General features: G+C 70.2%; 52 protein-coding genes (1 of these 52 only partly in view). 21 read left to right on the top strand and 31 right to left on the bottom strand.

Translation table 11 applies throughout. The annotated features are described in order from the left end of the window. The 4 genes from ACTMTI_RS18860 to ACTMTI_RS18845 all read right to left on the bottom strand — a co-directional run. On the bottom strand, nt 1-185 hold the 5' portion of the coding sequence (locus ACTMTI_RS18860) for a hypothetical protein (RefSeq protein ID WP_441121699.1). 49 nt of this gene lie to the left of the window's left edge; only the first 185 of its 234 coding nucleotides appear in the window; the start codon lies at nt 183-185; the stop codon falls past the left edge of the window. 534 nt (nt 186-719) lie between these two features. Next, on the bottom strand, nt 720-1973 hold the full coding sequence (locus tag ACTMTI_RS18855) for an IS256 family transposase (RefSeq protein ID WP_441121698.1): 1254 nt from the start codon (nt 1971-1973) through the stop codon (nt 720-722). A gap of 207 nt (nt 1974-2180) precedes the next feature. Then, nucleotides 2181-2519 (bottom strand): hypothetical protein, encoded by a 339-nt coding sequence (locus tag ACTMTI_RS18850; RefSeq protein WP_441121697.1) that lies wholly within the window; start codon nt 2517-2519, stop codon nt 2181-2183. Between the two features lie 109 nt (nt 2520-2628). Beyond that, the gene (locus ACTMTI_RS18845; protein ID WP_441121696.1) at nt 2629-3189 is read right to left on the bottom strand and encodes an Lrp/AsnC family transcriptional regulator; all 561 of its coding nucleotides are present in this window, start codon (nt 3187-3189) and stop codon (nt 2629-2631) included. Between the two features lie 108 nt (nt 3190-3297). On the opposite strand from ACTMTI_RS18845, the gene ACTMTI_RS18840 reads away from it, so the two are divergent. Continuing rightward, entirely contained in the window at nt 3298-4617 is a 1320-nt protein-coding gene (locus ACTMTI_RS18840) for an O-acetylhomoserine aminocarboxypropyltransferase/cysteine synthase family protein (RefSeq protein ID WP_441121695.1), read from the top strand. Continuing rightward, nucleotides 4614-6137: an aldehyde dehydrogenase gene (locus ACTMTI_RS18835; protein ID WP_441121694.1), complete on the top strand. Its 1524-nt coding sequence runs from the start codon at nt 4614-4616 to the stop codon at nt 6135-6137. Before ACTMTI_RS18840 ends, ACTMTI_RS18835 begins: the two co-directional genes overlap by 4 nt. A gap of 391 nt (nt 6138-6528) precedes the next feature. Here ACTMTI_RS18835 and ACTMTI_RS18830 read toward each other — a convergent pair whose 3' ends face one another. Next, nucleotides 6529-7179, bottom strand: coding sequence for a LuxR C-terminal-related transcriptional regulator (locus ACTMTI_RS18830; RefSeq protein ID WP_441121693.1), 651 nt, complete (start codon nt 7177-7179; stop codon nt 6529-6531). After that, a complete protein-coding gene (locus ACTMTI_RS18825) occupies nt 7167-9170 on the bottom strand; it encodes a histidine kinase (protein WP_441121692.1) in 2004 nt (667 codons plus the stop codon). Before ACTMTI_RS18825 ends, ACTMTI_RS18830 begins: the two co-directional genes overlap by 13 nt. A gap of 133 nt (nt 9171-9303) precedes the next feature. Between ACTMTI_RS18825 and ACTMTI_RS18820 the strand changes: the two genes are divergently transcribed. The 3 genes from ACTMTI_RS18820 (at nt 9304) to ACTMTI_RS18810 (ending at nt 11200) form a co-directional block, all read left to right on the top strand. Further along, nucleotides 9304-9972, top strand: coding sequence for a hypothetical protein (locus ACTMTI_RS18820; protein ID WP_441121691.1), 669 nt, complete (start codon nt 9304-9306; stop codon nt 9970-9972). A gap of 124 nt (nt 9973-10096) precedes the next feature. Next, nucleotides 10097-10675: an RICIN domain-containing protein gene (locus ACTMTI_RS18815; protein WP_441121690.1), complete on the top strand. Its 579-nt coding sequence runs from the start codon at nt 10097-10099 to the stop codon at nt 10673-10675. Between the two features lie 51 nt (nt 10676-10726). After that, the gene (locus ACTMTI_RS18810) at nt 10727-11200 is read left to right on the top strand and encodes a hypothetical protein (protein WP_441121689.1); all 474 of its coding nucleotides are present in this window, start codon (nt 10727-10729) and stop codon (nt 11198-11200) included. Nucleotides 11201-11578: 378 nt separating this feature from the next. Here the strand turns inward: ACTMTI_RS18810 and ACTMTI_RS18805 are convergent, their stop codons facing one another. Further along, on the bottom strand, nt 11579-11848 hold the full coding sequence (locus ACTMTI_RS18805) for a prolyl oligopeptidase family serine peptidase (protein WP_441121688.1): 270 nt from the start codon (nt 11846-11848) through the stop codon (nt 11579-11581). Here ACTMTI_RS18805 and ACTMTI_RS18800 point away from each other — a divergent pair. Further along, on the top strand, nt 11826-12254 hold the full coding sequence (locus tag ACTMTI_RS18800; protein WP_441121687.1) for a hypothetical protein: 429 nt from the start codon (nt 11826-11828) through the stop codon (nt 12252-12254). The genes ACTMTI_RS18805 and ACTMTI_RS18800 overlap by 23 nt on opposite strands. Before the next feature lie 277 nt (nt 12255-12531). On the opposite strand, the gene ACTMTI_RS18795 is transcribed toward ACTMTI_RS18800, so the two are convergent. The 9 genes from ACTMTI_RS18795 to ACTMTI_RS18755 all read right to left on the bottom strand — a co-directional run bounded on the left by ACTMTI_RS18795 (nt 12532) and on the right by ACTMTI_RS18755 (nt 24022). After that, nucleotides 12532-13509 carry an SDR family NAD(P)-dependent oxidoreductase gene (locus ACTMTI_RS18795; protein ID WP_441121686.1) on the bottom strand — a complete coding sequence of 326 codons (978 nt, stop codon included), beginning with the start codon at nt 13507-13509 and terminating at the stop codon, nt 12532-12534. 412 nt (nt 13510-13921) lie between these two features. Then, nucleotides 13922-14110, bottom strand: a complete 189-nt coding sequence (locus ACTMTI_RS18790) for a hypothetical protein (protein ID WP_441121685.1) — start codon at nt 14108-14110, stop codon at nt 13922-13924. Between the two features lie 282 nt (nt 14111-14392). Then, nucleotides 14393-14791, bottom strand: a complete 399-nt coding sequence (locus ACTMTI_RS18785) for an SMI1/KNR4 family protein (RefSeq protein ID WP_441121684.1) — start codon at nt 14789-14791, stop codon at nt 14393-14395. Between the two features lie 135 nt (nt 14792-14926). Continuing rightward, nucleotides 14927-16033 (bottom strand): acyltransferase family protein, encoded by a 1107-nt coding sequence (locus ACTMTI_RS18780; RefSeq protein ID WP_441121683.1) that lies wholly within the window; start codon nt 16031-16033, stop codon nt 14927-14929. After that, a complete protein-coding gene (locus tag ACTMTI_RS18775) occupies nt 16026-16808 on the bottom strand; it encodes an alpha/beta hydrolase (protein ID WP_441121682.1) in 783 nt (260 codons plus the stop codon). The genes ACTMTI_RS18780 and ACTMTI_RS18775 overlap by 8 nt, the downstream gene beginning before the upstream one ends. 506 nt (nt 16809-17314) lie before the next feature. Beyond that, nucleotides 17315-17977, bottom strand: a complete 663-nt coding sequence (locus ACTMTI_RS18770; protein WP_441122092.1) for a response regulator — start codon at nt 17975-17977, stop codon at nt 17315-17317. Then, entirely contained in the window at nt 17971-19260 is a 1290-nt protein-coding gene (locus ACTMTI_RS18765; RefSeq protein ID WP_441121681.1) for a sensor histidine kinase, read from the bottom strand. Before ACTMTI_RS18765 ends, ACTMTI_RS18770 begins: the two co-directional genes overlap by 7 nt. 392 nt (nt 19261-19652) lie before the next feature. Continuing rightward, nucleotides 19653-21701, bottom strand: coding sequence for a beta-galactosidase (locus ACTMTI_RS18760; RefSeq protein WP_441121680.1), 2049 nt, complete (start codon nt 21699-21701; stop codon nt 19653-19655). A 2-nt stretch (nt 21702-21703) separates the two neighbouring features. After that, a complete protein-coding gene (locus ACTMTI_RS18755) occupies nt 21704-24022 on the bottom strand; it encodes a beta-glucosidase (protein WP_441121679.1) in 2319 nt (772 codons plus the stop codon). Nucleotides 24023-24339: 317 nt separating this feature from the next. Between ACTMTI_RS18755 and ACTMTI_RS18750 the strand changes: the two genes are divergently transcribed. From ACTMTI_RS18750 to ACTMTI_RS18740, 3 genes are all read left to right on the top strand, one after another. Further along, the gene (locus ACTMTI_RS18750) at nt 24340-25356 is read left to right on the top strand and encodes a LacI family DNA-binding transcriptional regulator (protein WP_441121678.1); all 1017 of its coding nucleotides are present in this window, start codon (nt 24340-24342) and stop codon (nt 25354-25356) included. A gap of 318 nt (nt 25357-25674) precedes the next feature. After that, a complete protein-coding gene (locus ACTMTI_RS18745) occupies nt 25675-26244 on the top strand; it encodes a hypothetical protein (protein WP_441122091.1) in 570 nt (189 codons plus the stop codon). A gap of 100 nt (nt 26245-26344) precedes the next feature. Next, a complete protein-coding gene (locus ACTMTI_RS18740; protein ID WP_441121677.1) occupies nt 26345-27277 on the top strand; it encodes a hypothetical protein in 933 nt (310 codons plus the stop codon). Between the two features lie 73 nt (nt 27278-27350). Here the strand turns inward: ACTMTI_RS18740 and ACTMTI_RS18735 are convergent, their stop codons facing one another. From ACTMTI_RS18735 to ACTMTI_RS18705, 7 genes are read right to left on the bottom strand one after another with little or no spacing between them, the layout of a single operon-like run. Further along, on the bottom strand, nt 27351-28955 hold the full coding sequence (locus ACTMTI_RS18735; RefSeq protein ID WP_441121676.1) for an FAD-dependent oxidoreductase: 1605 nt from the start codon (nt 28953-28955) through the stop codon (nt 27351-27353). Continuing rightward, complete coding sequence (locus ACTMTI_RS18730; protein WP_441121675.1) at nt 28952-29764, bottom strand: ABC transporter ATP-binding protein; 813 nt, start codon at nt 29762-29764, stop codon at nt 28952-28954. The genes ACTMTI_RS18735 and ACTMTI_RS18730 overlap by 4 nt, the downstream gene beginning before the upstream one ends. After that, a complete protein-coding gene (locus ACTMTI_RS18725) occupies nt 29761-30807 on the bottom strand; it encodes an ABC transporter ATP-binding protein (protein ID WP_441121674.1) in 1047 nt (348 codons plus the stop codon). Before ACTMTI_RS18725 ends, ACTMTI_RS18730 begins: the two co-directional genes overlap by 4 nt. Continuing rightward, the gene (locus ACTMTI_RS18720; protein WP_441121673.1) at nt 30804-32339 is read right to left on the bottom strand and encodes an ABC transporter substrate-binding protein; all 1536 of its coding nucleotides are present in this window, start codon (nt 32337-32339) and stop codon (nt 30804-30806) included. Before ACTMTI_RS18720 ends, ACTMTI_RS18725 begins: the two co-directional genes overlap by 4 nt. Before the next feature lie 58 nt (nt 32340-32397). Continuing rightward, nucleotides 32398-33222 carry an ABC transporter permease gene (locus tag ACTMTI_RS18715; RefSeq protein ID WP_441121672.1) on the bottom strand — a complete coding sequence of 275 codons (825 nt, stop codon included), beginning with the start codon at nt 33220-33222 and terminating at the stop codon, nt 32398-32400. Further along, on the bottom strand, nt 33219-34148 hold the full coding sequence (locus ACTMTI_RS18710; protein WP_441121671.1) for an ABC transporter permease: 930 nt from the start codon (nt 34146-34148) through the stop codon (nt 33219-33221). The genes ACTMTI_RS18715 and ACTMTI_RS18710 overlap by 4 nt, the downstream gene beginning before the upstream one ends. Then, the gene (locus ACTMTI_RS18705) at nt 34145-35209 is read right to left on the bottom strand and encodes a LacI family DNA-binding transcriptional regulator (protein WP_441121670.1); all 1065 of its coding nucleotides are present in this window, start codon (nt 35207-35209) and stop codon (nt 34145-34147) included. The genes ACTMTI_RS18710 and ACTMTI_RS18705 overlap by 4 nt, the downstream gene beginning before the upstream one ends. Nucleotides 35210-35403: 194 nt before the next feature. Between ACTMTI_RS18705 and ACTMTI_RS18700 the strand changes: the two genes are divergently transcribed. From ACTMTI_RS18700 to ACTMTI_RS18685, 4 genes are read left to right on the top strand one after another with little or no spacing between them, the layout of a single operon-like run. Then, nucleotides 35404-36354: a dihydrodipicolinate synthase family protein gene (locus tag ACTMTI_RS18700; RefSeq protein ID WP_441121669.1), complete on the top strand. Its 951-nt coding sequence runs from the start codon at nt 35404-35406 to the stop codon at nt 36352-36354. A gap of 37 nt (nt 36355-36391) precedes the next feature. After that, complete coding sequence (locus ACTMTI_RS18695) at nt 36392-38479, top strand: golvesin C-terminal-like domain-containing protein (protein WP_441121668.1); 2088 nt, start codon at nt 36392-36394, stop codon at nt 38477-38479. Beyond that, nucleotides 38476-40380, top strand: coding sequence for a glycoside hydrolase family 127 protein (locus tag ACTMTI_RS18690; RefSeq protein WP_441121667.1), 1905 nt, complete (start codon nt 38476-38478; stop codon nt 40378-40380). The genes ACTMTI_RS18695 and ACTMTI_RS18690 overlap by 4 nt, the downstream gene beginning before the upstream one ends. A 23-nt stretch (nt 40381-40403) precedes the next feature. Next, nucleotides 40404-42242 (top strand): MGH1-like glycoside hydrolase domain-containing protein, encoded by a 1839-nt coding sequence (locus ACTMTI_RS18685; protein ID WP_441121666.1) that lies wholly within the window; start codon nt 40404-40406, stop codon nt 42240-42242. 36 nt (nt 42243-42278) lie between these two features. Here the strand turns inward: ACTMTI_RS18685 and ACTMTI_RS18680 are convergent, their stop codons facing one another. From ACTMTI_RS18680 to ACTMTI_RS18670, 3 genes are all read right to left on the bottom strand, one after another. Further along, entirely contained in the window at nt 42279-43211 is a 933-nt protein-coding gene (locus ACTMTI_RS18680; protein ID WP_441121665.1) for a helix-turn-helix domain-containing protein, read from the bottom strand. After that, nucleotides 43201-44052 carry a phytanoyl-CoA dioxygenase family protein gene (locus ACTMTI_RS18675; protein WP_441121664.1) on the bottom strand — a complete coding sequence of 284 codons (852 nt, stop codon included), beginning with the start codon at nt 44050-44052 and terminating at the stop codon, nt 43201-43203. The genes ACTMTI_RS18680 and ACTMTI_RS18675 overlap by 11 nt, the downstream gene beginning before the upstream one ends. Nucleotides 44053-44254: 202 nt before the next feature. Further along, nucleotides 44255-44881 carry a TetR/AcrR family transcriptional regulator gene (locus tag ACTMTI_RS18670; RefSeq protein WP_441121663.1) on the bottom strand — a complete coding sequence of 209 codons (627 nt, stop codon included), beginning with the start codon at nt 44879-44881 and terminating at the stop codon, nt 44255-44257. 88 nt (nt 44882-44969) lie between these two features. Here ACTMTI_RS18670 and ACTMTI_RS18665 point away from each other — a divergent pair, with 88 nt between their 5' ends. Genes ACTMTI_RS18665 through ACTMTI_RS18655 form a run of 3 tightly spaced genes read left to right on the top strand, consistent with a single transcriptional unit; the run spans nt 44970 to nt 46377 of the window. Continuing rightward, nucleotides 44970-45674, top strand: coding sequence for an NAD(P)-dependent oxidoreductase (locus ACTMTI_RS18665; RefSeq protein WP_441121662.1), 705 nt, complete (start codon nt 44970-44972; stop codon nt 45672-45674). Further along, complete coding sequence (locus ACTMTI_RS18660; protein WP_441121661.1) at nt 45671-46144, top strand: hypothetical protein; 474 nt, start codon at nt 45671-45673, stop codon at nt 46142-46144. The genes ACTMTI_RS18665 and ACTMTI_RS18660 overlap by 4 nt, the downstream gene beginning before the upstream one ends. Before the next feature lie 44 nt (nt 46145-46188). Next, complete coding sequence (locus ACTMTI_RS18655; protein ID WP_441121660.1) at nt 46189-46377, top strand: hypothetical protein; 189 nt, start codon at nt 46189-46191, stop codon at nt 46375-46377. 223 nt (nt 46378-46600) lie between these two features. Here the strand turns inward: ACTMTI_RS18655 and ACTMTI_RS18650 are convergent, their stop codons facing one another. Further along, nucleotides 46601-47920, bottom strand: coding sequence for a nitronate monooxygenase (locus ACTMTI_RS18650; RefSeq protein ID WP_441121659.1), 1320 nt, complete (start codon nt 47918-47920; stop codon nt 46601-46603). Between the two features lie 83 nt (nt 47921-48003). Then, entirely contained in the window at nt 48004-48429 is a 426-nt protein-coding gene (locus ACTMTI_RS18645) for a hypothetical protein (protein ID WP_441121658.1), read from the bottom strand. A 175-nt stretch (nt 48430-48604) separates the two neighbouring features. Between ACTMTI_RS18645 and ACTMTI_RS18640 the strand changes: the two genes are divergently transcribed. Together ACTMTI_RS18640 and ACTMTI_RS18635 are read left to right on the top strand one after the other, a co-directional pair. Next, nucleotides 48605-48808 carry a hypothetical protein gene (locus ACTMTI_RS18640; protein WP_441121657.1) on the top strand — a complete coding sequence of 68 codons (204 nt, stop codon included), beginning with the start codon at nt 48605-48607 and terminating at the stop codon, nt 48806-48808. A gap of 81 nt (nt 48809-48889) precedes the next feature. After that, nucleotides 48890-51517, top strand: a complete 2628-nt coding sequence (locus ACTMTI_RS18635; RefSeq protein WP_441121656.1) for a hypothetical protein — start codon at nt 48890-48892, stop codon at nt 51515-51517. Nucleotides 51518-51573: 56 nt separating this feature from the next. Here the strand turns inward: ACTMTI_RS18635 and ACTMTI_RS18630 are convergent, their stop codons facing one another. From ACTMTI_RS18630 to ACTMTI_RS18620, 3 genes are all read right to left on the bottom strand, one after another. Beyond that, the gene (locus ACTMTI_RS18630; protein WP_441121655.1) at nt 51574-52581 is read right to left on the bottom strand and encodes a phosphotransferase enzyme family protein; all 1008 of its coding nucleotides are present in this window, start codon (nt 52579-52581) and stop codon (nt 51574-51576) included. Between the two features lie 139 nt (nt 52582-52720). Continuing rightward, a complete protein-coding gene (locus ACTMTI_RS18625; protein WP_441121654.1) occupies nt 52721-53164 on the bottom strand; it encodes a tyrosine-type recombinase/integrase in 444 nt (147 codons plus the stop codon). Continuing rightward, nucleotides 53157-53768 (bottom strand): TetR/AcrR family transcriptional regulator, encoded by a 612-nt coding sequence (locus ACTMTI_RS18620; RefSeq protein ID WP_441121653.1) that lies wholly within the window; start codon nt 53766-53768, stop codon nt 53157-53159. The genes ACTMTI_RS18625 and ACTMTI_RS18620 overlap by 8 nt, the downstream gene beginning before the upstream one ends. Nucleotides 53769-53905: 137 nt before the next feature. On the opposite strand from ACTMTI_RS18620, the gene ACTMTI_RS18615 reads away from it, so the two are divergent. The 3 genes from ACTMTI_RS18615 (at nt 53906) to ACTMTI_RS18605 (ending at nt 56201) form a co-directional block, all read left to right on the top strand. After that, the gene (locus tag ACTMTI_RS18615; RefSeq protein WP_441121652.1) at nt 53906-54127 is read left to right on the top strand and encodes a hypothetical protein; all 222 of its coding nucleotides are present in this window, start codon (nt 53906-53908) and stop codon (nt 54125-54127) included. Then, complete coding sequence (locus ACTMTI_RS18610) at nt 54124-55689, top strand: carboxylesterase/lipase family protein (RefSeq protein ID WP_441121651.1); 1566 nt, start codon at nt 54124-54126, stop codon at nt 55687-55689. Before ACTMTI_RS18615 ends, ACTMTI_RS18610 begins: the two co-directional genes overlap by 4 nt. A 146-nt stretch (nt 55690-55835) precedes the next feature. Continuing rightward, on the top strand, nt 55836-56201 hold the full coding sequence (locus ACTMTI_RS18605; protein WP_441121650.1) for a hypothetical protein: 366 nt from the start codon (nt 55836-55838) through the stop codon (nt 56199-56201). Nucleotides 56202-56556: the final 355 nt, after the last annotated feature.

The following is a 56556-nucleotide window of genomic DNA, read 5'->3' as shown; positions in this document are numbered from 1 at the left end:
CGGTCCGCGGCGGCGGCTTGCGCGTCGGCCGGGTCGGCGAGGGTACGGCCGCCGGGCTGGCGGTGCTGGTCGCGCAGCTCCTGTAGGAAGAGCTCTTCGGGCTCTGTCGCGCCGACGAGCGGCGCGTCGGGGAGCTGGTGACGGCGCGCCACCTCGCGCTGGAAGATCTCTTCAGGCTCGGTCATGATCCCGTCCGGGACGGTGGGCGCCGAGCGGCCCCGCGTGGGCCGTGGAGCACCGCTTCCGGCCTTGCTGGACTGGTGGGGTGGAGATTGATCGACTCCGTCAGGCGCCGAGGCGCCCTCACCGGGGGTCTCCCCAGGGAGGTCGTTGATCATGAAGATGGAGCCCCCTCTTCACGTCGCTCAATTGGTGCTCTTGTCGCTTGCAGGATGGAGACTACCGAGGTCTCGGTTGACGGTGTTCCGCTCGGTGGACCGGGTCAGGCCGTTCCAACGTGCGCCTCATACACCGCACCTGTATGAAGTGGGACGCATTCGGAGAAGGGTCGCCGGCGGGCCACACAGTCGCCGGCGAGGTCTGCTCGGCCTGGTCGGACTGGTGGCAGCAGATCACCGTGGATCACCCGGCCCCGTGAGGAGCTCGCGGGTTCGTCAGCTGGGCCGCGTGGCCCGCTCCTCACCGCAGGCTCATTCGCGCGGGTCACGTCCACGGACGTGGTGTATGAATCGATCTTCGCGTGATCCTGTTTCTGCAGGTTAAGCGGTAAGTGTCTGCGGGAGCGGTTTCTGGGTCGGTGTGTCGCTGGCGACGAGCCGGACGCGGGCTTTGGCCAGGATGTCCAAGCCCATGTAGCGGCGGGCTTCGACCCACTCGTCCGTCTGTTCAGCCAGCACAGCACCGACCAGCCGGATGATCGAGGGCCGGTCGGGGAAGATGCCGACCACGTCGGTGCGGCGGCGGATCTCTTTGTTCAGCCGCTCCTGCGGGTTATTCGACCAGATCTGCGGCCAGATCTCGCGGGGGAAGGCGGCGAAGGCGATCAGGTCTTCCCGGGCGGCGTCCAGGTGCTCGGCCGCGGCCGGATGCTTGGCCTCGAGCGTTTGCACGACCCAGGCGTGCTGAGCGCGCACCGTGGCGCTGTCGGGCTGATCGAAGATGGTGCGCACCAAGGTGGCCACGAACGGCTGCGCGGACTTGTTGACGCAGGTCAGAAGGTTACGCAGGTAGTGACTGCGGCACCTTTGCCAGGACGCGCCCGCCACGGTCGCGCCGATCGCCGCCACGAGCCCGGCGTGACAGTCGGAGATGACCAGCTGCACTCCGGACAGGCCGCGGGCGACCAGGCCGCGCAGGAAGGCCAGCCAGCCCGCGCCGTCCTCAGCGCTGGTGACCTCCAGTCCGAGGATCTCGCGCCGCCCGTCGGCGTTGACGCCGGTCGCGACGAGGACGTGCACGTTGATGATGCGCCCGCCCTCGCGCACCTTCTGCGTCAGCGCGTCCAGCCAGACGAAGGTGTACGGGCCGGCGTCCAACGTCCGGGTGCGGAAGGCTTCGACCTGCGCATCCAGCGTCTTGGCCATCTGCGAGACCTGGCTTTTGGAGATGTGCTTGATACCCAGCTGCTCGATGAGCTTGTCGACGCGGCGGGTGACGCGGCGGGTCGAGACGCCCAGCAGGTAGCTGGTGGCCACGACGCTGATGAGCGCCTGCTCGGCCCGGCGCCGCCGCTCCAGCAGCCAGTCCGGGAAGTACGAGCCTGAGCGCAGCTTCGGAATGGCCAGCGCGATCGACCCTGCGCGGGTGTCCCAATCGCGGGTGCGGTAGCCGTTGCGCCGGTTGGTCCGCTCCTCGCTGCGCTGGCCGTAGCCGGCGCCGCACAGGCTGTCGGCCTCGGCCGACATCAACGCCTCGGCCATGGTCTTCACCATGGATCGCAACAAGTCGGGGTCGTCGGTCTCGATCTGCTTCGCCAGCCACTGCTCGGGCGTCACACTGTTGTCCGCGGCCATCACGTGTTCTCCTTCGATCTTGACTTGCGCCTTTGAAGGATCACGCGGTGGCCGTCTTCATTTCACGACGCCACGCCTGTGACCAGGTCAAACTCGTACACCACTCCCGTGGACGCAGCCCTCGCGGTCGAGAGGGAACCGGCACGGCCCGGCATGTTCGTGATCTGAGTTGGGGTGTAGCTCGTTCGTTCTCAGTGGACGGGGTGATCAGGCGGTGAGGGCATATCCGTCCTGGTAGCAGCTCTGGTAGACACGCTCGTGTTGCCGGGCGAGATGGTAGCTCCAGTAAGCGTCGAGATGCCCGTTGGCGGTCACGGCGCGGAGCTTCAACACCGCTTCCGCGCTGGCCAGGCCCCCTCCGGCTCCGGGCAGATCGAATCTGTCGGCGATCAGATGGCGGCAGGCGCCCTCGATCACGCCGGTCGCGATCGGCCATCCCGTTTCGAGCGCCTGGTCGTAGCGCAGATGTTCAGCATTGTTAGTCAGGTAGCGGATGCAGGCGTCGATGCCGTCGCGGCGCCGGGCCGCCAACGCGTAGGCTTTCACAATCGTTCAGCACGACGCGACGCCTTGGCCGACGGCGGGCCTCAGATCGCGCGCCCCGATCGACCGCCGCAGTCACCAGCCTGATTGGGCAGCTGCCGCGGACCGCCCGTCACCGGCCGTCCGGCAGGGGTGACGGTGTGTGGCTCGATAGGGCGGACTCCGGCCCAGGCAGAAGGCCAGGTTCGGAGGCGGGAGCGCGCAGCAGAGCTTCAATATCGATGTCGGACGGGCTCACCACCTCGGAAAGGACGAGGAGGGTCGTGGTGCGTCCGATCCCGGTGAGGCTGTCGATCATCTCTTCGAGATGAGCCGGATTCCGGGCGGCCACCTCGATGATGTAGCAGTCGTCGCCGGTGACATGCACGCAACTGAGCACATGGCCGAGGGTGAGCAGCTTCTCGCGAAGCCCGTGAGCGCGAGCGTTGGGCTGGTGGGGGCGCAGCCGTACATGCGCGCGCAGTGGAAGGCCGAGGCGGGTCGGATCGATGCGAGCCGCGTAGCCGGTGATCGCGCCGGTGCTCTCGAGTTTGCGGAGGCGGTCGGCGACGGAGGGCCGGCTGAGGCCGACCTCGCGCGCGAGATCGGTCAGGCTCGCGCGGCCGTCCTTGGCAAGTCGAGTCAGCAGTGCGAGATCGATCGCATCCAGGGCACCCCTGTCTCCAATCTCCATGACTGCCCTTCCTTCTGACGGCTATTGCGGCGACCTACATCCTTTTCATAGGCATGATAGCAGCTTCGCCTATGACATGGAGGCTGTTGTCACGCTATGGTCTCCCTCATGAAGGACGGAGACTGGGACGTGCAGACGCAGTTGCTGGCCGACGGCCCGTCCGGCCGGACGGGGCCCGAGCTCCGGCCGGTGGCCGGGCCGGTGTACGAGACGGCCTCTTTCGAACTGCCAGGCCTGGCCGAGGCGGGAGCGCTCTATGGCGACGATTCGCTTGGCGAGGCGTTCACCTACAGCCGTTACGCCAACCCCACATGTGCCGAGCTGGAGCGACGGGTCAGCACCCTGGAACAGGGCGTGGGCGCGGTCGCGACCGGCTCCGGCATGGCCGCGATCGCGCTGAGCGTTCTCAACCTGTGTCAGGCCGGCGACAGCCTGGTCTGCTCCTCGGACGTGTACGGCAGCACTCATACGCTGTTCGCCCACACCCTGCGCCGATGGGGCATCGAGACCCGATTCGTCGACGGATGCGATCCGCAGGCGTTCGCGCGCGCCGCCGACCACACCACCCGTGCGCTGTACGGCGAGACGATGCCGAACCCGTCCCTGCGCACGTTCCCGATCCGGCAGGTTGCCGACGTCGCCGACCGGCTCGGCGTACCGCTGATCGTGGACAACACGTGCGCACCGGTGCTGTGCCGCCCCGGACAGCATGGCGCTGCCGTGGTGGTCCACTCGGCCACCAAGTACATCGGCGGCCACGGCACCGCCCTCGGCGGGGTCATCGTCGACACCGGCCGTTTCGCCTGGGGCGCCGCCGGCGCTCGGTTGCCGCTGCTCACCGAACCGGATCCCGCCTATCGAGGGCAGGTGTGGACCGCGCTCGCCGGCGTCCGGAACTCCAGTGCGTACCTGGTGCGACTGCGACGGACGCTCATGCGTGATCTCGGGCCTTGTCTCGCCGCTTCGGCGGCGAGCCGGCTGGTGCAGGGCATCCAGACGTTGCCGCTGAGAATGGCCCGCCACTGCGACACCGCCGCTGTGATCGCCGCGCACCTGCACGGCCATCCAGCTCTGCACCGCGTCAACCACCCGTCTTTGCACAGCGGCGACGACGCACAACGTGCCCGGCGCTATCTCGGCGCCCGGGGCGGGCTGATCGGCCTCGAATTCGCCGGTGGTCACGCCGCAGCCACGGACTTCGTCTCACGCCTGCGGATGGTCCGTCATGTGGTCAACCTCGGCGACGTCCGAACCTTGGTCACCCATCCGGCCAGCACCACGCATTCCCAACTCGGCGCCGAGGAACTGGCCTCGCTGGGCATCTCGCCGGGCTATGTACGGCTGTCCGTCGGACTCGAAGATGCAGCCGACTTGATCAACGACCTCACCCAGGCCATCAATTCCACGACTCTCCCGGAGCAGTCATGACCGACCACATATACGCCGAGCTGACGGACACGATGGACGCGGCACTCGCGTCGATCAGTCTGCGCGGCACGCCCTTCATCGACGGTGTGCGGACGTCGGCCGAGGACGGGGCCACCTTCGCCGACCGCACCCCGATCGACGGCCGGATCCTGGCCGAGGTCAGCGCCGGTGCCGCCGTGGACGTCGACCGCGCCGTCAGGGCCGCCCGACGGGCCTTCGACGACGGCCGCTGGCGCGATCAATCCCCGGCGGCGCGCAAGCGCGTGCTGCTCAACTGGGCCGACCTGCTCGAGGCACACGCCGACGAGCTCGCGTTGATCGAGACACTGGACGTGGGCAAGCCGATCACCGACAGTCGCACTATCGATATTCCGGCCAGCATCCGGGCCATCCGTTGGTATGCCGAAGCGATCGACAAGGTGTACGGCGAGACGGCACCGACCAGCGCTGATGTGCTGGCGACCGTCACGCGCGAACCGATCGGGGTGGTGGGATGCGTGACCCCCTGGAACTTCCCCCTGTACATGGCCTGCCTGAAGATCGGCCCTGCCCTGGCCACGGGCTGCTCCGTCGTCCTCAAGCCCGCGGAGCAGTCACCCCTCAGCGCGCTGCGCGCCGCCGAACTCGCCGTCGAGGCGGGCCTGCCGGCCGGCGTCCTCAACGTCGTCCCTGGACTCGGAGAGGTCGCCGGGCAGGCCCTCGGCCGTCACCCCGGCGTGGACGCGCTGGCCTTCACCGGCTCCACCGAGGTCGGCAAGCTCTTCCTGCGCTACTCCGGCGAGAGCAACATGAAGCGGGTCAGCCTTGAATGCGGTGGCAAGACACCGCACATCGTCATGGCGGACGCCCAGGACCTGCGGACCATAGCGCGAGCCGTGACGTGGGGGATCTTCCTCAACGCCGGTCAGGTGTGCAACGCCGGATCCCGCCTCCTGGTCGACCGGCGTGTCAAGCACGAACTGCTCGAGCACATCACCGCCCAGGCCCGGGCCATCCGGCTTGGCGATCCTCTCGATCCGGCGACCGAGCTCGGCGCCGTCATCGATCACGACAGCAGGGACCACATCCTCGCGCGGGTGCGCGAGGCCCAGGGCGCCGGCGGGCGCCTCGTGCTCGGAGGGGGTGCTGCCCGTGTGGAGACCGGTGGCGCCTATGTCGAACCGACCATCGTCGACCAGGTCGACAACGGCACCCGGCTCGCACAGGAAGAGGTGTTCGGGCCGGTGCTGGCCGTCATCGACTTCGACGGCCCTGAGCAGGCGATCGAACTCGCCAACGCCTCGACCTACGGCCTTGCCGCCGCCGTCTGGACGCAGGACATCGACGTGGCACTCAACGCCGCCAGGCGACTGCGGAGCGGGACCGTCTGGATCAACAACTTCGACGACAGTGACATCACCACGCCTTGGGGCGGATTCCAGCAGTCCGGCATCGGCCGCGACAAGTCACTCCATGCGCTGGACAAATACACGGAGCTGAAGACCACCTGGATCAGCATCAGACACCAACCGCCAAGATGAGGTCTTGTGGCCCATGAGTCACTGAGCAGTCCGATCCGGTAGGAATTCGAGACCGCCAGTAGGCTCCGGCGCGGCGCGTTCCGACCAGCGGGTCTGACGGCCTTTGGCGAACGCGGGGATGGTGCCGTGGTCGTCGTGCCACCTTGTCGTGGTAGACGATCAGCTGGCGACGCGCCTGAGACAGGCCTGCGAGACTGGAGTGGAACGGTGAGCCGGGGTTGGTGTCACGTCCGTTGACGCTCGGCCCATGGCGGCGTTCTCACAAACATCTCCAAGAGCGTGCTCTTGCTCCCACCTGAGTGAGAACGGGTTGTGAGAGGCATTGGGCGTCTCAGGCGATCTCTGACGACCCTGGACGATCTCTCTGGCAATGGATCGTTTATGAGAGCGTTCATTGTTCGGCGCGTAGCCAAGTCAGGACGGCGAGGACGCGGCGGTTGTCGTCACTTGCCGGGTCGAGGTCGAGTTTGGTGAAGATGGCGTTGACGTGTGTTTCCACGGTTTTACGGCCGAGGAAGAGCCGTTCGGCGATGGCGTGGTTGGAGCGGCCTTCTGCCATGAGGGCCAGGACCTGGCTTTCTCTGCTGGTGAGACGCTGCAGCGCGCCGCGCCCCGGGCCGGCGCCGTTGACCAGGGCCGTGACGACGTCGGGGTCAAGGACGGTTCCGCCCCTGGTCAGGCGGCGCAGCGCGTCGAGGAAGTCATCGATGTCGATGACGCGGTCTTTGAGGAGGTACCCGAGACCGGCGCCGTTGCGGAACAGGTCGAGGGCATGTCCGGCATGGACCCACTGGGACAGCAGCAGGATCGCCAGCTTCGGGTGGTCATGCCGAAGCTGGGTGGCAGCGCGCAGGCCTTCATCGGTGTGGGTGGGCGGCATCCTGATGTCGACGATGGCGATGTCGGGTTCGTGGGCGCCGACCGCTTGCAGCAGCGCGTCGGCGGTACCGACGGTGGCGACGACCTCGAACCCGGCGTTGAGGAGTAGACCGGCGATGCCTTCGCGCAGAAGGACGCTGTCGTCGGCGATTACGGCACGCATGGCAGCTCCGCGGTGAGTTGGGTGCCGGCCCCTTGCGGGCTGATCACGTGGAAGTGGCCGCCGACGGCGGCCACGCGGTCGCTGAGTCCTTGCAGCCCGCCGCCGGGCATCACCGCCGCGCCGCCCGCGCCGTCGTCGCGCACGTCCAGGACCACGGTGTCGCCGGTACGGTGCAGGCTGAGCTGAACCGTGGCAGCTGCGGCGTGTTTGACGGCGTTGGCCATCGCTTCGCAGGCCACGTACCAGCACGTCGCCTCGATCATGGGCGGGAACCGTTCGGTTGAGACATCGAGTGTGACCGGCAGCGGCAACCGGGCCGCGGCCGTGCGCAGCGCGACGGCGAGTCCTTCATCGGTGAGCACCGGCGGCAGGATGCCACGCGTCAATTCCCGCAGCTCGTCAACGGTGGCGCGTAACTCTCCCACCGCGTCACCGAGCACGGCTGCGGCTCGGTGGCTGGTGGCGGCCAGATCTCGTTGCGCGATGCGCAGCCGCAGGGCCAGGGCCACCAGGCGCTGTTGGGCGCCGTCGTGCAGATCCCGTTCGATGCGCCGGCGTTGTGAGTCCTCGGCGGCCACGATGCGGCTGCGTGAGGCGCGCACATCGGCCAGCCTTACGGCGGCGCGGGCGTGCAAGGCTGCATTCTCCAGCGGGAGGGCGGCGGCGGCCAGCGCGGCCTCGATCAGCCGCGGCTCGTCGGCGAGCCTGCCGTCGAGGTCGACCACTGCGACGACCGTCCCGCCTGCGCTCACCTGCCTGCGCAGCCGTCCAGGGGATGGGTCGCCGAGGTCGGCGGGGCTGCCGTCCAGCTCGATCAGTTGCCCGTCATCGATGCAGGCCACCCGTGCCGTGGGGTCGTCGACTGCCTGACGCAACGCGGCGAGCAGATCGGACGGACTGGCGGCGCCCGCGCGCAGCCGGCGGGTGAAGGTGTCCAAGGTCTGTATAGCGAGCCAGGTACGGCGGTCGAAATGCCGGTCCACGAGCGCGCGGATGAAACGCAGGACCGGGCGAAACGCCGCCGCGACCGCCAGGGTCGCCGCCGCAACGCTGATCGAGGCGCCCGAGCCCAACTGGCCGGCGATCGCGCCCGTAGCGACCGCTACCACGGTGTAGAGGGCGAGTAGCAGCGCGGTGATGGCGGTGTAGGTGACCGTACGGCTGATCAACTGCTGGACGTCGAACAGCCGGTGACGGCGCATGGCCACGGTGATGGCGGCGTAGAACGGCAGCGGCGCGAGCACCGCCAGAGCGGTCTTGGCCGGCCCCAGCGCCACGGCGGCAGCAATCATGATCGCCACGGTGATGCCGAGGCCCCATGCCGCCCACAACAGTTGCGTGCGCTCAATCCCGCGGGCTCGGCGCAGGCGCAGCACGAGCGCGGCGATGCCGACAAGCAGGAACACCATGCCGAACAGGTCGGCTGCGGCGCTGATCGTCTCCAGCGCGGCCAGCTGCGGGGGCAGCACATCGACGCGCCCGCCGACGTAGTCGGCGACGACCGTCTCGCGCGATGGCCAGACGGCTACGGCGCCGGCCGTACCCAGCGCCGCCCATCCGGCCAGGTAGAGCGCCAGAACCGGCCGCCACCGCCTGGACGGCAGTCCGCCGGTAGGAAACAGCAGCAAGAACAGCGGCAACGACTCCCCGGCGAGAGTATCGACCGCGAAAGCCGCAGCCAGGGTCGCCGAGGGCAGGGAGCCCGTCTGCGCCTGCAGGGCAGCCCCGGTGTAGAGGAGGCTGTCGGCGACCAGCAGCCAGCCACCCGCCAGCAACGCCCATGCGGCCCGGTTGGCGGGTTTGTGATCGATGATGGTCGCGCACAACACGCTGACGCACGCGCCGCCGGCGACGCCCACGGCCGACACGATGCCGGCAACACCGTTGGACATCGCCAGCAGCAGCGCAAGCAACCCGAGCAAGGCGCTGAGCGTCCCGGCGATCCAGCCGGTCACGCGAAGCAGGCCGACCCGGCGGGCCTCGACGGTCATGACCGAATCGTCGCGTGTGCGAGCGGCCCGGGGCAACAGCGTCATCCAGGAGCCCACCCTCCGGGAAAACCCGGACCCTCCTTGCGGGCCACCACCCATGAAAGCCCTCTCGCCTAAGGCCATCGTGATGGCCATGAGCACACACCACCCGTCGGCAGCCACCGCCGACGCCGACCGCACCGGGCGCCGGGCCATGGGCTCGGTGCTGGCCGCCATGAGTCTCCTCGCCGGTCCGGCTCTCATCGCTCTCGGACTCGCCCTGTACATAAGCCCGTGGAGCGGCAACGTCCCAGACTTTGCGGCGATCGATGTCCATCACGGCCAGATGCTGCTGTCCCTCAACCTTTCGCTCGCAGCCTTCCCATTCCTGTACGGCTCCGTGGTGGCGATCGCCGTCGCGGCCCGCCGGTCGCGATGGCTGGCAGGATCCGGCCTGACCTGTTCGTTTCTCGGGCTGACCGCCATGGTTGTCAACGGCCTGGTCGACCTGCCGCTGATCATGATGGCCGGCATCGACGAACGCGCCGGCTTCGCCGAGCTGGCCACCAGGCTCGACACTCAGCTGCCGATCGTGGCCTACCTGTTCCCGCTCTACCTCATCGGCACGGTTCTCCTCGCGGCCGCACTCTGGCGAGCCAAGGCGGTACCGCGATGGTCTGCCCTCTGCGTCGGCGTCGGGGGCCTGTTCCCCCTCGCCGTCATCACGGGAATCGGAACGACTGCACTGATCATCGCGACCATCCGCATCGCCGGTTCCATCCCCATCGCCAAGGCCCTGCTGGTACGGCCTGCCGACGCCTGAAGCCCGTCCCCAGCACGCGCAACCTGTGCGCTCCGCGACGCCATCCCTCGCTGATTCTCAACCGAACGCTCCGAGAGAAAAGATGATCATGTCAATCGTGCGCTTTACTGTCGCTGATGCCCTCATGGCTACCATCTCCCTACGACGTGCCCTTGTACTGGCCGCCGCCACCGCGATCGTCTTTTCCGGCGCTTCGACTGCTGGAGCGGCAGCTGACGATCCGGAGGAGACGGGCACGGCCGAGGGGCCGGGGCTCACCACGTACACCTACGACCAGTTCCAGAACAAGCGCAGTGGCAAGTGCCTCCAGGTCGACAACCGCAGCAGGAACGCGGGCGCCTGGGTCGTGCAGCGCACCTGCACAACCGGCGAGAGCCAGCAGTGGCAGCAGTGGCGGACCATCGATCTGAAGAACGGCTACGTGCTCCTGCAGGCACGCCACAGCGACAATTGCCTGGAAGTCAACCAGGCCGGCGGAAGCAACGGCAAGGGCAACAACGCCAAACTCCTGCAGTGGGACTGCCACCGGGGCGCCCAGCAGCAGTGGGACAAAGCCGAGCTGGACGCCGGCGTACTCAAGAACAGGCGCAGCAACAGGTGCGCCGAGCCCGACCAGCGCGTCGGCAAGGGCCGCGCTGAGGGCGGGCCGGTCCTGCAGTGGACCTGCCACCGCGGCCCCCAGCAGCAGTGGAAACAGCGCTGACCCTCAGGAGGATCCGCCATGTTGACCCGAGGCGTCGCCATCACCGCGGCCGTGATCGCCGCCGGTGCCACGATCACAGCCGCGTTGATCACCTCCGGGCAGGTCAACATCAACCGCGACGCGGCAGGCCCGGAAACCAAACGCAACCAGGTGACCCAACCCCGGCCGGACGGGCAGGGCAAGGGCCCCGGTATCGCGGTGACGCCGAAAGGCCTGGATCTGTGCGCCGGCCAGGACTGCGCACAGGACGTGCTCATCCTCAGCACGGGTACCACCACGTTGAAGATCGGCGACATCGAGCTGAAAGGCGAGTCCCCCGCGAGCTTTCAGCATGACGGCGCCTGCGAGAATCAGGATCTCGATGTGGATGACGAGTGCGCGCTCAGGGTGTGGTTCGAGCCGGCGACCGCCGGAACGGACGGCTCAGCCGTACTGGTCATCCACCAGAACCTCAAGGGCAACCCCACCCTCGTCAGGCTGCGAGGGCGCGCCGCCGAGCAGCCCACAACCGAACCGACCGAGTGACGAGTCAACGCCGTCCGTTGATAGGTGGGGCACCAGGTGTTGCCCGCACTCAGAATGAGGACGAGGGCATCAGCCTCGGTGAGGCAGCTGGACTGCGAAGGAACCCCGCCAGAGTGATCTCGCGGGGTTCTTGGTGTGCAGGTTGACGGCCGAGGTGACCCTTCAGAACCAACCGCACAGGTCCGGCTGCTCCTGCTGCGCGGTGCACCGGACGCGTCGGTGCCAGCCGCGACCGGGTCGGGGCGGGCACGAGGTATTCAGCGACGGCACGGCGGCACCATGCGGTAACTTCGGGGGCGTCACCCGCAGGCCGGGGATCGAGCGGCCCGCCGGACGACAGCGACGCGCCATGACGAAGGGCCCGCTGCTCAGTCGTACTCATCGTGACGCCTCGAAAGCGTGCAACAGGAAGGCCAGCACATCAGCGAGCAGGGCATGTTCCTGCTCTCGGGTCGAGCCGGCGCCGTGACCGCCGTGCTCTTCAACACGCAGCAGCACCGGCCGGCCGGAGGCGCTGGCCGCCTGCAGGCGGGCGGCCAGCTTCGCCGGCTCCGCCACCTCCGGCTCCTTCACCTGGGCGAACGTCCCCGATCCCGACGGCTCGCCGACCGCGACGCGCAGCCAGGTGCCGGGCTCGAAGTCCTTCAACGGCGGCGAGGGCTGCCACTACGCGGACGACACCGTCTGGTTCACCACCAAGGGCGACAACCGGGTGTGGCAACTCGACCTGACCGGCAACACCTACGAGCTCGCCTACGACGACAGCCTGGTCAGCCCGGGCACGCCGCCGCTCACCGGCGTCGACAACGTCACCGGCTCCGCCTCGGGCGACCTGTTCGTGGCCGAGGACGGCGGGAACATGGAGATCTGCCTGATCACGCCCGATGACAAGATCTCGCCGTTCCTGCGGATCAACGGGCAGAGCGCGTCGGAGATCACCGGGCCCGCCTTCAACCCGGCCGGTGACCGGCTGTACTTCTCGTCCCAGCGCGGGACGTCGGGGTCGTCGTCCGGCGGCATCACGTACTGCGTGACCGGCCCCTTCCGCACCTGACCGACCCGATCGGCTGGCACACACCAGCGCCACCGCTCCACCGGCACGGCCCCACTGACACCATCACGGCGGTCCACAGCGCCGTCGTCCGCACTTCCAGGGCGGCGGCGCCACCCCGCCACGGCGGCCGGCATCCTCGCCTCCGCGATGCCGACCAGTGCCGGTGCCGGTCTGGGTGCCCACGTGCGGTTCGTCCACACGAACGTCGGCGCCCCTCAGCGTGGCAACGATGCCGGAATCTCCGGCACCGCCGGGTGACCGGCTTGCCGAATCCGAGTCACTCCTCGCGACGGCGCATGTCGGGAAACACGGCCGCCAGGGTCGGGCTGTCGGGCCGGTACAGGTCCAGCGGGTCGGCACGCATCGCCGCGTCGAGCGCGCGGGCGTCATCACCGACCAGGATGCGCCACGTGCCAGCGCGTACGCCATCAAGGATGACGGTCGCGGCGTCGGCGGCCGACAGCGGCGCGCTGTCGCGAAACCACTCACCCATGCTCTTGACCGCAGCCCGAACCTCCTCATCACTCAACCGGTCGGCGGGAACGCCCGCGACGGCGGCGGCGAGCACGCGGGCCTCCGCGAGCTCCTCGGCGGTCATGTCGTCAGGCTCGGAGTGGCCGTGGATCCGGCGGGAGTTGATCACGATCTCCGTGCCGACGTGCCCCGGCATCACCAGCGCGACCCGTACGTGCGGCGCGTTGATCCGCAGGTCCGTCAGCATCGCCTCGGAGAAGCCCTTCACGGCGAACTTGGCGGCACTGTACGCGCTCATCGGCAGACCAGGGCCGGCCGCCCAGAACCCGTTGACACTGCTGGTGTTGACCAGACACCCCTCATCACTGGCGATCAGGAGCGGCATGAACGCACGCGTGCAGTTGTACACCCCGCCCCAGCAGACGCCGAACGTACGCTCCCACTCGGCTCGCGGGCTGGTGACGAAGCTGCTGCCGCCGCCGATGCCGGCGTTGTTGAACAGCAGGTTGATGTGGCCGGTCCGGTGCCGCTCGACCACCTCGTCGCGGAACCTCGTCACCTGAGCCTCGTCCGACACGTCGCAGTGGTGGGTGGTGACCCGCACATCGCCGCCGCCGGGTGCGGCTTTGGCGGCTCGCTCGGCGGTGACGGCCAGCCCGGCCTCGTCGACGTCGCACGCGGCGACCGAACAGCCTTCGGCGGCCAACTGAACGACCAGTTCGCGTCCCATCCCGGCGCCGCCTCCGGTGACGACGGCCATCTTTCCCGTGAATGATCTCATCGCTCACCCCCTCCGTCGCTGACCACCCTCGCACGTACCGGGGCGGCCATCAACGCCTGGTCCACCTCACAACACCCGCCTCGTCGTCGCCCGGCACCGGCCACACGCCGGCGGCTCCCGCGGCCGCCTGGCCGGCTCGGGCAACCATCGACTGCCGGCTGTCGAGGTCTGCGCGTTGGGCTGATGGCCACACGTGGCAGGCTCCTCCCTATACTCCGGTCCTGACCGTTCGACCAGGCCAGGCGCCCCTTCCGCGGAGAGATCCCATCAGCGGGAAATCTCCCCGGTGATGTGCGCAAGAATCCGGCACCGGCTGGCGCCCGGTTCGCGCGCCAGGTAGAAGATCCTGTCGCCCGCCAGCGTGAAGTCCGAGTACTGCGGGAGCGCGCCGCCAAGCTCGCGGATCCGGGGTCTAGCTCCTCCCGACGGGGCAGGGTGTGTCCAGCTGCTCGCGGGCATGGCTGGGCTGGCCGTCGAGCCAGCGGTGGAACTCCTCGCCGTCCGTCTCCATCCACTGGTACGCATCGTCGAGCGTGATGCCGGAGTGAACGTCGCGCACCACGTCCACTCGGGCGATCGGGGGGCCGCTGATGTCGCTCATCCGCATGATCATAGGCGACGCTCGCGAAGCCGGGTGAGCTGGCGACGGTGACCGAGATCGCCGCCGTGCCGTCGCGCTCGGCTATGCGAGTCGATGACGCGGCAGCGGGTCATGCAGCTGGCCACATCCGACCCGGCCTGGCCTGTGCCGCAGGTCGAGTGGCAGCAGGTGGGCCGTTACTGGCTGATCCCCTGGGACGACTGCCTGAAGAGCTATTTCACGGCGCGCGATTGCCCTGCTACCTGGGTCAACTCCGCTCGGGTGTACTTGGTGACAGCTTCCTTAACGACAGGCCGCATTCGCCGGCCGCCGGCGTCGCGTCCGCCTCCAGCCGGGTGCCTCACATGGCTGGTGCCTCACATGGCTAACGTGCCTTTCAACCCCTGAATACTCGTCAGGCACGTTCCCGGACCTCATGCGTTCACGCCGGCCGATACCCATCAACTCGGCGAATGGAATGTGGTCTTCGCTCCACGAAGTCGGCTGGCTGGTGGCGAAGGCGTTCCAACCAGCTGCCACCTGGCCGCCGTTCTGAACGCGCAGAAGATCAAGCAAAGCAGAAGGAAACCTCACACCAAGCTCATGCTCGGCCTCAGTGATCGCTTTCTCCGTGATGGGCAGTTGGACACCATAGTCGCCGTCGCCCCAGAACGTTGCCTTGACGTCTTCGAATCGCGTCATGACCAGCAGCCTACGGCTCGGCCGCTCCGACCCTCTCGGCAAGATCACTTCTTCGTCCGGAAAGTCCTTCGTGTTCGCCATGAAGGCCTGAGGTTCTGCCATGGCCTCGTGGTGGGTGTTGTTTCATGCCAAATGTCACAAAGAGCGGACTCGCTCGTCAAGCTGATGACGACACCATGTCATAAAACCGAAGATGCCCGCCAGGACCAGGCCGAACACCGGCAGCAACGCCACTCTTCCGGCCACCCACATCATGGTGTCGGGCCGCTGGTAGAGCCCGAAGACCAGCACGGTCAGCACCAGCGCCGTCATGTGCCACACGAAGACCCGCATCGCCGACAGATTCGCCGTCGCCACCACTGCCCAGAGCCGGGGCCGCCGCATCAGGGCGGCCAGCGGCTCGCGCAGCTGCAGGGCCAGCCCCACCTGCGCGATGCCGAAGCTCACCGCCGCCAGAGAGAGCGGGCTCAGGTTGGAGACCCGCTCACCGGTGACGCCGACCATGCTCGCCGGGTAGCCGAACCAGCCGATCAGCGCCACCGCCCCGGCCGCGCCGCCGGCCAGCAGCCAGGCGGCCGTCCCGCGCGCCCGCAGCCCGCCGTTCGCGCTCAGGATCCCCAGCAGGTACGGCACCAGCCACCCGGCGAGCAGGTTCAGCCAGCCGACCTGCTCGGGAGCGCCGAGGACGAAGCGGGCCACGTCGACGACCGCCACCGTGGCGACCATCGCGGCGACGGCGACGCCGGGCCGTACCCGCAGGAGGGCAGGGGTGCACGCGGTCAGCAGCGCGAACACGGCCAGGAACCAGAGCGGGGCCACCGCAGGCAGGACCACGGCCCGCAGCTCGCGGTAGGGCAGGCCGCCCAGCGTCGACAGCAGCGTCGCGAGGACCGCCCAGAGGACGATCATCGGCACGGCGGGCAGCAGCAGGCGGCGCATCCGCGCCGACACCCACGTCCCGTACGGCCGGCGGGCGCTCCCGGCGGCGACGTGGCCGCCCACGAAGAAGAACAGGGCCAGCGCCTGGAAGATCCAGGAAAGGGCGCCGAGACCGGGTAGGTGGACCAGAGGGCTGGTGATGACCAGGTGGGGGTTCAGCTCCCAGGCCGCGCCCAGCCAGTGGCCCAGGACGACGCCGAGGATCGCGAACGCCCGCAACGCGTCCAGCGCCCGGTCACGGCCGGGCGGGGTGGCCTGCTCGATCCTCTCCACGTGCCAGGCCCAGCGGCCGGCGTCAGCCATGCGACACCTCCGCCGCCCTGCCGAGGATGATGAGGGCCAGGTTGCGCAGCGAGGCGGTGCCGGGGGTGAAGTAGTCGCTGTGCCCGCCGGGGCCGGTGGCGAAGAGGCGGGCGCCGAAGGCCGGGTCCATCGGGTCGCCGCCGAAGCCGAAGGGGCCGATCTTGAGATCGGGCACGTACGACACCCAGTCGCGGTCCCCCCGCCCCGCCCACACCCGGGGCGCCTCACCGCCGGAGGACCAGGAGCCGCCGGAGGCGTCGGCGGGTCCGGAGGTCAGGGCGGCGGCGGTGGGCCGGGTGGTGCCGGGGCTGCCGAAGAGCGCCACGTCGGCGAGGGGCAGGCCGGGGGCGGCCTTCGCGCAGACCACCGAGCCGTAGCTGTGGCACAGCAGGCTGATCGGGGCACTCGTGCGGGCGCGCAGGCCGGTGACCTCCTGCCGCAGGGCCCGCGCGCCGTCGTCGGCCGCGCCCTCGGTCAGGACGTCGGTGCTCCACGTGGCCGGGCTGTCATAGCCCAGCCACGCCACCACCGCCACGCGGGCGCCGGGGTCCAGGCGGCGGGCCTCGGCGAGCAGGGCCCGCGCGGCGCCGCCCGGACGGTGGGTGCTGTTCTCGAACGTGGCGGCCGTGGTGTCCGAGCCGGGCACGATGATCGCCACCCGCTCGGCCGTGGCGAGATCGCCGTAGACCTTGACGAGCCGTTCGCCCGCCGGGGGCTGCGCCGCTGCCGTCGCCCCCAGGACCACCACGCCGGCCGCGATGAGTTGCCTGATCACCGGATTCTCCTGTCCCTCTGTAGATGAGGGACCTGAAGCTACGAATCAGGCCTGGTCGTCCGCGTCGCCGTATGGAGTGGTCTTCGCGCGTCACTCTCAGGGGGTACGGCGGTCAGGCAGGGTGGCGGTGACCGCGAAGCCGCCCTCGGGTGTGGGACCGGCCTCCAGCGTGCCGCCGAGCAGTGTGACGCGCTCCCGCATGCCATCGTGAGCCCGGAATTTTGAATGTGGAGCACCGGGCCCATGGCGTAGACCTGGCCGAGTGTCGTGAGGGTCCAGGCGGGCAGCGGCCGGCGCCGTCGGAGGATCACGGGCAGGGTCGTGGCTGCGGCCGCCAGGGAAAGGAGCCCGTCGTCCTGGGGGTGCCGGCCGAGGTAGGGCTGGGGAGGAGACCGCAGGTAGCTCTGGGGTCTGGGCGTCCATCAGTCCGTCCAGGGCGACGAAGGACAGCGTCACGGCCACGGGCACGTCGATGAGCGGAAAGCGGCGACACGTGCCGGCGGGACTCACTCACCCGGCCGCACCAGTCCGGTCTCGTAGGCGTAGACGATCGCCTGGGCGCGGTCGCGCAGGTCGAGTTTGCCCAGCACCCGGCCCACGTGCGTCTTGACGGTCTGCTCCGAGACGATGAGCCGGGTGGCGATCTCCTGGTTGGACAGGCCCTGCGCGATCAGCGTCAGCACCTCGGTCTCCCGCTCGGTCAGCTCGGCCAGCCGCCGCACCGTCGGCGCGCGGGGGCCGCCCAGCCGGGCGAACTCGGTGATCAGCCGCTTGGTGATCGCCGGGGCGATCAACGCCTCACCCGCCGCGACCACCCGGACGGCTTCGGCGAGCTGCAGGGCGGAGGCGTCCTTGAGCAGGAACCCGCTCGCCCCGGCCCGCAAGGCCTCGTAGACGTAGTCGTCCAGATCGAAAGTGGTCAAGATCAAGATTTTTGGTAAAAAATCGCCAGAACTCAGGATCTGGCGGGTCGCTTGCAGGCCGTCCATCTCCGGCATCCGCACGTCCATGAGGATCACGTCCGGCTTCAGCAGCGCCGCCCGCTCGACGGCCTCCCGTCCGTTCGCCGCCTCCCCGATCACCTCGATGTCCGGCTGGCTGCTCAGGAACACCGTGAACCCGGTCCGCACCATCCCCTGATCGTCCGCGATGAGCACCCGGATCACGATCGCACCTCTCCCTCGCCCGGCACGGGCAGGACCGCTCGCACCTCGAACCCGCCGCCCGCCAGCGGCCCCGCCTCCAGCGTGCCGCCCAGCAGGGTGGCGCGTTCGCGCATGCCGAGCAGGCCGTGCCCGGCCCCCGTGGGTTCCGGGGACGCGCCGCCCGGCCCGTTCATGACGCGCAGCCGTACCTCCTGGGCGGTCCGCGTGATCTCCACCGCCGCGGCCGAGCCCGGCGCGTGCCGCATCGCGTTGCTCAGCGACTCCTGGGTGATCCGGTAGACCGCCAGCTCCACCGCCGAGGGCAGTCCCTCCAGCGGGCCCCAGCGCTTGACCGTGACCGCGATCCCGGCCGCGCGGGTGGTCGCGACCAGCTCCTCCACCCGGTCCAGGCCGGATTGCGGCGCGGTGTCGGTGCGGCCCTCCTCATCACGCAGGACGCCCAGCACCTGCCGCAGCTCCGCCATCGCCTCCAGTGACAGCCCGCGGATCTGCGCCAGGCCCTTCTCCAGCAGCTCGGGGTCGCCCCGCGCCTCCAGCGGGACGGCCTCGGCCTGGATCGCGATCACCGACATGTGGTGGGCGACCACGTCGTGCAGCTCGCGGGCGATGCGCGTCCGCTCGGCGAGCACGGCCTGCGCCCCCTCGGCGAGCTCGGTGCGCCGCTCCTCCTCCACCAGCTTGGCCGTGGCGCTGCGCCGTACGCGCACGTTGTAGCCGAACAGGACTGCGACGGTCACGACGATCATCTCGATCACCACGCCCGTGTCGGGGTTGCCCACCCACAGGGCGAGGACGGTGAGGAACCACACGACCAGGGAGACCGCGGGTTTCGCACGGAGGCCCACGGCGTAGAGCACGAGCAGATAAGTGATCGCCGCCGGGGTGGAGTACGGCAGATCGTCGGGGTTGAGCCGCGTCGTGACGTAGATCGCGAACGGGTAGGACAGCGCGGCGGTCCGCCAGGCCGCCAGCGGCCATCGGTCGCGCAGGGCCAGCGGCACGGAGAAGGCCAGAGCGGCCACGTAGACCAACACGACGGGCACCCCCACCAGCGAGCGGGTGGCCCAGAGCAGTTCGTTGGCGTTGAGGAACTCCGAGAGCGTCGAGCCGAAGAAGAGACCGGCCAGGACGAGGTCCCCGACCCGGACCACGTCGATCGTCCGGAAGGGCAGCGGTCCCGCCCACCGGGGCATGGGCCAGCGCAGGCGGGGGGAGCGGGGAGTCGGCGGGTCCGCGTCGCCCCGGGCCAGCGTGTCCCAGAGGGCGTTCAAGACGGCCGAGATCACCGGACCAGCCTACGAGCCGTCTGACCTGGATCGCATCACCCCTGAGAGGGTCACTCCCAAGGACTACTCCGTCAACTGCGCACTGTTCGACGACGCGGAGACCGCACTCCTCGGCTGCGTCTGCATCGACCCGCCAGAGCGCCAAGGCGCCGACGCCGAGGTCTTTTGGTGGGTGGCGGACGACCGCGTCGGCACAGACCTGGAACGCACGATGGACGCGCTGGTCCCGCAGTGGATCGCGGAATCCTGGCCGTTCGGGCGCCCGCGCTTCATCGGGGTTTTGGCATGGCTCCGGAAAAGGGCGCGAGGTGACGGGCCACATCGAAGGAAGGCCGCCGCTGGGCGGCCTTCCGTCTTGCGTCTGTGGCCGATCGGCGCCCCAGCGCGGGCCGCTACGCTGTGGCGCGCCGGATCACCGCCGCTCCCAGGGGTTCCAGCGCCACCTCTCCGGACACCGGCCGCCCCGTGAGCAGGTCCGTCCCCTCCCCTCCGATCGGGACGGACGCGCTCACCTCACCGCTGTGGTTGAGCAGGAACACGTATTCGAACTCCGCATCCCCCCGCACCGAGCACTCCACGTGGGCCGGAACGCCGTCGAAGAGCGGGCGTACCCCCGCCTCCGCCACGGCCTCCGTCACCAGGGCGTCGAAGGCGGCCGGCTCCAGCAGCGTCGCCACGTAGATCACCCGGCCGGCGCCGTACCGGTTCTCGACCACGGCGGCCCGCCCCTCCAGCAGCCCGTCCCCGTACGTAGCCAGCGCCGTGCCGCTCTCCAGGTGCAGGTCCTCGCGCCACCACGTCGACGTCGTACGCCGCCCGTCGGCGAACTCGACGGCGAACTCCTCGTGCGGCCTGGCCGGCCAGTACTCGTCGATCTTGGCGCCGATGAGCTCGCGGAACGCCCCCGGGTAGCCGTCCGGCCGCACCCGGTTGCGCTCGTCGACCACGCCGGAGAAGAACGACATCACCACCGTCCCGCCGTTGCGCGCGAACTCGGTGATCCGCCGCACGCCCTCGTCATCGATGAGGTACGCGTTCGGCACCACCATCACCTTGTACGACTCCAGCGCGGCCCCCGCCGGCACCACGTCCACCGGGTAGTGCCGCTCCCACAGCGGCGTGTAGTGCCGCATGACCGTGTCCGGGTAGCTGAAGTCGTTGCGCGGCAGGCCGAACGTCTCTTCCAGCCCCCACCAGCCGTCCCAGTCGAACAGGATGGCGATCTCCGATCGTGACGTCGTGCCCGCCACCGGCGCCAGCAGCTTCAGCTCCCGCCCCAGGTCGATGATCTCCTTGAACGTCCGCGAGTCAGGCCCGGAGTGCGGCAGCATCGCCGAGTGGAAGCGCTCCTGCCCGCCGCGGCTGGCCCGCCACTGGAAGAACATCACCGAGTCGGCCGCCCTGGACACCGCCTGCAGCGAGCCCAGCCGCATGCGCCCCGGCTCCTTGACGATGTTGAGCGGCCACTGGCTGACCGCGCTGGCGGCCTGCTCCATCAGCATCCACGGCTGCCCGCCCTTGAGCGAGCGGAACAGGTCGTAGTTGAACGCCGCCGACACATGCGAGTCGGCGTCGGCCGGGTTCGGGTAGATGTCGAGCGCGACCGCGTCCTCCTCCGGCGCCCACTTCCAGTAGTCGGCGTGCCGGAAGAAGCGCATGAAGTTCGTCATGACCGGGATGTCGTCGCGGAAGGACCGGACGATGTCCCGCTCGGCGATGTAGCACTCCAGCAGCGCGTCGGAGGTGAAGCGCTTGAAGTCGAGCCGCCGGGTGGGATTCATCCAGGTGCGCGGGATGTTGGGCACCTCGATCTGGTCCCAGTCGGTGTAGATCTGGCCCCAGAAGCGGGTGGTCCACGCCTCGTTCAGGGTGTCCAGGTCGCCGTATCGACGCTGCAGCCAGCGCCGGAAGCTGACCGACGCGGCCTCGTTGTACGCCGTCGGCCCGTACTCGTTGCTGATGTGCCACATCGCCAGCGCCGGATGGAAGGAGTAGCGCTCGGCGAGCTTGGTCGTGATGCCGGCCGCGTATTCGCGGTAGATCGGCGACGACGGGTCGTAGTGCAGGCGGTTCCCGAAACCGAACGGCTGCCCGTCTTCCCTGATGGGGAACACCTCGGGATGCAGGTGGGTGAGCCAGACGGGCGGCGCCGCCGTCGGCGTGGCCAGGTTCACGCTGACGCCGTTGTCGTGGAGGAGATCCATGATCTCGTCCATCCAGCCGAACTCGTACTTGCCCGGCTCAGGCTCCAGCGACGCCCACGCGAAGACGCCGAGCGAGACGGCGTTGACGCCGGCTTCGCGCATGAGGCGGACGTCCTCCCGCCAGACGGCGGGATCCCACTGTTCGGGGTTGTAGTCGCCGCCGAAGGCGAAGCCGCCCACGCGGTTCCTGAACGCGTCCATGTGAGTCATGCCGATGCTCCCGTCGTCATATGCCATGATCAATGCCCCTTTTCGACCGAGACGGTGGTCAGCCGCCGCTCGGCGCCGGTGATCTCGTGGACCGGGCCGGTCAGCGTCACCGTCCGCTCCGCCACCACGTCCGCGACCGAGCGGCGGATGGACACGCCCACCTCTCCGGGCTCGACGACGCGCCGCCCCTCCCGGCCGGTGAACGCCAGCAGCCGCGCCGGCACGTCGAACCCGACCCGGGCGCTCTCGCCGGGGTCCAGCTCGACGCGGGCGTATCCGGCGAGCTGGGCGACCGGCCTGGTGACGGAGGCGATCCGGTCGGCGGCGTACACCTGGACGACCTCCGCGCCGGGCCGCTCGCCGGTGTTGCGCACGGTGACCGAGCAGTGGATCGACCCGCCGGTCGGGGCCGTCACGTCGGCGGACATGTCCTCGTACGCGAAGCTCGTGTAGCTCAGCCCGTGGCCGAAGGGCAGCGCGGGGGCGGGGTCGATGTTGCTGACCGAGCCCGCCCCGCCCAGCTTCGGATGCAGGTAGCTGTAGGGCTGACCGGCGGGGGAGCGGGGCAGGCTCATCGGCAGCCGGCCTGAGGGGTTCACCGCGCCGCTGAGCACCCGGGCGATCGCGCCCGCGCCCTCCTCGCCGGGGAAATAGGCCTGTACGACCGCCGCGGCGTCCCTGAGCAGGCCGGGCACCGCGTACCCGCGGCCGGTCATCAGCACCACCACGGTCGGTGTGCCCGTCGCCAGGACCGCCTCGGCCAGCTCCCTCTGGGCGCCGGGCAGCTCGAGGGTCTCCACGTCACAGCCCTCGCCGGAGGTGCCCCGGCCGAACAGCCCCGAGCGGTCGCCGAGCACCAGGATCGCCAGATCGGAGCCGGCGGCCAGGCGGGCGGCCGCCGCGATCCCCGTACGGTCGCCGTCGTCCACGCCGGTGCCCCGCTCGGCGCGGATCGCGGCGTCGGGGAACTCCGCGCGCAGGGCCTCCAGCACCGTGGGCGCGGCGAGGCCCGTCTCGACCTCGGGGAAGTGCGGCAGCACGTGCTGGACGAACGAGTAGCAGCCGAACAGCGCGGCGACGCTGTCGGCGTTCGGGCCGACGACGACGATGCTCGTGCCGGCGGCGTCGCCGAGCGGGAGCACGCCGTCGTTGGTCAGCAGCACGATCGACTCCTCGGCCAGCCGCCGCGCCAGGTCGCGCGAGGCGGGATCGTCGAGGTCCACCGGGCCGCCCAGGGCGGGCTCGTAGTCGTCGTCGAGCAGGCCGAGCCGCGCCTTCTGCGTCAGCACCCGGCGTAGCGCCCGGTCCACGAGGGACTCGTCGATCCGGCCCGTGGTCACGGCCCGCTTGAGCGGCTCCAGGTAGGTCACGCCGTTGGGCAGCTCGACGTCGATGCCCGCGGTCAGCGCCTGCACGGCGGCGTCCTCGGCGTCGGCCGCCACCGCGTGCAGGGTGTGCAGGAACGCGATGGCGAAATAGTCGGCGACGACGGTGCCGTCGAAACCCCAGTCGTCGCGCAGGACCCCGGTGAGGTAGTGGGCGTCGGCGGCGATCGGGATGCCGTCGATCTCGGCGTAGGAGTTCATGACCGAGCCCGCGCCCGCGTCCCGTACCGCGACCTCGAAGGGGAACAGCAGCGTGTCGGCCACCTCGCGGGCGCCCGCGTGCACCGGCGCCAGGTTCCGGCCGGCGCGGGAGTTGGAGTAGCCGACGAAGTGCTTCAGCGTGGCGATGACGCCCGCGGACTGCAGGCCCCGCACATACGCGGCGCCGATGGTCGCGACCTCGTACGGGTCCTCAGAGACGCATTCCTCGACGCGCCCCCACCGCTGGTCGCGGATCACGTCGAGCACCGGCGCCAGGCCCTGGTGCACGCCGAGCGCGCGCATGCTCGCCCCGATCCTGCCGGCCATGCGCTCCACCAGGTCGGGGTCGAACGACGCGCCCCACGCGGGCGGCACCGGATAGACCGTGGCCCGCCACGCCGCCAGGCCGGCCAGGCATTCCTCGTGCGCGAGCGCGGGGATGCCGAGCCGGGTGTTGTCGCGCAGCCACCGCTGCCGGGCGGTCAGGACCTCCCTCGCCCATTCCGGGTCCACCGGCCGGGTGCCGTAATGGCGGGTGATCTGGCCCAGGCCGTGCCCGGCGAACGCCTCGAACTGCACCTCCTCGCCCTGCATCGAATCCTGCAGCGGCGCGACGACGCCCTCCTCGCGGTTGACGTTCAGCCACACGCCCACGAGCTGGGCGAGCTTCTCGTCGAGCGACATGTCCGCCAGCAGGTCCGCGATCCGGCGCGCTCGGCGCTCGGTGGTCTCCGACGTCGGCTGCTCAACACGTGCAGGCATACACCCTCGCTGGAAGGAATGGGGATTCGGGGCGCGATCGACGTTGATAGCGCTAACTGAGGCTTTTCCCTGCGCCGCTGGGGGCGGCGGCCGGATCAGGTCGGAAAATTTCTGGCTAACTTTCCGAAAGGTTACCGTGACATTGCCGATCCGTTACGGTAGGCTCCCGTCCGTAGTGCTGTCAACAGTCCGGGTCGATTAGCCAAAAATCGCTGGTTTTCCCAGGTCAAAGGGCCTACTCTGCCTTAACGTTATTTTCCGAAAGTTGCATTCGCCGGTGTCGGCCGGATGGCGGCACCATGGCAACGGGAGGTCAAGTGGCCCGACCTACGCTCGCCGACGTCGCGGCGGCCGCGGGAGTGTCGGTGCCGACGGTGTCCAAGGTCCTGAGCGGGAAGAAGCACGTCTCCGCCGCGACCAGGGACAAGGTCCTCGAAGCGGTCCGCGCCTTCGGCTACGAGGCCCCGCGTCCGCCGAGCGCGCCCCGCGTCGGCATCGTCGACCTGCTCATCGACGGGCTCGGCTCGCCGTGGGCACAGGTCCTCATCAGGGGCGCGGAGCGGGCGGCGGCGCGGTGGGGGTTCTCGCTCGTCGTGACCTCGTCCGCGCGGCCCGACTTCGACCTGCGGCGGTGGATCGGGATCATGCGCAAGCGCGGCACCGACGGCATCGTGCTGGTCCTCTCCCGTGCCCACCAGGACGAGATCGTCGCCATCGAGGAACTGCTGCACGTCCCCCTGGTGCTCCTCGACCCGGTGGGTCAGCGCGACCCGCGCATTTCCACAGTTGGGGCCACGAACTGGTCGGGCGGCGTCATGGCCGCCACCCACCTGCTCGAGCTCGGGCACACGCGGGTGGGCTTCATCGGCGGTCCGCTCGACACGCAGTGCACGCTCGACCGCTACGAGGGCTATCTGGCCGCGCACCGCACCTTCGGCATCGACCCCGACCCGGAGCTGACCCGCTACGGCGATTTCCTCATCTCCGGCGGCAAGCACTTCGGGGGCGAGCTGCTCGATCGCGACGATCCGCCCACCGCGATCTTCGCCGGGTCCGACCTGCAGGCCGCGGGCGTCTACCAGGCGGCGGCCGAGCGCGGCATCCGCGTCCCCGGCGGCCTGTCCGTGGTCGGCTTCGACGACTCGCCGCTGTGCGAGATGCTGTCACCGCCGCTCACCACCGTGCGCCAGCCGCTCGACGACATGGCCAACGAGGCGGTCCGGCTCATCTCCGAGGAGCTGACCCATCCACGGGGGGCCGCGGGCACGCGCATCGAGCTCGCCACGTCCCTCATCGTCCGCGCCAGCACCCAGCACGTCACCGGAATCGCCTGACACGCCCCGCATGCAGCCCTGACCAGCCCTCGGTCCACACGCCGGGGGCTTCGCCGCCGGTTTACCGGGCGAGGTAGATCTTTGCCCGATTTATGGTGGTTTGTTTGCTTGTGTCCAAGTTTACGGCTAACGTAGTTCCTGTTCCCGGCGAGTGCCCCGTTCCTTACTTCCTCTGGGTCAGGACCGCTCGACCGGACCGGATTCCGGTTCTCTCTGGTTTCCGCAGTACTCCGCGTAGCGTCCGTATGGCGTGATGCCCGGCTACGTCCATCAAGCGAGTGCTATGCCGTGTCCCCTAACGAAGGACGTTGCTTGACGATGTCTGCCCGCCTGCGTTCCCTTGCCCTGCTGACCGCCTCCGCGCTCAGCGCCCTGACCATCGGCTCGACCGCGGCCCACGCCGACTCCGGCGGCACGGAGCAGAAGGCCGTGCTCAAGGGCTCGACCACGGCGTCCTACTTCTGGGACGACTCCTCCGGCCGCGCCGGAGACACCGGCCTGCCCGCCGCCGGCAAGCCGATGCAGAAGGGGCTGGCCGCCAGCCCGAGCTGGCCGCTGATGACCGAAGGTTACGCCATCTACAAGGGCAAGAAGCTGCCGTTCTTCGTCGGCGACCGCGGTCCCGGCGACCCCTCGAGCCGCGGTGTCATGCTGGACCTGGACGCCAAGACCTTCGCCGAACTGACCGGCGGCAGGTTCAACGCCGACACGCTCGGCGTGGACGGCGTCGGCGGCGAGGGCCACATCAAGATCGAGTACGTCATCACCAAGTGGGGCGACGGCGTGGGCAAGAAGAGCTTCCCGGTCGCCTTCTCCACCGGCGCCTGGGCCGAGCGCGACGCCACGCCGCAGGTGAAGCAGGTGGCGGTGAAGCGTCCCGCCGGCTGACGGCAGCACGCTCACATCAGCACGTCCACGAGGAGGGCGCCCCACGCGGGGCGCCCTCCTCTTCTGTATCGTTACAAAGCGATCTGCAGAAAGGACGCCCATGACCGAGGTTCCCCGGCCTCTCTACCGAGATCCCATGTTCGACGGCGCCACCGATCCGACCGTGATCTGGAACCGGGCCGAGCGGGCGTGGTGGCTCGTCTACACCAGCAGGCGCGCGACGGCTCCCGACCGCGGGGACGTCAGCTGGGTCCACGGCACCGACCTCGGCGTCGCCTCGTCCGCCGACGGCGGGGTGAGCTGGCTGTACCGGGGCACGATCGAAGGACTCGACCTCGAATGGGGCCGGCACACCTACTGGGCGCCGGAGATCATCGACGACGGCACCACATACCACATGTACGTCAGCGTCATCCGCGGCGTCCCCGGCGCCTGGCGGCCCCACGAACGCCACATCCGCCACTACACCAGCCCCGACCTCGTACGCTGGACGTACCAGTCCACCCTTGAGCTGTCCTCCTCGTACGTGATCGACGCCTGCGTGGCGCCGCTGCCCGGCGGCGGCCACCGGCTCTGGTACAAAGACGAGGCCGCCGACTCCCACACCTGGGCCGCCGACAGCGACGACCTGTATCGATGGCGGGTCAAGGGGCCGGCGGTCACCATCTCCGCGCACGAGGGACCCAACGTGTTCACCCTCGGCGGCCGCCACTGGATGATCGTGGACGAATGGCACGGCCAGCGCGTGCTCAGCTCGGACGACCTCGACGTCTGGAAGCCTTCGGGGCTCATCCTCGACCGGCCGGGTTCGGGGCGGGACGACGGCGGGTTCGGGTATCACGCGGACGTCGTGGTGACGGGGGAGGAGGAGGCGCTGGTCTTCTACTTCACCCATCTGGACGGCGCGGAAGGGGAGCGCCGCTCGGCCGTTCACACCGCGCGGCTGCGCGTCCGCGGGGACGAGCTGACCTGCGATCGCGACGAGAGGCTCACCGGGCCCATCCTGCCCGTCGCGGGCCCGGCACATCCTTGATCTCGCCCGATCTTCGCCGACCCGAGTTGTATCGATAAAGAAGGCTGACGGCCGGGGCTTGCTGGAGCCGTGTTCAGTACCCCCGTACCTGAGGCCAGGCCAGTTCGAAACCGTCGGCGGCGAGTTCGTTCTGGAACCGTTCGAGCAGCGCCGGGTCCTGGTGCACCTGCGCCGGTTCGAGCCGGTGCTCGAGGCAGTGGGCGGCCAGCGCTCCGGCCGCCTCGCCGACGTTCCACTCGACCGGGTGCAGGCGGTAACAGCCGTTGGTGATGTGGGTGGTGCCGATGTTCTTGCCGGCGGCCAGCAGGTTGAGCACGCGCACCGGCAACAGCGCGCCGAGGGGGATCTGGAACGGGCAACTGGCGACGTCGATGTAGTTGTCGCCGCCGGTGGACGGGTGCAGGTCGATGCGGTACATGCCCACCCCGACGGTGTCCGGGTAGGTCACGGCGCCGTGCTCGCCGCGGACGGCGAGGGACAGGTCGTGCTCCACCACGGTGCGGTGGGCGCGGATCCGCCGGGACTCCCTGATGTACGGCGCCTTCGCGAGCCCGTCGACGCTTCCCATGACGTCGGGCCGCAGCCGCAGCCCCGGCCACCCGGTGCCGCTGTCCGGCCGGGGCGCCTCGGTCTGCAACCAGTAGAGCATGCTCAGCGCCAGCTGCCGGGCGCCGTCGAGGTGCTTTTCCCGCTCCGCGTCGGAGACGCCGATCAGCGGGCCGGGCAGATAGTCGATCATCGGCCAGTTCACGACCGTGACGTCGCTGACCGCGAAACCCGGCTCGAACATCTCGCGGCACAGGATGCGCCGGAACACCCACAGGTCTTTGTCCCCAGGGTCGCGGCTCTGGTCGGCCACGATCGGCCCGGTGGCGGCGTGCGGCACGAACGTACGCGGCACCGCCTCCAGCGTGCGCGGGTCCGGCGCCACGAGGCTGAGCAGGCGATCCGGCCAGAACGGCGGCCGGTAGTCGCGCCAGAAGCCGTACTGGCTCGGCCGGTCGATGGTGTGGTCCTCACCGTCGCGGTGCTCGACCGCGAACACCCAGGAAAACGCCTGCATGTTGGCCGGCTGGGCGTGCTCGGGGGCGCTCGGCTCACCGGTGTCGGCGCGCGACTCGAACCCGGTCACGTGCTCCACCCCGGCGAGCGGCAACAGATCACCCAACTCGGTCGCGTCCAGAATGTACGGCGCGCTCGCCTCGACGCGTTCGCCGTCCGGTCCCTCGAAGCAGACCGACGCCACGCGGTCGCCGGCCGCCTCGGCGGACACGGGGCGGTGCCGGCGCCAGATCACCAGCCGGCCGGCCGCGAGGTAGGGGCTCACCATGGCGTCCAGGACGGCGGCGGCGACTCGTGGCTCGTGGCAGAGCCGGCTCACCCGGCCGAGCCCGGGATTGAGCTCGGGCACGGCGCGGGCCGCCGGGGTCAGCGGATACCAGGTGCGGTAATGGTCGCGGATCGCCTGACGCAGCGCCCGGTAGGAGCGGGTGGCGCCGAACTGCTCGATCCACGGATGCTCGTCCGGTGGCACGCCCTGGCTGGTCAGCTGCCCGCCGAGCCAGTCGGTCTCCTCGGTCAGCAGCACCGTGCGACCGCGTCGCAACGCCGCGAGCGCGGCGGCGACACCGCCGAGGCCGCCCCCGACCACCAGAACATCGGCCTTCCACCCCGTCACGCTTCGATCCCTTCTCCGGTGTTCAACTCGAGCGCCGCATCGAGCAGGCTGCGCGTGTACTCGTGGCGTGGGGAGCCGAGGACTTCGGTGGCCGGCCCCTCCTCCACGAACACGCCGCGGCGCATGACGGCGATGCGGTCCGCGATCTGGTGCACGACGCCGAGGTCGTGGGAAATGAACAGAATCGACAGGCGGTGACGTCGCCGCAGGTCGGCAAGCAGCCGCAGGACCTGCGCCTGGACGGACACGTCCAGCGCGGAAACGGCCTCGTCGCACACGAGCAGCCGCGGCCTGACGGCGAGCGCGCGGGCGATGCTGACGCGCTGGCACTGCCCACCGGACAGCTCGCCCGCCCGATGCCCGGCCACACTCGGATCGAGGCCGACGTCGTCCAGCAACCGATGCAGCGCGGTGGTACGGTCGCCGGCCGGAGCCGAACTCGGGTGAGTGCGCCAGACCTCGTTGACGATGGCCGCGACGCTCATCCGCGGGTTGAGCGACGAGCGCGGGTCCTGGAACACCATCTGCACGGCGCGTTGGAGTGCCGCCGGCCGCCGCCCGGCCGGTCCCAGGCGTTGACCGTCGAGAAGGACGGCCCCGGAGCCCGGCTTGACCAGGCCGACGACCGCGCGCGCCAGCGTCGTCTTGCCCGACCCCGACTCACCGACCAGCCCGACCGTCTCCTCGTGGCCCACGGTGAGGCTCACGCCGTCCACCGCGACGAACTCTCTCGACCGGCGCAAGCCGCGCCGGCCGAAGCCGACCCGAAGGTCGCGTACCTCCAGCAGCGGCGTCTTGACGTCGCTCATGATCCTCCAGAACCCGACGAAGAGCCCCGGTCCCACAGCTCCTCGGCGAAGTGACAGGCGGTCCAGCGGCCGGGGACGATGGATCGGGCCGCCGGCTGCTCGGTGCGGCACCGGTCACGCGCCAGCGGGCAGCGCGGGTGGAACGCGCATCCGGCCGGCCGGTTCGCCGGCGTGGCCGGGGTGCCCGGGAGCGGATGGGCGATCGCGGTCCGGGTCCGGACCGCGGGAACGCTCTCGACCAGCGCGCGCGTGTACGGGTGGGCCGGCCGGTGCAGCACCGCCGCGGTCGGGCCCCGTTCGGCGACCCGCCCGGCGTACATGACGACGATCTGGTGTGCCACGTGTGCCACGACGCGCAGGTCGTGGCTGACGAGCAGCATGGCCAGCCCTTCGACGTCCTGGATCGAGCGCAGCAGCCGCAGGATGCGGGCCTGCACGGTGACGTCGAGCGCGGTCGTGGGCTCGTCGGCGAGCAGCAGCGCGGGGCTTCCCGCCAGAGCCATGGCGATCACGGCACGCTGGCGCAGACCGCCGGAGAACTCGTGCGGGTAGCTGTCGAGCCGGCGAGCCGGCTCGGGCACCCCTACCCGGTCGAGAAGTTCGACGACCTTGCGGCGGACCTCGTCGCGGGGCCGGCCGGACCTGCGGAGGATCTCTCCGACCTGCCGGGCGATCGTCTGGGTCGGGTTGAGCGCCGCCAGCGGGTCCTGGAAGATCATCGCGATCTCGTGGCCCCGGAGCCGCCGGCGCCGGGCCGGGTCGAGCTGGAGCAGATTCTCGCCGCGCCAGCGCAGTGCCCCACCGGTCGCGGCTCCGTCGGGGAGCAGGCCGATGACGGCGTTCGCGGTCATCGTCTTGCCGCTCCCTGATTCACCGATGAGGCCGACCGTCGTCGCCGACGGGATGTCGAACGACACCCCGTCGACGACCCGGACGGCGCCGCCCCGGACGGGCAGGTCGACGACGAGCTCGTCCACCTCCAGCAGCGCCTCACTTGGCGACGACGCGGGCGTGGTCGGGCCGGACACCGACACCGACGTCATGAGCCGCTGACCTGAATGCGGGAGAAGTCCGGCAGTCCGTTCGGGTCCGGGGTGACACCGGAGAGGCGGTTGTTCCAGGCATAGGCGTACTTGACCGCCATGGGGAACATGCCGACCGCGTCCCCCCAAATGATCTTGCTGGCCTCGCCGTACAGCCTGACCCGCTCGTCCTTGTCCGCGCTCGCCCCGGCCGCGGCCAGCAGCTTGTCCAGCTCCGGGTTGCAGTAGCCGTTGCGCTTGGCCGCGCAGGGGTAGAGCCGGCCGAGCGTGTTCGCCCCGTCGAAGGTGGGGTTGGACAGCTGCTGGAAGTTGATGTCCCAGTTCAGGGCGAGCAGATCCTTGGTGAACACCGCCTGCTCCTTCTCGAGCAGGTCCACCTTGACGCCGATCTTCGCCAGGTCGGAGACGACCGCTTGGTTGAACTGCCGGAATTCGGCGTTGGCGAACTGCAGCCGGAGTTTGGTGTCGAAGTCGAAGCCCGCCTTCGTCAGGGCGGCCTTCGCCGCCTCCGGGTCGTACTCGACCGGCTTCTGGGGCACGTGCCCCAGGGTGATCGGCGAGATCGGAGCGTCGGCCAGGCTGCCGGTCTGCGGGTACAGCTGCTTGATGATGGTGGCGAAGTCGACCGCCTGCCACAGCGCCCGCCGTACCGCGGCCTCACGCAGCTCGGGCATGGACGAGTTGAACCACATGGTGAAGACTGCGGTGCTCGGCACCGTCTGGACCTTGAGCTTGGGGTCGCTCTGCAGCTGCTGCAGCTGGTCGTCGGGGATGCCCCAGATGAGGTCGGCCTCGCCGGTGCGCAGCGCGGTCAGCCGCGCCGCCAGCTCGGGCATCTTGCTGATGGTCACCCGCCCGACCTTGGGCGCGCCGCCGTAGTGGTTCGGGTTGGGCACGAACGCGGCCGTTCCCGCGGAGTCCAGCTTCTCCAGCTTGAACGGCCCTGAGCCGACCGGGTTCTGGAAGAACGCCTTGTCCTCGCCGGTCACGGTGCGCGGCACCACGTAGAAGATGGCGAGCTTGTACGGGACGGCCGCGTCCGGCTTGGACGCCTTCAGCACCACTTCGGCAGGCGAGGTGGCGGTCATCGTGTACCCGGGGAAGTTGGCCGCGTTGGTGCTCTTGAGTTCCAGGAGCCGCTTGAACGAGGCGACGACGTCCTCGGCGGTGAGGTCCGAGCCGTCGCTGAACTTCACGCCCTGGCGCAGGGTGAACGCCCACTCGGTGGCGGTGCTGTCGGACTTCCACGAGGTGGCCAGGTCACCCTCGAGCGTGCCGTCCGGCTTCGGCCGGACCAGCCGGCTGAAGAGGGCCTGGGAGGTCAGCTGAGTGCTGGTGGCGCTGCCGCCCTGAGGGCTGGCCGGGTCGAGGTTCTCGATCGGATAGGTGCCGGCGACGTTGATCTCGCCACCGCCACCGGTGTCCGCCGCGCCGCCGCCGGTGGCGGAGCTGCATCCGCTGAGCGCGACGGCGAGGGCGAGCGCGGCCAGTGCCACGCGCCGGGTGAGGTGGGGGGCATGGGTTCTGGTCATCGATGCCTTCCCGTCTGCTGGGGGGTGTCTTCGGGTCGGTGGGATCGGGCCGGGCGCGTCACCTGACGACTCCGCGTCCATAGCGCGCGGTGAGCTGGTCGCCGAGGATCGCGATGCTGATGATCAGCAGCGAGAGCGCGATGCCCGGCAGTGTCGAGATCCACCAGGCGGTGGCCAGGTACTCCTTTCCGTTCGCGATGGTCTGGCCCCACGACACCGCGGAGTTGGGCAGGCCTATGCCGAGGAAGCTGAGGCCGGCTTCGGCCAGGACGACCAGGGCGAACTCCAGCGTCGCCAGAGCGACCACGGGACCGGCGGCGAACGGCAGGACGTGGCGCAGGAGGATGAACGTCCGCGGCACCCCGAGGACCCGGGCCGCGTCGACCCAGGCCCGTTCCCTGATCGACAGCGCCACGCTGCGGGTGACGCGGGCGAAGGAGATCCAGGCGGTCGCGGACAGCGCGACCACCACTACTAGGACACTGCGCTCGAAGGCGCCCGCGATCACGATCGTGAGCAGGATCGCCGGGAACGCGAGCAGGATGTCGATGCCGCGGGCGAGGATCGTGTCCGGCCAGCCGCGGAAGTAGCCGGCGACGGTGCCGACGGCGGCGCCGATGACGCAGGCGGCCACGACCGTGGCGATGCCGATGATCACCGATGTCCGCGCACCGTAGACGACCTGAGCAAGCACATCGCGCCCCAGAGCGTCGGTGCCGAACCAGGCGGTCCCGCCGGACGACACGGGCGATCCCGGGCTCAGCAGGCGGTCGGCGAGGGAGGCGCGGACCGGGTCGTACTCGATGAGCAGCGGGCCGAGCCCGCCGACGACGGCGAACACCACGAGTACCGCGTACGGGATCCGGCGCCACCACCGCCTCATGACGCACCGTCCAGCCTGATGCGCGGGTCCAGCTGGGAGTAGAGCAGATCGGCCACGAGATTGAACACCATGACGATGCCGGCGATCAGGAAGGTGGCCGCCTGCACCACCGCGTAGTCCCGGTTGGACACCGCGTCCACCACCAGCGAACCCAGTCCTGGCCAGGCGAAGACGTTCTCGACGATGACGGCGCCGCCCATCAGGCCGCCCATGTGCAGCCCGACCACCGTGACGACCGGGATGAGCGAGTTGCGCAGCGCGTGACCGAGCAGCACCTGCCGCTCGGTCAGGCCCTTGGACCGGGCCGTCTGGATGTACGGCTCCCGCATGGTGTCCGCGACGCTGCTCCTGGTCAAACGGGCGACGACCGCGGTGAACGGCAGCGAGAGCGTGACCGCCGGCAGGATCAGATGGGCGGGGGAGCCGGCACCGGCGCTGGGCAGCAGCCGCAGCGCCAGCGCGAAGACGAGGATCAGCATGATGCCGACCCAGAACGTGGGGAAGGACTGGAGGCCGATCGCGCACGCGGACACCACCCGGTCGACCGCTCCGCCGGGGCGTCCGCCGGCCACCAGCCCGAGCGCGAGGCCGACGACGACGGCGATGGCGGTGGAGGCCAGCATCAGGTCGGCGGTGGCGGGCAATCGCTCCAGCACCGCCGCCATCGCCAGCCCGTTGAGCCGGTAGGAGTCACCGAAGTCCAACCGGACCACGTCGGCGAGATATCCGGCGTACTGGGCGAGCAGCGGCTGGTCGAGGCCGAGCCGCGCGGTCAGCTCCGCCACCTGTTCGCGGGACGCGTCAGGACCGAGCATGATCGTCGCCGGATCGCCCGGCGCGACGCGGACGATGAGGAAGATGAGAGAGGCCGCGCCCCACATCACCAGGACGCCGACGAGCAGTCGTTTGACGATGACCCGGATCATGGGCGTGCCCGCCGTTCGCCAGGGGCCGGCGGGCCTACGGTCGCGCCCGGCGTGAGGGGGCACTCGACGCTCTCCTGGCAGGCCGTCTCCTCGGGTGTCTCCAGCAGTCGCGCGAGCAGGTGGGTGGCCTGCCTGCCCATCTGCTCGCGCGGGACCACCAGGCCGGTCCAGGCCGTGTCGGACCCACGTGCGCCGGCGGAGTCGCCCAGCACGACGACGCTGAAGTCTCCGGGGACCGACAGCCTCTGCCGCCGGGCGTACGCCAGGATCTCCTCGGCGAGCATCTCCTGCTCCGCGACCACACCGGTGATGCCGGCGTTCTGGATCTCCGCCAGCAGGCCCGCCACGTCCTCGGTGGATTCGAGTGTCCACACCGGACCTGCGAGCCGGCGGGCCCCGCCGGGTGGCATCGCCCGCCGGAAGCCCTTCTCCCGGTCACGGCTGGGCTGCGCGTCGCCGTCGCCGAGGCGGGCGTAGGCCACGCGTTCGTGCCCCAGCGCGAACAGCCGCTCGGTGAGCTGCTGGGTCGCTCCGGCGTAGTCGGCCGCCACGTAGGACACCGGCGCGCCGGACACTTCCCGGTGTCCTACGTAGACGAACGGGTATCCGGAGTCGCGTAGCCGTTCGATCTCCGCGACGTTCGGATGGCGGCCGAGCAGCAGCGCGCCGTCGGCGATCGACAGCCGGGTCGACCCGTCGCGGAAGATCTGGCGCTCCCCGTCGCCGCTGGTGAACAGCAGCAGGTCGTAGCCGAGTTCCGCGGCCGCCTGCTCCATGCCGAGCAGGAAGGGGAAGTAGAAGTCGACGCTGGTCGTGGGGAAGACCGGCTCGAACGTGTACACACCGATGATCTTGTTGCGCCCGCCGGCGAGGGAGCGCGCCGAGGCGTTGGCGACGTAACCCCACTCGCGCATGGCGGCCAGCACCCGTTCGCGGGTCTCCGGACTGATCCGCACCTCGGACTCGCGCTCGTTGAGCACCAGCGACACGGTGGCCTGACTGACCCCGGCCAGGCGCGCGATGTCGGCCTGAGTCGGCCGTCGCACGGGTCCGCGGGTCATCTCTGCCTCCTGCTAATGCGCTACAACTTGATGAACGCAGAGTTTGTGCGCGTTACGCGGCTATGTCAAGAGACCAGGTGAAAACCGAGGCAGGCCCGCTGCCCGTAACACAATCGAAATGCTAATGCCTATTAGCATCTAGCGTTCGGGCAAGATCCCCGATAACGTCCGGAGCACTCTCCCGAGGAGGTGACATGGCCACAGCTGCCGACAACCCAGTCACCGGAGTGATCATCCCGCTGGTCACCGCCCTGGACCGGCGCGGACGGCCCGACGCGGCGGCCGTCCAGCCCTTGCTGGCGCATCTCGCCGCCGCCGGCATCACCACGCTGATGCTGGCCGGCACGAACGGCGAGGGGCCGCTGCTGCCCGTCGACGGCGTGCGAACGTACGCGGCAGAGGTGTCCGCCCTGTGGCGCGAGATGGCCGGCGCGTCCGCCCGGATCATGGTGACCGCGGTCGGAGCGGGCACGCGGGAGGTGATGCGGAACCTGGAGTCCCTCGACGACCTCGACCTGGACGCCGCAGTCGTGCTGGCCCCCTACTACTTCCGGCATACGGAACAGGAGCTTCACGCGCACTTCCGCGACGCGGCCTCCCACGGCCGGCCTGTCGTGATCTACAACAGCCCCGGCTACACCGGCAACCCCATCCCCGTATCCCTGGTACGCCGCCTGCTCGAGGAACCGAACATCGTCGGATTGAAGGACAGCTCCGGGGACATCGCCCTGTTCTCGCAGTTCTGCCACACGGCCGGGGAACGCGCCGGTTTCCACGTGGCCCAGGGTGTGGAACGGCAGCTCGCGGAAGGGCTGCGGCAGGGTGCGGCCGGGGTGGTGCCGGGTGTGGGAATGCTCGCTCCCGCCCTCTGCGCCGAGCTGTTCCAGGCGGGCCACGACGGTGACCACGCCACAGCAGCGGTGCGGCAACGCGACGTCGACCGGCTGGCCGCGCTCTTCGGGCTCCGGCCAGGTGTCAGCGGCGTCGTCGTCGTCAAGACCGCGCTGCATCTGCTGGGGCTCTGCCCGCCCTACGCCGCGGCCCCCTTCCTCCCGTGCACAGAGACCGAACTCGCCACCCTGCGCACCGCACTGGCCGGCATCCACGACCTGCTGGGCCGGGACGTCGCACCAGCGGGCCATTGAACCCCCGATAACTCGCCCTGTCCTGAAGGAGCGTCGAGTGAGCACCCCCATCAGCCGCCGCATGTTCACGCTCGGACTCGCCGCCGGCGCAGGCGCACTCGCCCTGCCGTCCGGCGCGCTGGCCCACACCACGGGCCCCGCGGAGCCGTTCTTCGCGGAGACCACCTTGTGGGACTCCGCCGTCGATCCGCTCGCCAGCTACCACGTCCACGCGCTGGCCGTACTGCCCGACGACACGATCCTGGCCTGTACCGAGGGCCGCCACGAGATATGCGACGCAGGCCCGCACGACCTGCTGGTACGGCGCAGCACCGACCGGGGCGAGACATGGAGCCCCACCCAGACGGTGGCGCAGGCGGTCAACGGCGAGATCTGGGCCAATCCCACCTTCGTCGTCGACGGCATGACCGGCGAGGTGTTCCTGTTCCACAACCTGTGCGAGAAACTGCCCGGCAACACGAGTTGTTCGGCCGATTCCGGCACGGTGTACGTCATCTCCAGCACCGACGGCGGGGCCACCTGGAGCGAGCGGCGCAGCCTCGCCGGGATGTTCGACCACTTCCCGTACAACTGGGCGATGCACGGCCCGGGGCCGGGCCACGGCATCCAGCTCCGCTCGGGCCGGTTGCTGTTGACCGCCGGGCATCGGACCGTCATCACCGGGGTGCCGACCGCCGAGCGCAACTACGGCGCGTCGACGGTCTACAGCGACGACCACGGGCGCACCTGGAAGGCCGGTGGCGAGATACCGCTGGGCAACGGCCTGCCGGCCGTGGGAGAGTCCCGGCTGGTGCAGCGTGCGGACGGGACGGTCGTGGTGAACAGCCGGCCGGGGTCGGGCAACGACTGGCCCCGCGACATCGCGGTCAGCACCGACGACGGCCTCACCTGGTCGGAGCCCAGGATGGACTTCAGCCCCGGGCTCTTCAACGGCGTCGACACCAGCCTGATCAGGTACACCGGAGGGCCGGGGAGCGGCGAGGTCGACCGGATGCTGTTCAGCCGGCCGGACGCGCCGATGCGGTGGAACATGACCGTCGCGGTCAGCTACGACGAGGGCCATTCCTTCCGCTACAGCCGGTCGATCAGCCCGATCCGCGGCTACTACTCGGACCTCGCGCGGCTCTCCGACGGCACGATCGTGCTGCTCTACGGCTGTGACGGCGACCTCGACGGCAGCCCGCGGCGGGTGGCGGTGGCCCGGTTCAACCTGGAATGGCTCACCGAGGGCCGAGACAGCCTGGCCACCGATCCGAAGGTCACCGAGCGCACGCACGACCTGGGGCGCCACGCGAAACAAGCCACCGTCTCCGGCGGCACCGTGGCCGTGGTGGAGGAGGCCACCGCGCGTGACGGCGCCCGCGCCGCGTTCGCCCCTGGCGCGGTGGGCGACTTCATCGAGTACCCCTTCCAGGTCGCCCCGGGCAGCTGGTACGAGCTGTGGCTGCGCTACTACCGTTCCAGCGATGGCGGACTCGTCACGGTGACCGTGGACGGGCGGACCCCGCGGAACTCCACGCTGGACCTCACCTCATTCCGTGGCGACGGGTACGACGTCGTGCTGCTGGGCACGATGGCGTTACGTCCCGGCCGGCACACCATCCGGTTCACCCTGGCCGGCGCCGGCAGGGGCGGTGGCACGGCGGTCGGGCTGGACCAGCTCAGCCTGGTCCGGGCGCCGCACCCGGCGGACGTGCGCGAGGAGGTCACCGTCGACAACGGCGGGCTCGGCTTCCAGACCACCGGCACATGGCCCAGCAGCCGCGGCGTCCGCGGATACTACGGATTCAACTACCTGACTCACGCGAAGGGCGACGGCACCAGCATGGCGCGGTGGCGACCGGCGTTGCCCGGTGAGGACCGCTACGAGGTGCTGGTCTCCTTCGCGGCCGACGCCAACCGGGCCACCAACGCCACGTACGTCGTCCACCACGCCGACGGCTCCACCTCGGTCCCGGTCAACCAGCGAGAACGCGGCGTGCCCGACGCGCGTACCGGCGAGTGGGTGTCGATCGGCACCTACCGGTTCCGTGCCGGCCTCGACGGATACGTCGAGCTCAGCGACGCGGCCGACGGTGTGGTCATCGCCGACGCGGTCCGGTTCCGGCGGGAGGCCCGGCGATGACCACCGTCGTGGCGACGGGCGGCGGGCCGGTGGTGCCGAGCCCGGCGGCGGCGGTCGCGCTGCGCCCGCTGCCGCTGTCCGGCAGCCGTCTGGCCGACGGCTTCTGGGCGCGCCGGGTGGCCGCCAACCAGGCGGCCATCCCCGTCGGGTACCAGCGGCTCAGCGAGACCGGTCACCTGGACAACCTGCGTATCGCGGCAGGCGAGATGACCGGTGCCGCGAAAGGCGCCGTCTTCTGGGACTCCGACGTCTACAAGTGGCTGGAGGCGGTGGCCTGGGAGCACGCGCGCCGTCCCGACCAGGCGTTGCACGACCGGCTGCGCGAGCTGAGCCGTACCATCTCCGCCGCTCAGTGCGACGACGGGTACCTCAACTCGGTGATGCGGTTGCGCGCCGAGGAACGCTACGCGCGGCTGTGGATGAGTCACGAGCACTACTGCGCCGGTCACCTGTTCCAGGCGGCGGTGGCGGCGGCCAGGACGACGGGCGAGACCGGGTTGCTGGGCGTCGCGACCCGGCTGGCCGACCATCTCGCCGGCACGTTCGGCCCCGGCGCCCGTACCGAGCTGGACGGGCACCCGGGGGTCGAGACGGCCCTGGTCGAGCTGTACCGGGAGACCGGTGTGCGGCGGTACCTTGACCTGGCCCGCCACTTCGTGGACAGCCGCGGGTACGGGCGCGCCGCCAAACCCGGCTTCGACCCGTCGCACTACGCGGACCCGGCGCACTACGCCGACCGGATACCGGTACGCGAGGCCACCACCTTGGAAGGGCACGCGGTCCGTGCCGTCTACTTCGCCTCCGGCGCGACCGACGTGGCCGTCGAGACCGGCGACGCGGACCTGCTGGCCGCCCTACGCCGGCAATTCGACGCGATGCGCCGGCAGAAGCAGCACGTCACCGGTGGGGTGGGGGCACGGTGGGACGGCGAGGCGTTCGGCGAGCCGTACGAGCTGCCGCCGGACCGGGCGTACGCGGAGACCTGCGCGGCGCTCGGCGTGCTGCAGTGGGCCTGGCGGCTGCTGCTGGCCACCGGTGAGTCCGGATACGCCGACCAGGTCGAGCACGTGCTGTACAACGCGGTGCTGCCCGCGGTGTCGCTGGGCGAGGCGGAGTACTTCTACGTCAACACGCTGCACCGGCGTACCGGCGCCAGGGGTGAGGTACAGCGGTCCCCGGCGCACGGCCGGCGTCCCTGGTTCAACTGCGCCTGCTGCCCGCCCAACGTGATGCGTACGCTGGCCGGCCTCCCCGCGTATCTGGCCACCGGCACCGCCGACGGGCTCCAGGTGCATGTGTACGCCCCGGGTTCGCTGCGCTCAGGGGAGTTCGCCGTGGACATCGACACCCGCTACCCATGGGGCGGCCGGGTCGCCGTGACCGTGCGCGAAGCGCCGCCGCACCCGGTGGAGCTGGCCCTGCGGGTACCGGAGTGGGCCGAAGGGGCCGCTCTTGACGGCCGGCCCGTCGCGGCCGGCGGTTACGCCCGGACGCGGCGCGTGTTCCGTCCCGGAGACCAGGTGCTGCTGGAGCTGCCGATGACCGCACGGCTGCTGACGGCCGCCCCACAGGTCGACGCCACCCGGGGCTGCGTCGCCGTCGCCCGCGGTCCGCTGGTGTACGCGATCGAACAGGCCGACCAGCCACCCGGCGTCATCCTGGAGGACATCCGCATCGACCCGTCCGCCCCGCTGCGGCCCGAGCACCGGCCGGACCTGCTCGACGGGGTGACCGTGCTGCACACCGAGGGCCTGGTGGTCGCCGGCGAACCCGCGACCCCCTACCCCCGGTACGGCCGGCCGGCCGCGGCCGCGAGAGCGACGCCCGTGACGCTCATCCCCTACTTCGCCTGGGCCAACCGAGGCCCGCACGCGATGCGGGTATGGATACCGACCCTGTGAGACCTCGCCACGTGAAGGACCGCATGACCGACTACGAGACCATCCAGGCCTCGCTCGCCCAGGGCTGGAACACCTGGGACACCCGCAGCGTGCTCACCCAGGTGCTCCTCCCCGACGCGCTGGGCCTGTCCCTCGGGCTGAAGGAGTACTACCGGGGCACGTCGCTGCGTACCGCGCAGATCGGCCGCCGCGCGGAAGGCGCGGAGACCGTCACCTTGGGCAGGCACGCCTACGACGGCGGCTACACCGAGGCGACCGTGACGTGGGCGGGCGTCACGATCCGGGTGCAGACAGCGCACGCGGGCGACGACCTGGTCGTGCTGGTGACGCCCACCGCCAACCAGCCCAAGAGCGCGCTGCTGACGGTCGGCGTCGGCTACCTGTGGAACCGGCCGGGCTCCGTCAGCCGCGCGGGCGACGAGATCACCGCCGTGGGCCCCGGCGGGGCCGTCACCGTCTTCTGCACGGCCCCGCACGTCGATGACCCTTACACCGACGTCGACGGGCCGTACCTGGCGATGGAGCTGACCGGCGCCGTCGGAATCAGCACCGGCCGCGCCCGCGACCTGCGGGAGATCGCGGCAATAGTGGTCCGCGCCTCCGCCGAGATCGGGGCGGCCGGCACAGACCCGCTCTCCCAGCATCGCGAGATCGTCAGGGACGCCATCTCCTGGAACACGATCTACGAGCCGGCCGGGTCCCGGGTGATCACCACCGTCAGCCGGCTATGGAACGTCGGCAAGCGCGGCGGCTACGCGCTGTTCTGCTGGGACGCGTTCTTCAACGCGCTGCTGGCGGCCGTGTCGAGCAAGGAGCTCGCCTACGTCAACACGGTCGAGATGCTCCGGGCGCTGACCCCGGAGGGCTTCGTCCCGAACGTCGAGCAGGGCACGGGCCGCAAGACGTACGACGGCTCGCAGCCGCCTGTGGGCTCGCTGGTCACCCGCGAGCTCTACCGCAGGTTCGGCGACCGGTGGTTCCTGGAGGAGACCTTCGAGCTGCTGTTGTCCTGGAACCGCTGGTGGTGGCGGGTGCGCCGGGACGGTGACCTGCTGTGCGCCGGCTCGACGTACTTCGACCCCGAGTTCCCCTCACCGCAGGACATCCCCCGCATCCACCAGCACTTCGGCGCGACCTGCGAGAGCGGGTGGGACGGTCACCCCGTCTTCGACGACGTGCCCTTCGACAAGGAGAAGAGCCTGCTCGCCGCCCACGACGTGGGGCTGAACAGCCTGTACGCGGCCGACTGCGAGGCACTCGCCGACATCGCGGACATCCTCGGAGAAGGGGAGGCCGCCGCGGAGCTACGCGAGCGGCATGCGGTCGTCGTGGCGGCGATGGAGTCGCTGTGGGACGAGCCGGCCGGCATCTACCGCAGCAGGCGCACCGACACCGGGCTGCCGACCGAGCGGCTGTCCACGATGAGCTTCTACCCCCTCCTGGCCGGCGTCGGCCTCGGGGAACGGGCCGCGCGGATGGTGTCCGGGCACCTGATGACCGACGACGGCTTCGGCGGCGAATGGATCCTGCCCTCCTCGCCGCGCAGCGAGCCGGTGGACCTGAGCGACGGCAGCTACTGGTCGGGCCGGGCGTGGCCGCCCGTGAACTTCCTCGTCTACCTGGGGCTGCTCCGCGCGGACGAACGGGACGCGGCCGCGTGGCTGGCCGAAGGCAGCTCCAGGCTCGTGCTGAAGGAATGGAACCAGCATCGCCACGTGCACGAGAACTACTCCAGCAGCCACGGCGGCGCGTGCGACAAACCGAACAGCGAGCCCTTCCAGACGTGGGGCGCGCTGCTGAGCCTCATCGTCCTCATGGAACGCGGCGAGGTGGACTTCTTCCCGAAATACGGCGAGGCATAACGGGCGGGCCGGACTGAGGCGCCGCGCCTACCTGGCCTACGACACGGTGGGCCGGATCGAGTAGGGGCGGCGTTCCGGCAGCGGCCCATCGTGAGGGCCGGGGAGGAGTGACTGCAGCGCTGCGAGGCCGCCGGACTCGACTGGTGATGGTGGTGCGGTCTCCGGAGCGGTGAGGCGGAACGTGGTCGGCGCCATTCCATAGATCGCGCGGAACCGGCGGGAGAAGTGGTACGCGTCCGCGAAGCCGCACTGTGCGGCGATCGCCTGCATGGACAGGTTGCTCTGCCACAACAGCGGTTCGGCCCTGGTCAGGCGCAGCAGCTCGATGGCGGCGACCGGCCCGATGCCGAACCGTCGGCGGAACGTGCGGCACAGCGTGCTCGGCGAGACCTGGGCGGCCGAGGCGAGTTGCCGCAGCGGGATCGGCCTGGCCACGCCGCCGGACCAGTGCTCGCGTACCGCGCGCATCGCCGCGACGACCGCCTCCGGCAGGGCCGCCGGTGTGCGGGCCGTCGGCGCGGGGCCGGTCAGGAAGGTCAGCACCAGCAGGCGGAGGGTTTCGCAGGCTTGGACCTGCCACCCCGGCGGGCGCTCGGCGCCCAGCCAGAGCAGGTAGTGACACAGGGCGCCCATCGGGTCGTGCCGGCCGGTCAGGTCCCGCACCAGTGGCCAGTTGGCTTGCGCAGGAGCGGTGAGCGTGAAATGCACGTACGCATGCCGGGTCGGGATGCGGGGATCCCAGCGGAAGGAGTCGTGCATTCCCGGCCGGATGAGAAGCAGCTTTCCCGGAACCAGCGGCAGGACGACGTCGTCCCAGAGCCAGGTGGCGCTGCCCCGCAGGAGCCAGACGAACTGGTATGACCTGGCGTTCCGAGGGCCGAAGGTCGAGCCGGGCGGGTAGTCCGCGACGCTTGGTCCGAGGCGGGCCACCAGGTCGACGGAGATCATCTGTCGGTCGTCATCGGTCACAGCCGCCGTCCCGGTTCGGGCGAATCCGTGGTCGGCGCACCTCCTGGAGGCCCTTGTAGGCGTACGGGTCGGTGCCTGCGACGAGGACGATGTCCCGGAAGTCTGCTTGCGCCATGGCCGTACCCTTCGGCGGGGCATCCCAGGGCAGCAGGGACTGCGCGCTCATGTAGTGGTTGACCAGCGCCCGCCGGTAGCCGTGCCGGCCGGTGTTGGGCAGCGACTTGTGCAGCAGGTAGCCGTTGAACACCAGCACCGAGCCTGCCGCGATCTCCACGGGCACCGCGTCGGAGTCGTCGAACGGGAAGTCGTACGACTCCACCGTGCAGTCGTAGCGGGGGTCGGCGTGCTCGCGGTTGGGGTAGAGCACGCCGGGGCGGTGCGATCCCGGCAACACCCACAGGCAGCCGTTGTCGACGGTGGCGTCGTCGAGCGCGAGCCACGCCGCCGTGAGCGAACGGTCGCGGGTCGGGATGAACATCTCGTCCTGGTGCCAGGCCTGCCCTGGCTGTCCCTCGGACTTGATGAACAACATCGACTGCATCGCCTTGACGTCCGGACCGATCAGCGAGGTGAGCACCGTCACAAGCGCCGGATGGCGCATCGTGGCGAGAATCAGGTCGGAGAGCTTGTGCGGGTAGTGGATGCACAGGAACCTGCGCAGCACGTCGTCGTCGGTGTCGGGGGAACCGATGGGGAGCGCGCCTTGGATGTCGCCGAGCTCGCCACGGCAGATGCGGACGGCCTCTTCGAGCAGCTTGTCGACCTCGCCGGGGTCGAGGGCGTGCTCCAGGACGAGATAGCCGTCGCGCTCGTACTGGGTCTTCACATCAATGCCCGTCACCGTTCCATCATCACCGTCGCGGCGCGTTCCGGCCATGGCGCCGGCACGCACGAGGATGGCGAATCTTGTCATCAGTTGAGCGCCCGGTGCTCATGACGCTGCGGCTGCGCTCGGAGGAGACCTCAGGCCGCGCGGAGGCCGTCCAGGCCACGGCAATGACCCGGCTCCGGTGGGCGGCCGGGCACCTGATCGCGGCATGTCCTCAGTTCAGCAGCTCACGGGCAAGGACGTCGCCCCACCACCGCTCGACGCGATCGGGTGACCACCCGCGCTCGGTGGTGAGCGTGGCATAGACGTCGATGGTGCAGATGGCCGCGTAGACGTCGACAGCGGTCGCCACGTCCACCCCGTCGCGCAGGACCCCGTCCGGCCAGGAAGAGAACACCTGGACGCGGGTCTCGTCGGCGCGGCGGCGGCCGTCGCGGTACACGGTGGCCAGATCCGGCTCGGTGCGACCCGCCTCCCGCACAAGCACGATGATGTCGCCGGCGCGCTCGTACAGCCGGCGGTCGAAGCCGGCCATCGCGCGCAGCTGCCGCGCCGGGTCCGCTGCGGGTTCCTCCAGTTCGGCCAGCATCTGCTGAGCGTCGCCGTGCAGGTCGGCGGAATCGGCCAGGGCCTGGGCCAGACCGCTCTTGTTCCCGTAGATCGAGTAGACCGTCGGCACGGACACACCGGCCTCGCGCGCTACGTCTCGCACCGTCGTCTCCGCCCACCCCTGGGCGAGAAAGAGCCTACGGGCAGCGCGGGCGACCTCGGCTCTGGTCTCCAGCGCTTGGGTGGTACGGCGCAGCGAATCGTAGCGCCGCCGTCCTCGTCCCTCGCTCATGATCCCTTCCTTGCTTTACGCTACTTATAATCAATATAGAGTCAGTCAAATCCTAGCGTCACGACGCAACAGCCGTGGAAGGAAGCACATGAAACTCGTGATCTTCGGGGCCAACGGCCCAACAGGGCGGCTGACGACCGCCCAGGCGCTCGCTGAGGGCCACACCGTCACCGCGATCACCCGGCATCCGCAGGCGTTTCCCCTCGGGGATCCCGCACTGCACGTGGAGAAGGCCGACGCCTTGGATCCCGAGGCGGTGGACCGTGTGGTGGCCGGGCACGACGCGGTGCTCTCCACGCTCGGCGTCCCCTACGGCTCCGAGGCCACCACCACGTTCTCCGAGTCCGCCGCGAACATCGTCGCGGCGATGACCGCGCACGGCATCCGGCGCCTGGTCTGCGTGACCTCGACCGGCGTGCCGATGAAACCCCCACCCGGCGAGACCCTCATCTATCGCAAGGTGATCGTGCCGGCGCTTCTCAGGATGGGACGTCCGCTGTATGAGGACGCCGGCCGCATGGAGGAGATCGTGGCCCGCGCGGACCTCGACTGGACGATCATCCGCCCGTCGGGATTGTTCGACGGCCCCGCCGTGACCGACTACACCGTGGGCCCGCCGCAGATGATCGGCAGGTTCACCTCGCGTCGTGACCTGGCCGACGCGCTCATCCGCGAAGCCGCCGACGATCGCAACGTCCGCTCCATCGTCGAGGTCATCACCACCGAAGGGACGCCGAGCGTCTACCGCGTGTTCTTGAAGGAGGCGCTCCGCATCGGCGGCGGCGGCAGGTGAGAACTGCGGCCACCGTCCGTGGCGGCCGGGAGCCGCTGCAGTCAGGTGAGCCGTGTCAGCGACACCGGCGGCTGACCGCGGCCGGCAGCCCGGTGCGCAGCGTGCTCGCCCACCCCGGATACGCCTCCACCAATCTGCAGACGACCGCGCCGGTCCGCATGGTGAAGGTGTTGTTCCGGCGCATCCTCGCCCCGCTCGCCCAGTCCGCGGATCAAGGCGCCCTGCCCCAGCTGTACGCGGCGACCGCCCCGAACGTGGAAAGCGGGCAGTTCTTCGGGCCGGATGGCATGGGCGAGCTGCGCGGCGCGCCGAAACAGGTGCCACTGGCCCCGGCAGCCGCCGACGCCGAGACCGCCCGACGTCTGTGGGAGCTGTCGGAACGGCTGAGCGCCATACGGTTCCCCACTCCCGGCCGCCGCCTGAGCCCCGGTCTGCCGGACGCGGCCACGTTGGTGCGGCATCAGCGATGACCTGCCGGCCGGGCAGGTGACCAAGAGTCCCGGCGGCGGAGCACTTGCGACTGATCGGCGGCGAGCTCAAGCTGGCCGACGTACGCACCAACGTGGCCCTGTCCCTGTTCACCGACTTCCACGACTTCAGCAAGCTCGCAGCCGGTGAGCGCCAGGTGGCGACCCTCACGACCATGCTCGACGAGGTCGTCGCATGGAGCCGCGCCCTGGCCCCGCTCCGCCAGGCCGCCTGACCCCGTGCCGGCCGGGGCCGTCCCGCACACCCCGGCCGGTACGGAGATCCCCGCCTGGAGAAATCCTGTGCGCGGGCATCCCGCCGCAATGCCCGCGCTCAGGCGCCGGTGCCACAAAGCGCGGACGGATGTCCTCGGGTTGATTTTGTTCGGTGCTGGTGCATGAGCCCGACCCCCGCCGAGCACGGTCCCGCGTCGACCCGCGCAGGAGACAGAGCGCGGGTCAGAGGCGGGATACCAGCGTTCGCAGGATCCGGGCCGCGGGCTCGGCGGTGGCATGGCGGTGACCGGTGCCGGCCCACAGGTTGATCCGCTCTGGGTCCTGGGCGGCGATCGCGGCTCGGCGCATGGGGCTGGTCAGGTGGTGCAGCGCGGGGTAGCCGAGGGGTGCGAGATCGGTGTAGCGGTCGGTGAAGCGGTTGCGCAGGGCCCGTGCGGGTCTGCCGGTGAAGGCCCTGGTGACCACCGTTCCACGGTCTGCCGGGCCGGTCAGCGCCGCCCTGTGGGGAAGCGACGCCCCGGACTCGTCGGCGAGCAGCAGAACCGTACCGACCATGGCCGCCGTGGCACCGGCTCGCATCGACTGGACGACGTCGGTGGGAGTCGCCAGCCCGCCTGCTGCGATGAGGGGCAGGGACACGTTCCGCCTCACCTCGCCCAGCAACCGGGGGAGTGGTATGTCGGCCGGAGTCCGCTGTGGTGTGAACGTGCCTGAGTGGCCTCCCGCCGCCGGGGCCTGGACGACCAGCATGTCGGCCCCGGCCTCCGCGGCCAGGAGCGCCTCCGAGGGTGAGGTGACGGTCTGGATGACGAGCGTGCCGGCGGCGCGCAGCGAGGTGATGACCGCCGGGTCCGGAACGGCGAAGGTGAAGCTGACCACCGGAACCGGACGGGACAGCAACAACTCGATCTTGTCGGACCAGTGGTCGTCGTCCTCGACGGTTCCCACGGCGAGGAGGTCGACACCGTGCGCCTGGCCCTCGGGCGCGATCGTCCGGGCATAGCGCCGGAACTCCGCCGGATCGACCGGCAGCGGGTTGGGCGCGAAGAGGTTCACCCCGAACAAGACGCCGCTGGAGCGTACCTGGTCGATCTCCTCGGCCAGTGCCTCGACGTCCTTGTAACCACCGGCGAGGAAGCCCAGGCCGCCCGCCCCTGCGGCGGCGATGACCAGGGCGGAGGTGCTCGGGCCGCCGGCCATGGGCGCGGCCAGGACGGGTGTGCTCACCCCGAGGGAGGACAGCGCTGAAGTCATGGGAGGTGCTTGCCTTTCTGCGGGGTGCCGCTTGTCGTCGTGCTGCCGGACTGTGGGGCGACTGCGGATCGGCGAGGACTGGCTCACGCCCGTGCCGCGACCCGAGTCGTGCCGGCCCTGTGAGCACGTGAAACCGACGCTCAGCAGCCCGGCGTCAAGTTGGCGGGCGGCCACCTCTCCCCAGCCCGGATGGTCGAGGCTGTCCAGGTGGACCCAGTACGCATTCTTGGCCTGGTCGACGGGGACCGCCACGGCGGGCAGCGTCTCTGCGCCCACCGTGGCGGCCACTCGGGCAGGTTCTTGCTCACCCGATGTCGCCGCCCCTGGGGCTCATTGCAGCTACCCGAGGTCGGGCCTCTCCGGTCAGCCGGTCAGTCGCAGTGCACGCTGTCCAAGTGCCGGGTGTAATGGGTGCTGCCCTTGAAAATGACGCCCTGAACAGCGATGCACTTGCCGGGGGCGGAGACGTACACCGGGCCCGCGTAGTACTCGAAGGAGCCGCTGTTGTCGTCCGCCCAGGGCACGCCGGGGCCGGCGAGGCCGATGTAGACGGCCTTGGTGTTTTTCACGCCGTAGGTGCTGCCGTAGCCGACGGCGAGGGCGCAGTTCTTGCCGGTGCTGGAGCTGTAGTAGACCTCCAGGGTGCCCACCCTGGTCCCCGTCTGCGGGATGGCGTACGAACCGACCTTGGTGTAGCTGGAGCCGCACACGGTGGCGGCGGCCTCAGCCGGGGCGGCCAGCGCGGTGACGGCCAGGGCCATGCCTGCCAGGCCCGCGAGCTTGCTGCGGAAACGCATGAGGAGTCCTTCCCCGATAACGCTTTGCCGGGCACTCTGCCCGGCGGACAGCCCGTGATCTTACTGACAAGTAGGACAACTCGCGTTACTTGGGTGGTGGTCCCATCTCGGAAATTGCGATCAGGGCTCAACGCCGTGCTGATCGGCTCGGCCATCCAACTTCGTCGCGATCCCGATGTGGGGCGCGCTGTCGGACCGGCTCGGCCGCCGGCGCGCCTACGACTCCCGCGTCCGGATCTTCCTTGCCTGGCTCGATGTGAGCGGCATGGACGGCGACCCGCTCACCGACATCCACGATCGCGACTTCGCCGTCCGCGACTACAAGACCCACATGAAGACCGTCCTCGGCCGCGCGGCCAACACCGTTGACGCCCACTGACTTGGCCGTCAATGCCCGATTGTCGGTGCGGATCAATAGGCTGCGGCCCATGATCGACACCATGTTACGTGAGGCACTCGCGTGAACGCCGTCCAGGAGCTGCTCGACCGCATCGAGGCAGGCTCGGTCGCGACCCTCGTCACGTACCTGAACGGTCTCGGTGACGACGACAAGCGTGCGGTTGCCCGGTACCTGCCCGCTCACTTGGGCGAACGCCGGCGTTCCGGGTTCGAGGCCGAGCGGCGGGTACGCGAGCTGGCCCCCCTCTACCGTCTGGTCGGAGCGGCCTGCCTGGGCGGGGCCGAGCAGGTGGCGAGCTGGCTCAACCGGCGTGAGCTGCGCCAGGTGGAGCCGGAGGCCGACGCCGCACGCGTCATGTCCGTGCTGAGCGACCGGCCGGAGGCGTGGCGGCGCGACCTGGCTGTACGCCTGGTGCAGCGGCTGCGGCCGACCACCGGTTCGACGTGGCGACGCATACAGGCGCTGGGCAACTGGGATCTGGCGGCGGCGCTGGTGATCGAGACGGGAGCGGAGCCGCCGGAGAACGACGCGTTCGTGTCCGGGTGGGTGTTGCGTAAGGCCGAGCGGCAGCGGATGAACCGGAACCTGGTGCTCGCCGACGATCGGCTGCTCGATCACATGCTGCCACGCCTGTTCCAGGCTCAGGGCGTGGCGGACGGGCTGACTTGGGACCAGGAGTGGGGAGAGGGACGCACCATACTCGGGCAGCTGGTCGCGATGGCCGGGACGGGCCGCGCGCCGCGCCAGGTACTACTCGAAGGCTGTGCGAGCCGGTTCCTGGCCGGAGTCGACGCGGCCGAGGCGGCTCCCTTCATCGCGCTGTGGCGGCAGCTGGAGCCAGAGGTGGCCGAGATCCCGGTGGCCGACTTCGTACGGATGTTGCCGTCGGCGTCCTCTCCTGTCGTGCAGCTCGCGTTGGAGGAGCTGCAAAGGGCGGAGCCGGCCCTCGATGGGGAGCTGTTCGCCGAGGCGGTCCAGGCGCTGGCGTACCGGCCGGAGAAGAAGTACATGGCGGCCGCGGTGAAGTGGATCGCCGCCGCGTCACTGTCCAGGGGCGCCCTTGCGGTGGCCGCGCTCGCGCCCGTCTTCGACGTGGACACGCCTAGCCTGCGCGAACGTGCGGTGCGTGTCGCGGTCAAGCTCGCCCCGCACACCGCTGAGCCCGACCGGGAGGCGATCCGCGAGGCGGCCGTCGGGCTGCCTGCCGACCTGCGCGACCGGGTCGCCACCGCCTTCGGCGCGGTGGAGGAGACCCAGCCGGAGGCCATGGCCGCCGCCACGCTGGCCGCGACGCCGCTGCCCGCCCTGGCCCCGCCCATGACCTCGGTCGAGGAACTGGCCGCCGAGCTGGCCGCACCGCTCTGGCCGGAGGTGCCCGCGGAGTTCGAGCGCATCCTCGCCGCTCTGGTCAGGCTGACCCACCAGGACCGCGACGCCGTCGTGGCGGGGTTGCAATCCTGGTGGCAGACGAACTGGCGGCATCCGTTCGACGCGCACACGTACGCGCACGGCATTTCCGGCTTCGACGAGGACATCCGTTTCCTGCTGGCGCGTTGCGCGCTGGCCGTCGTCTCGCCCGCCGACAGCCGCGTGCTGACCGCGACGCTGAACAAGAGCAACCGCTGGTCCAGCTCCGAACCCGCCCCGCAGCGATTCGTCCAGCGGCGTTTCCGCGAGGTCATGTCCCTGTTCGAACGGGGCGAGTCAATCCCCGTGCTGCTGGCCACGCCGACATCGCCCACCGGACACGTCGACGCCGCCACCCTGGTCGCGCGCATGGAGGAGCTGGGCGACACCGAGCCGTTGGAGTCCGACTTCCTGCAGGCGCTGCTGCGGTTGCCGCGCCACATCGATCCCGGGCTGGTGGTGCGGGCGGAGAAACTGCCGTCACAGGCGGGGCGGCGGCTGGCCGCGTGCCTGCGCGAGGGCGGGTTGCCCGAGCCCGTCGTGACGTGGGAGCTTCTGGCGTTCGACCGCCCGGAGTATTACCAGGAGTCGCTGCAGGAGGCCCATGCCAGTCTCACGCCGCCTGAGGGGGTCTCCGGGCAGCTCGCCGAACTCTGGACTTTGCACCCCAAGCCCGGTTATCCCCCCTTCTCCCGACACATGGTGTGGTGGCCGCACACCATGCCGTCCCACCGTGAGGCCGTCGCGGCCCACGTCCTCGCGTGCCTGCCGTGGGTCATGGACAGCACCGACGGCCAGGTTGAGGTCGTGGCCGCCCTGGCGCACACCGGCGGCCCTGCGGGCATCGCGACCGCCAGCACGATCGTCATCGGCATGGGGCATCGGCTCCCCGCCCAGCGGGCGCTCGCCGCCGACGCGATCACCACCCTGGCCGCGTACGCTGACCTGCCGGCGGCCGACCTCGGCCGGGCCGTGGGCCATATGGTCCGAGGCGATCAGGTCAAGCTCAATCGGGTTACCGGCGTACTCGACGAGGTCACGTCGGCCGGGGCGCACGCCGAGGCGTGGGCCGCCCTGGCGGAGGCGATCCCGCTGCTGCTGCCCGGGCCCGGCGAGAAGGCCAGGGCCGGGCTGGGCGAGCTGCTCAAGGTCGCCGTGCGGGCGGCGGAATTGGCCGGGGCGCGGGGCGAGATGCCGGGGCTGGGGGACCTGGCCGCGCGCAAGGGCTCAAGCCAACTACTCCACCAGGCACGACGCCTGTACGAAGCGATCGTGGGGTGATCATCTGCTCACAAGCCGACGCTCTGTTGTGGGCTCGCACCAGCCGTACTTCCGCGTCACCCGTGCCCGCCGGCGGCCGCGAGTGACCGGAGCTTTCCGCCGTTGGCGTCGAGCCAGCGGGTCGTGTCCTCCAGCTTGCGGATTCGGTCAACGACCTCGCCGAGCTGTGCCTTCCCGTTCAGCCAGCGGCCCGCCCGCGACAGGGCGCTGCCGACCGCCCGGGCGAGGAGCAGCCGGGGCAGCGCGTCGGCCTCGGCGGCGTCCAGCGGGCGGACCGAGGCGTACCCCCGGAGGAAGGCCGCCGTGCGGAGCTGCCAGTCGCGCGTCTCCAGGGCCCCGCTGTAGAACAGCGCCGCCATCACCTCCTGGACCAGGAAGCCGACCCCGGCGAACTCGAAGTCAAGCAGCCCGCTCACCTCCCCGGTGTCCTCGTCGACCAGCACGTTCCAGGCCGCCAGGTCGCCGTGGATGACCTGGGTCGGCAGCGGGCCGCCGCCCGCGGACCACTCCTGCCCGACGCGGCGCGCCACGGCGTCGAGACGGGCGGCCCGCTCCGCGCTGATCCCGGCGGCGCGCAGCTGACGGCAAAGGGCGCCGACGTGCGGCACGGCGGGGTGCGCCAGAGGATTACCGCGCCAGTCCCCCAGCCCGTCTTCTGGCGGCACGCCCAGCATCGCCTCGCCGAGCAGCCCGGCCGCCCGGCCGAAGCGCTCGAGTGCCGTCTGGCCCGTCAGGTCGGGCCGCACGCCGGGGATCCACCGGCAGACAGTGGCGGGCCCGGCCGCAGTATCGATCACCGTGTCCCCGCTGGGCGCGGCGACTGGCTCAGGCACCTGGAAGGGAAGTCCGGCCTGCCGTAGCCACCGCAAGATCCGGTGCTCGGCGCCCACCTGCGCGGCGGACAGGGTCTGGCTGACCCGGAGCACGAATCGGAAGCCCGCCTGGCGAAGCAGGAACGTTTGATTGTTGGTCCCCTGCTCGGCTCGGATGATCGTCGTGCCCGAGGGGAAACCCCATGCTGCCAGCAGCCGGGCCAGGAACTCCAGGTCGGCGGGTGCGGTCATGCGCCATTCTGGTGGCATGCCCAGGCCGGCGCGCAACCGGTTATAGGCCCCCTCAGAGCAAGAGTCGGCAGAGGGTTCGGGGGGCGAGGAAGATCCGCGCAGGATTGAACGGTAAGGATCAGCCGGTCACCGCAGCCCTCTACGATCGGCGGCGTGCGGCGGGGTCGCGACCCTGCTGCCAGCGGGCCAGCCCTTCGGGGGAAACGCGGGCGTACCGGGCCAGCGAGGCGACCGAGGTGTGGCCGGAGTAGGCCAGCAGGGTGGAAGTGCTGGCGCCGTCTTCGGCGGCGTGGGTGAGGGCGGAGTGACGGAGTTGGTGCAGGGTGTACGGTCCGGCTGGTAGGTCGGTGGTGGCGGCCTCGAAGTCGGCGGCGCGGCGGTAGAACGGCTGGGCCCGGGTCGACGTCGGCCGGCGGCAGTTCGACGCGGGCACGGCGATCGGCGAGGAAGACCGGGCCGGTGCGGCGGCCGTCCAGCAGACCCGCGCGCCGACCCGGGCCGGGCACAGTCGCTCCCCACGCGACCGCCGCATGCAGTACGGCGCGTGACGGGCACGGACGGGTCCGAGGAGGCGGTCACTCACCGTTCGTCGTGGTGAATATACGGGCAAGCTGGTGGTCGATCATGGCTACGGCGTCCTCGGCGGACCGCTGCCCCAGCAGAACGCTCGACTGCATCCCGTCGGCGCCTGCCACCAGGAACGCGGCCTCGGCCGCGGCGTCGATATCCAGGGGCACCTGGCCGAACTCCTGCCCTTGCACGATCAGGCCGGCGACCAGGTTTTCCAGCGCACGCGGCGCGTCGCGGGCGACCTTGGCCAGAGCGGGGTCGGTCAGGAAACGGACGAAGTAGGCGGCGTACACCAGGTGCCGGTTGTGCCGTTCCTCATCTAGGGGGAGCAGCTCGAGCAGCACTCCCCGCACGATCGCGTGCATGCCGGGCGCGTCGCCGAGCATCGCGAGGCGTTCACGGGCCTGTTGTTCGGCGTCGTCGTTGAGGATCTCCAGCGCGCCGAGCAGCAGCTGGTCGCGGGTGCCGAAGTAGTACTGCAGCAGCCGGGCGGAGACCTTGGCCTCGGCGGCGACCTGTCTCAAGGTGACGTCTTCCAGTCCGCCGCGGGTGGCCAGGCGCCATACGGCTTCGGCGATCTGGCGGCGGCGCTGGTCGTGGTCCACCTGTCTCGGCATGCCAATCCGTCCCTCGCGACTCGTTATGGTGCGATCGTACCAAGACCGATGTTATGGTTCGATCGCACCACAAATTGTGGAGGGCGTATTCACGCCCGCCGTCACGGCCCTTCGGGGCGATAGGAGACAAAGCGCACATGAAGCACGTCATCGTGCTGATCATTGGCATGCTGCTGCTGGTCCTGGGAGCACAAGGCGTCATCCGGCTGCTGGCCGACCGCGACAACGCGGGGCTGCTCGCATGGTTGCCCGGCGGATTCGCGGCGTGGCTGGCGTGTTACGCGGTGGCCGCCGTCGCCGGAGCATTGCTGGCCGGCTGGGGCAGCAAGAAGGCCAAGCAGAGCGAGCGTGGGCGATGACCGGCCGCACACCGGCGGCGGCCGCGGTCCTCGCCCTGCTGGCGAGCGTATCGATGCTCGTGGCGGGCGCTTCCCCTGCTCATGCCGGCGAGCTCTCCGGCCCGGTCGTCGTGACGGCGTCGGGCAAGGTACGGGGCACGGATCAGGATGGGGTCCACCGCTTCCGCGGCATTCCGTACGCTGCCCCGCCCGTCGGGGAGCGGCGCTGGCAGCCACCCCAGCCGGTGAGCTCCTGGACCGGCACCCGCGACGCGACGAAGGCAGGACCGGCGTGCGTGCAGCCGGAGGCGCCTGACATGCCCAAGGGCACCCCGCAGAGCGAAGACTGCCTGACCCTGGAGGTGACCAGGCCCACCCGGCCCGGCGAGGGACGGCCGGTCATGGTCTGGGTGCCCGGCGGCGGTTTCATCACCGGCTCGGGCTCGATCTACGACCCGGCACGGCTGGTCAAGGCCGGAGACATCGTGGTCGTGACGGTCAACTACCGGCTCGGCGTGTTCGGCTTCCTGGCCCATCCCGAGCTCGGCGACAGCAGCAACTTCGGCCTGCAAGACCAGGTGGCGGCGCTGCGCTGGGTGCGTGCCAACATCTCCGCGTTCGGCGGCGATCCCGGCGAGGTCACCCTCGCCGGAGCCTCGGCCGGCGCGATGAGCACCTGCACCCTCATGACCTCACCGGCCGCCCGCGGCCTGTTCCACCGGGCGATCGTCCAGAGCGGATCGTGCCGCACCAGCCACCCGGCCGGAGCGATGGGCGAGGGCATGCCCGCGATCTCCTCCTGGCATCCGATCAGCACGATCCAGGGCGCCGGTCAGGCCCTGGCCGACCAGCTGGCCTGCGCCGACCTGGCCTGCCTGCGCCGCAAGAGCGCCGGCGAGTTGCTGCCGCACACCGCCCAGTTCCCGCTGCTCGCCTACGGCACCAGCCTCGTCCCGCAAGAGCCGGCCAAGATCTTCGCCGCGGGCAAGCAGGCGGCCATACCGCTGCTGCAGGGCAACACCCGCGACGAGCACGTCGAATTCACCCTGGCCGTCCACCCGCAAGGCATCACCGCCCGCCAGTACCCGGCCATGCTCAAAACCGCCTTCGCATCGGTCGCACCACAGGTCGAACGACGCTACCCGGCGCGACGCTTTCCCTCTCCCACCGCAGCGACCAGCCGCGTGTTCAGCGACAGCGGCTGGATCTGCCCCTCCTGGAAGTCGGGCCGCGAGCACGCAAGAAAGGCGTCCACCTACGCCTACGTCTTCGCCGACCCGTCGGCACCCACGCCCAGCGGAGAGCCCCTGCCCGCGCACGTCCGGCCCGCCACCGCACACGGAGCCGAGACCTTCTACCTGTTCGACTTCCCCGACACCCCCGGGCTCACCGCGGACCAGCGGCGCCTGGCCGACCGGATCATCGGCTACTGGACCAGATTCGTCCGGACCGGCGACCCCAACGGGACGGGCAGTACGAGGTGGCCCCGTCTGGATGCCGCCGACCGCGCGCTCGAGCTCGCTCCGGAAGCGGTACGACCGATCAACATGAAGAACGCCCACCACTGCGGCCTCTGGTTCTGACGCTGGATCACCAACGAGAAGCCTCAGCGTGAAAGGTCCCGAGATTGCGCAACCTGGGTTGCCCCAGGAGCCCGGATACGCTTCTGAGATTACGAAGCGCCTTCCTGGGGCGTCCGACCCGGCTCCCGTCCGCCTACGCACCCGCGGTGCTGGATGCGCTGCGACTGGAGGCCGAGGCCGATGTGGCGGCCGTGTCCGCCGTCCAGGTCCGGGACCTGGTCATCCGGCTGGTCGAGGCCCGCCAGTGGCGGCCGGGCGATCCGGAGATCCTGCTGGTGTTCGACGTCGGCTACGACCTGCCCCGGCTGGCTTTCCTGCTGGCCGATCTCCCGGTGGAGGTGGACGACGCGCTACGGCACCGCGATCGCGACCGCGTGGGATCGGCTGCCACCGGCCTGCCGGCCGTCCAGGTCGACCTGCTGTGGCAGGCGTTTCTCCGTAGGTTCGATCTTAGCCGCTACGTCGCCACGTACCCGCAGTTTCTGCTGACCGCCACGAAGAAGGGGCGGTGACTGCAGTGGCCGGCCCCGGCGCTGCTTACGTGCAGACCAGGGTGCTGCTCCACCACAGCCGCCAGATTCACGAATGTCCTGCCCCGACAGGTCGTAGGGATGGTTGACGATCACAGCGGGCTTGCCGTCCAAGGTCCAGCCGCTCGCGCGATCGAGTCGAAAGCCTCGTGACGCTCGACATCGTTGCTGCAGCCATCCCGGGGCGTGGCCGGGTCGCCGTTCCTGGCGACCGGGCCACGCGCTTGCCGGTGGAGTGCTAGCGGTAGGTGATGTCGGAGGAGGAGTAGAGGCAGTTCACGCCGTCGGCACCGGAGCCGATCTTCTCCGGCTCCTGGCCCTTGGGAACGCCCCGGTA

Source organism: Nonomuraea sp. H19 (genome assembly GCF_052068215.1).
Lineage (GTDB): Bacteria > Actinomycetota > Actinomycetes > Streptosporangiales > Streptosporangiaceae > Nonomuraea.
Note: the sequence above shows the minus strand (reverse complement) of the source record. Positions and strands in the feature narration are given on the sequence as shown.

Coding starts and splice junctions, on each gene's coding strand:
- ACTMTI_RS18610 (WP_441121651.1), top strand. CDS start 54,124: ATGACCGGCCGCACACCGGCGGCGGCCGCGGTCCTCGCCCTGCTGGCG.
- ACTMTI_RS18715 (WP_441121672.1), bottom strand. CDS start 33,222: ATGAGGCGGTGGTGGCGCCGGATCCCGTACGCGGTACTCGTGGTGTTC.
- ACTMTI_RS18740 (WP_441121677.1), top strand. CDS start 26,345: ATGACCGAGGTTCCCCGGCCTCTCTACCGAGATCCCATGTTCGACGGC.
- ACTMTI_RS18815 (WP_441121690.1), top strand. CDS start 10,097: ATGGCTACCATCTCCCTACGACGTGCCCTTGTACTGGCCGCCGCCACC.
- ACTMTI_RS18840 (WP_441121695.1), top strand. CDS start 3,298: ATGAAGGACGGAGACTGGGACGTGCAGACGCAGTTGCTGGCCGACGGC.
- ACTMTI_RS18725 (WP_441121674.1), bottom strand. CDS start 30,807: ATGACGTCGGTGTCGGTGTCCGGCCCGACCACGCCCGCGTCGTCGCCA.
- ACTMTI_RS18705 (WP_441121670.1), bottom strand. CDS start 35,209: ATGACCCGCGGACCCGTGCGACGGCCGACTCAGGCCGACATCGCGCGC.
- ACTMTI_RS18755 (WP_441121679.1), bottom strand. CDS start 24,022: ATGCCTGCACGTGTTGAGCAGCCGACGTCGGAGACCACCGAGCGCCGA.
- ACTMTI_RS18620 (WP_441121653.1), bottom strand. CDS start 53,768: ATGCCGAGACAGGTGGACCACGACCAGCGCCGCCGCCAGATCGCCGAA.
- ACTMTI_RS18830 (WP_441121693.1), bottom strand. CDS start 7,179: ATGCGTGCCGTAATCGCCGACGACAGCGTCCTTCTGCGCGAAGGCATC.
- ACTMTI_RS18790 (WP_441121685.1), bottom strand. CDS start 14,110: ATGAGCGACATCAGCGGCCCCCCGATCGCCCGAGTGGACGTGGTGCGC.
- ACTMTI_RS18820 (WP_441121691.1), top strand. CDS start 9,304: ATGAGCACACACCACCCGTCGGCAGCCACCGCCGACGCCGACCGCACC.
- ACTMTI_RS18845 (WP_441121696.1), bottom strand. CDS start 3,189: ATGGAGATTGGAGACAGGGGTGCCCTGGATGCGATCGATCTCGCACTG.
- ACTMTI_RS18730 (WP_441121675.1), bottom strand. CDS start 29,764: ATGAGCGACGTCAAGACGCCGCTGCTGGAGGTACGCGACCTTCGGGTC.
- ACTMTI_RS18835 (WP_441121694.1), top strand. CDS start 4,614: ATGACCGACCACATATACGCCGAGCTGACGGACACGATGGACGCGGCA.
- ACTMTI_RS18710 (WP_441121671.1), bottom strand. CDS start 34,148: ATGATCCGGGTCATCGTCAAACGACTGCTCGTCGGCGTCCTGGTGATG.
- ACTMTI_RS18780 (WP_441121683.1), bottom strand. CDS start 16,033: ATGGCTGACGCCGGCCGCTGGGCCTGGCACGTGGAGAGGATCGAGCAG.
- ACTMTI_RS18615 (WP_441121652.1), top strand. CDS start 53,906: ATGAAGCACGTCATCGTGCTGATCATTGGCATGCTGCTGCTGGTCCTG.
- ACTMTI_RS18630 (WP_441121655.1), bottom strand. CDS start 52,581: ATGACCGCACCCGCCGACCTGGAGTTCCTGGCCCGGCTGCTGGCAGCA.
- ACTMTI_RS18700 (WP_441121669.1), top strand. CDS start 35,404: ATGGCCACAGCTGCCGACAACCCAGTCACCGGAGTGATCATCCCGCTG.
- ACTMTI_RS18670 (WP_441121663.1), bottom strand. CDS start 44,881: ATGAGCGAGGGACGAGGACGGCGGCGCTACGATTCGCTGCGCCGTACC.
- ACTMTI_RS18745 (WP_441122091.1), top strand. CDS start 25,675: ATGTCTGCCCGCCTGCGTTCCCTTGCCCTGCTGACCGCCTCCGCGCTC.
- ACTMTI_RS18855 (WP_441121698.1), bottom strand. CDS start 1,973: ATGGCCGCGGACAACAGTGTGACGCCCGAGCAGTGGCTGGCGAAGCAG.
- ACTMTI_RS18640 (WP_441121657.1), top strand. CDS start 48,605: ATGTGGGGCGCGCTGTCGGACCGGCTCGGCCGCCGGCGCGCCTACGAC.
- ACTMTI_RS18760 (WP_441121680.1), bottom strand. CDS start 21,701: ATGGCATATGACGACGGGAGCATCGGCATGACTCACATGGACGCGTTC.
- ACTMTI_RS18645 (WP_441121658.1), bottom strand. CDS start 48,429: ATGCGTTTCCGCAGCAAGCTCGCGGGCCTGGCAGGCATGGCCCTGGCC.
- ACTMTI_RS18825 (WP_441121692.1), bottom strand. CDS start 9,170: ATGACCGTCGAGGCCCGCCGGGTCGGCCTGCTTCGCGTGACCGGCTGG.
- ACTMTI_RS18665 (WP_441121662.1), top strand. CDS start 44,970: ATGAAACTCGTGATCTTCGGGGCCAACGGCCCAACAGGGCGGCTGACG.
- ACTMTI_RS18690 (WP_441121667.1), top strand. CDS start 38,476: ATGACCACCGTCGTGGCGACGGGCGGCGGGCCGGTGGTGCCGAGCCCG.
- ACTMTI_RS18795 (WP_441121686.1), bottom strand. CDS start 13,509: ATGAGATCATTCACGGGAAAGATGGCCGTCGTCACCGGAGGCGGCGCC.
- ACTMTI_RS18785 (WP_441121684.1), bottom strand. CDS start 14,791: ATGACGCGATTCGAAGACGTCAAGGCAACGTTCTGGGGCGACGGCGAC.
- ACTMTI_RS18720 (WP_441121673.1), bottom strand. CDS start 32,339: ATGACCAGAACCCATGCCCCCCACCTCACCCGGCGCGTGGCACTGGCC.
- ACTMTI_RS18685 (WP_441121666.1), top strand. CDS start 40,404: ATGACCGACTACGAGACCATCCAGGCCTCGCTCGCCCAGGGCTGGAAC.